Genomic DNA, 40769 nt, shown 5'->3' on the forward strand with positions numbered 1-40769 from the left:
CCGCAGCCGCGCGCCGACGGGGCCGACCACGTCGAGCGGGCGGGGCAGCGGCGGGGTGATCAGCACGCAGCGGTCGGGGGGGCCGTCGACCGGGACGCTCAGGTCGTCGGAGCGGACGGGCCGGTCGGGGTCGGCGGTGAACGCCGAGCCGTGGAGCAGCCGCGGCCGTTGTGCGCGTGGTGCACCGCTGGTTCCGGCGGAAACCCACAGGTCGGCTCCGCCCAGTGCCAGTGCGCCGTGGGGGCCGGGGGCGAGTGTGCCGGACAGGGCGCGGCGGGCCCAGCGCACGTACAGCTCGCCGAGGTTCAGCCGGTGGGCGGGTCCCGCGTCCGGGCCCGGCGCGGAGAGGAGACTGTGCCCCCAGGGGCCGAGGAGCAGCCGCGCCGAGGGGCCGCCCCAGTCGCGCCACAGTGCGACGGTGTCGTCGGTGAAGTGGTCGTGGTGACCGCCGACCGCGAGCAACGGCATCCCTGCGTGTGCGGCCCGCGTCACGAGGCGCCCGCGATCGTGGTGGCGCCACAGAGCCGCCCAGGAGGGCAGGCTCCGGCCCAGCCGCTCGGGCAGAGCGGTCAGCGGCAGGTGGGCGAGCAGGCCGGGGTCCGTGGCGAGGGCCTTGTCCAGGGCACCCTCGTCGGAGTCCCGCCGGTCGCCGTGGGCGGCCCACCATCCGGCGCGCGGGCGCAGCCGTTCCACGCCGGACGCCTCGCGCGCCGTCTGAGCGAGGCCGAGGGCGGGCACGGCCGCGATGACGGCGTCGGGCCGCGCGTCCCGGGGCGTGTCGAGGGCGAGGACGAGGGCGCAGTGGGCGGCGTAGGAGGCGCCGGCGGCCACCAGTCGGCCATCGCCCCAAGGCTGTTGCCGGATCCAGCGGGCGGTCGCCGCTCCGTCGGTGGCCTCGTTCGTGTAGGGGTGCCACTCCCCCGGCGACGCGAAGCGGCCCCGCACGTCCTGGACGACGGCGGCGAATCCCTGGCGGGCCCAGCCGCGGGCTTCGGCCCGGTGCCGGGCGCGGTCGTAGGGAGTGCGGACCAGGACGGCCGGGAAGGGGCCGTCGCCCGCGGGGAGTCGGACGTCGGTGGCGAGCCCGTCGACGGCCGTGCTGAACGCTGTCATCCGTCCTGCTTCGGCATCGATGCCACGTCCGGCACCGGCAGGACCGGGTGTTCGGTGACGGTCAGGGTGCGCAGGTCGACGCGGCGCAGCCGGCGTCGTGCCGGGAGGCCGGCGGTGTCGGGGGCCGCGGTGGCCCATCGGGTGAGGTCGTCGGCGAGCAGCGCCGCGAGCAGTGTGGCGGCGGGAACGGTGAGCCGGATGGGTGCACCGAGGGTGCGGGGCCCGGTCCAGTACGCGGCCAGTTCGCGGTGAGCGGGGGTGGCGGCGAGCCGGCGGGAGCGGACGTGGGCCGAGGTGACGTCTCCGGGGTCGGCGGCGACCGGCTCGACGAAGGCCTGCCAGCCCTCGCGGTGGCAGCGCAGCCAGGCGACGCCGTGCTCGGGCAGCCGGTCGGCGGCGTCCCACAGCCCGTCGGGCACGGGTCCGTCGAGGCACCACACGACGGCGGCCGGGGCCGTGGCGAGCAGGTCGGCGGCGTCGGCCGGTGGCGTGGTGCCGGCCGGAGCGGTGCGCGGGTCGGCGCCCAGGGCCGTCAGGTGCGCGGCGAGGGGTCCGGTCAGTGCCGGATCACCGATGAGCCGGATGTGCCGGCGGTCGGCCGGCCACTCGGCGGGCGGGGTGCCGTCCGCCAGGAATCCGGCCTGTTCGAACCCGCGGACGACGCGGTCGAGTTCGGGGTCCGCCCGGTGCGTGACGTCGTCGCCGGTGAGCCGGGAGAGCAGGAGCCGCTCGTCCGCTTCGCCGGTCCTGACGGTGAGGAAGTCTCCTTCGGGGGTACGGACGGCGAGACCTCGCCCGGGTACGGCGACGACCTCGGCACCGGGTACGAGTCGGCTGTGGGACACGGCGTTCCTCCTGGCGACGGGCGCGGGACGGGCGTGGGCCCGCCCAAAAGGCAACGGGCGGGCCCACGGTCGAGGGAGCTGAGCCCTCTTACTCCTCGGTGTCCTCGAAGGGGTTCTCGACGAGCGCGTTGGAGTGGGAAGCCGAGTCGTGAGCCAGCTGGCCCGGGTCGACGATCGGCGCGAAGACCTGCTCGTTGTCCATGAACTCTCCTTCATCTCAGGGAGATACGGCGTTCGGATGAGCGCCGTGATCACACGCTAATGAATCTGATTTTCATATTCAAGAGCTGCGATGGGGTGATCTGGATAACACACCGGCCACCCCCCTTCCGGATCCTCACCGACCCGGCCCGCCACCTTGAGGACCTCCGCCAGCAGCCCCGGTGTGACGACCTGCTTCGGCGTCCCGTCGGCCACCACACGGCCCTCGCGCAGGGCGACGATCCGCTCGGCGAACCGGGCCGCGTGGGCCAGGTCGTGCAGCACCATCACCACCGTGAGCCCGCGCTCCTCGCGCAGGCGCACCACGGTCTGGAGCACGTCGAGTTGGTGGTGCAGGTCCAGGTAGGTGGTCGGTTCGTCGAGCAGCAGGACGCGGGTGTCCTGGGCGAGCGCCATCGCGAGCCGCACCCGCTGCCGCTCGCCCCCCGACAGCGCGTCGACGTCCCGGTCGGCCCACTGCTCCACGCCGACATCGCGCAGGGCCCGCCGCACGACGGGGTCGTCGCCCTCGCGCAGCATGCCGAGCGGTCCGCGGGCCGCGTACCGCCCCTGACGTACGAGGTGACGCACCGTCATGACCGGTACGGCCGGGGCGGACTGGTGCAGCAGCGCCACCCTGCGTGCCGTGGCGCGCCTCGACAGCCGGGCGAGGTCGTCCGCACCGAGCAGTACGCGCCCCGCATCCGGCCGCAGCAGTCCCGCGGCCAGCCGCAGCAGGGTCGACTTGCCGCAGCCGTTCAGGCCGATGAGGGCGGTCAGTTCGCCCGGCCGGACGGTCATGTCGACGCCCCTCAGTACGGGTCGTCCGGGATAGCCGAAGTGGACCCCCTCGACGTGGATCCCCAGGGACTCGGTCATGCTCTGTCCTTCGGTCGACTTCACAACGTACGGCTCGGCGTGCGGCGCACGACGACCAGCAGCAGCGCGGCGCCCAGGCAGGCGGTGAGCGCCCCGACCGGCAACGTGAACCGGCCGGAGTCCAGGCCGGGTACCGGCAGCCGCGAGGACAACTGCGCGACGGCGTCGGCCCCGCACACCACGACCGCGCCCACCAGGGCGGCGCCGGGAAGGCTCACCCGCAGGTCCGCGCCGAAGACGGCCACGGCCAGATGCGGAACGAGCAGCCCCACGAAGCCCAGCGCCCCGACGGCGGCCACTGCGCCCGCCGTCAGCGCCACCGCGCACAGCAGGGCGAGGGTCCGCGCCGGCCGGACGGACAGGCCGGCCGTGAGGGCGATGTCGTCCCCGCAGCGCAGCAGGGTCAGCGGCCCGGCCAGCAGCCAGGCTCCGGCCCCCCAGAGGAGCGCCCACGGCCACAGCAGGTGCCAGTGCTGCCACACCCGGCCCTCGGTGGTGCCCACCAACCACTGGACGACGCTGCCGAGTTCACCCGGCTGCACCAGGAGCACCATGGCGGTGAGGCCGCCGAGCACCGCCGACACCAGCACCCCGTGCACAGCGGTCTGCGACGGGTCCCCCCGGCCGCGGCCGGCGAGCAGCCACAGCAGCGCCGCTCCGGCACACCCGCCCGTACAAGCCGCGAGGACGACGGCCAGCGGCGCGTCCCATCCGGCGAGCCCCAGAGCAGTCGCGGTGACGGCCCCGAGGACCGCACCCGGCGTCACGCCCGTCACCTCGGGCCCGGCGAGCGGGTTGCGCAGCGCCGACTGGAGGACCAGCCCCGCCATGGCCAGGCACGCGCCCGCTCCGAGGGACACCAGCAGCCTGGGCAGGCGCAGTTGGAAGAAGATGTGGCGTGCCGTAGCGTCACCGCCGCCGTTCACGACGTCCCGGACCACGCCCGGGGACATGCCGCGCCCGGCCACCAGTTCCACGCCGGCGCACACGACGGCAAGGGCCGCGAGTGCCATGAAACGCCGGGTCACCGTACGTCCTCCGTTCCGGTCGGACGGGAAAGGGACCGGCGTGTCTCGCCGGCCCCGGCTCCCTCTCGTCGAGCGTCGTCCGGGGCCCCGGCACGGGGGACGTCGTCCGCCCCGCCGGATGCAGCCGTCCATGGGCCGTGCAGCGCCTTGTGCACGGCCCGCTCCGACCGAGCGACCCGGCCGCGGCCACCCGACCGCATCAGAGCGACCCCGGCCGGCACGCCCAGCAGAGCCGTCCAGGCACCGGCCGGCGTCTCCACGGGCGCCAGCGCCAGCCGGGCCGGTACATCGGCGACCGTCACGACGGCGGCTCCCCAGGCGGCGGACCACGGAAGCCAGCGCACCGCTCCCGCCGTGGGGCTGAACCACCGGGCGAGGTGCGGGGCGAGGAAACCCACCCACGCGACGGGCCCGCACACCGCCGTGACCGGGGCGATCAGCACCACGGCGATCGCCAGCGCGGCGAGCCGCGCCCGGTGGGCGCGCACGCCCAGCGCCGCCGCGTCCTCGTCCCCCAGCCGCATCACCGACAGGACCGGCGCGCACAGCACGAGGGCGGGAACGGCGACGAGCAGCCACGGCCACAGTCCCGCGATGTCGTCCCAGGTCCGGGCGGAGAGGGAGCCGAGCAGGTAGCGGTAGATGAGCTGGAGGTCCAGCTGGTCGGCCATGACCATCAGCACGAGCAGCGCCGCCTGCAACGCGGCGGCGACCGCGGCTCCGGTCAGCAGGACGGCGGACGGGCTGCGGCCCAGCCCGGCGGCGAGCAGCGTCAGCCCGCCGCCGAGCGCGGCCCCGCCGATGGCCAGCAGGGGCTGGACGGCGGCAGGCAGGGACAGCGTCAGCACCAGCGGGGCGGCGACCCCCAGCGCGGCCCCGGACGACACACCCAGCATCTCCGGCACCGCCAGTGGATTGCGCAGTGCCTCCTGGAGCACCAGTCCGGCCGCCCCGAGACAGGCACCGGCGACGAGCGCCAGCACCAGGCGGGGGACGCGGAGTTCGGTGACGACGATCCCGGCGAGGGTGCTGTCCCCCTCCAGCACCGCACCGGCCAGCCGGTGCGGTGGGACGTAGGGGGTGCCGAGGCTCAGCGCGCAGACCGAGGAGGCCACCAGCAGCACGGCCACCAGGACGGGTTGCCACGTTCGCGCACCCCGAAAGGAGCGCCGTCCGCCGGCTGCGGGACGATCCGCAAAGGCGGGCGCCGGGGCGGGCGCCGGCAGGGGCGGCCTCACCGCAGCGCGGCCGTGGCCTCGTCGAGGACGATGCCCAGCGAACGGGTGCCGCGCCCCTTGGCCCACACCTCTGAATCGACCTCGTGGACGTCGCCGTTCTTCACTGCCGGGATCTTGCTCCAGAGGGGGTTCTCGGCCAGCTTCTCCGAGAGCTTGCCGTCCGCGTCACCGAAGCTCATCGTCTCGACGAACAGCACGTCGACGTTCCGGGCGAGGATCTCCTCCAGGCTGTAACTGCCCTCGACACCACGGGACTTCCACGGGTACCGCGCGATCTTCGGGAACAGGCTCGCGGCGACGTCGGCCTCGGGGGTGGCGACGCCGAAGTTCTCGTCACTGCCGTAGATGATGAGCGCGGTCCTGTCGCTCGGCGTCTTCTCGGCCTTGGCGAGCTTGGTGCGGAAGGCCCTCTCGGCCTTCTCTCCTTCGGCGGTGCGGCCGGTCAGGGCGGCGACGTCACGCAGGTAGCCGACGCTGTCCTCCCAGGTCTCCGGCTGCATGGGCCAGAAGGTGGTGGCGCCCTTGAGGGCCGGGGCGAGCTTGCCGTGGGTGTCCCCCAGCCCGATGACCAGGTCGGGCTTGTGAGAGAGGATCGCCTCCACCTCCGGGGCGATGAACCCCCCGGGGATGACGTCGACCTCCTTGGCCTTCTCCTCACCCAGGAAGCCGGGGTGGGAGAGCAGCGCGCTGTTGGTGGCCGTCGGGACGATGCCCAGTTCGGTCAGGATGTCGTCGCACAGCGCGAACAGGCAGACGACGCGCTCGGGTTCCTTCTTCACGGAGACCTTGACGCCCTTCGTGTCGGTCACGTCCGTCGACGCCTTGATGGGTTCGACGGTGACCTCGGTCCTCGCCGCGGGCTTGGCCTCGTCACTCGCGGGCTCGTCGGGCGACGAGCCGCAGCCGACCAGCACGGAAACCGCCAGCGCTGCGGTGATCCAACTGCGGACGAATCTCGACGGTGAGCGCAGCATCGATGCCCTCGCTTCTTCTCAGGTGCCGGGAACTCACCGAACATACATGATAATCGTTTTCATGAGACACCCTTGGGGAGGACCCATGTCCACTGCCGCACCCGTCCTGCTCGTCTCCGACCACGTGGCCGGCTCCGTCCACGTGCTGACCGTGCCGGACGGCACCGTCACGGGGCGCCTCACCGGCCGCCATCTCTCCGAGCACGCCGGGTTCCTGGCCCTGCCCGGAGGGCGGGCGGCCTGTGTCGACGACCGCCGGGGGGAACTTCTGGTCCTCGACCCCTACGGCGAGCAGCTCGTGGAACGCGCCGTCCCGGTCGCCGTGCCGGCCGAGCACCTCGCCTGCGACCCGGCCGGGCGCCGGCTGGCCGTGACCACCGGTCTGGGCAAGAACACCGAGCCGTGGTCGGACCTGCTGACGGTCGTCGACCTGGCCACCGACGAGACCGCACGCGTGCGCGTCCGGGTCGGCGAGCCGGGCGTGACGGTGCTCGGCGGCGGCGACCCGCTGGTCGTGCTGCGGCACCGGGAACCCGGGGCGCTGGCCGCACACCGGTTCGCGGATCTCCTCGCGGCCCCGCCCGGCTGCCCCGTGGTTGCGCCCCGCGAGCTCCTGCCGTTGCCCGACGACGGCCACGGCGACGCCCAATCCCCCGGCTCGGGAGATCTGTTCGTGGCCACCGGCGAGGGTGTGCACCGGGCCCGGAGGAAGGGTGACACGCTCCTGGCCGAGGCCGTGATCCCGTGGGAGGCGCCCGCCCGGGGCTGGTACCTGCGCCTCGACACCCGGCGTGCGGCGTTGTGGAGCACGCTGCGCGGCGGCGCTCCCGACCCGCTGCGGTGGCCGGAGTGGACCAACCAGGCGTGGCATCACGATCTCGGGACGGGTCACACGTCCCTCACGGAGCTCGGCCCCGGACTGGTCTTCCGCCTGGCCCTCGCCCGGAGCCACACCGCGTTCACCCGCATCCACCCCGACGGCGACGAACTGCTCCTCCTCGGCGCCGACGGCATCGTCCGCCGCTCCCCCCTGCCCGCGATGGACGGTGCTCCGCGTCGCGGCGGCACCCCCTGGGAAGGCGTGCAGCGCCGGGCCGTGGCCGCCTCACCCGGCTCCGACTGGGTCGCCGTCACCCGCGGCGGTCACGGCGAAGTCCATATCGTCGACGCGCGGACGGGCCACGAGGCGGCCCGTCCACGGTTGAGCACACCGCTGCATCACGGCGGCCACATGACCCTGCGCACCCGGACCGACGGCGCCGAGGGCGATCCCGTGGGCCGGTGACGCCGCCGCACCGGCCGACGCGCCAACTACCCTTGTCCGCACGCGGCTCGGGCGCGCTTGACCGCCGCCGTACGGGGCGACGTGCCACCTACCCCTTCTCCGCGGGCGACTCGAGGCGCGCTCCTCGCCTCAGAAGCCGGCCATGGACTTGTCGAGCACTCCGCCCAGCGCACCGTAGACGCTGCACCGCACGGAGTGGCGTGCCCTCCGCCGCAGGCTGAACCCCACGATGAACGCGACCGCGAAGAGCCCACCGAGCACGATGGCGGCGACGGGGCTGTAGACAAGGTACACGAAGCAGGCGATGCCGGCCCAGACCAGGACCGGGACGAGCGAACCACGCAACACCAGCCGGAGCGTGATCCGTTCCGAACTCGACGGGAGCACCCGCTCATGCCACAGGTGAATGTGGTTTCCGGTAGCACAGTGCTCAGGGCGCATGGAGTCATCCCAGCACGGCATGATGCTTGCGGTGAACCCCAGGAATGGCACGTCCCCCCGGCCCCGATCGCGCCGGGGCGTCTTCGGCCGACCCGATTTTCGCCTGCTCTGGGTGGGCGAAACCGTGAGTGGCCTCGGCAACAGCGTCACCGTGGTGGCCTTGCCGTTGATCGCGGTCGTCGGGCTGGACGCGGGCTCCACCGCCGTCGGCCTGCTCACGGCGGCGGTGTGGCTGCCGTGGCTGCTCGTGGGCCTCCCGGTGGGGGCATGGGTGGACCGCAGGCGCAAACGCCCCCTGATGATCGCGTGTGACCTGGCAGCCGCCGCGGCCCTGGTGAGCGTCCCGGCGGCGGCCTGGCTCGACGTGCTGGCCTTTCAGCACCTGGTCGTCGTCGCACTGGTCTGCGGCACGGCGGCGGTGTGTTTCGACACTGCCTACCACTCGTACATCCGTATCGTGCTGGACGGCCGCGACCTCCTGGAGGGCAACGCCGCGTTGCAGGGCAGCGCGGCCGCCACCCAGGTCGCCGGGCCCGGGGTGGCGGGACTCCTCGCCCAGGCACTCGGCGCGGTCACCGCGCTCGCGGCCGATGCCGTGACGTTCCTGGTTTCGGCTGTGTGCCTGCGGCGGATCGGCGTCGTCGAGCCGGACCGTGATCCCGGCGCGGAACGCACCTCTCTCCGGCGGCAGATGGCCGAAGGGCTCCGCTTCGTGGGCCGGGACCGGTACCTGCGGCCGATGGTCACCTGGGGCGCCGTGGTCAACCTGGCGCTGATGGGCTATCAGGCGGTCCAGGTCGTCTTCCTGGTCCGGACGGTCGGGCTGAACCCGGGCATGGTCGGGCTGTTGCTCACCAGCGGCAGCGCCGGCGCCATCGTCGGTGCGCTGGTGGCCACCCGGATCACCCGGCGGTTCGGCACGGCGCGGGGGCTGCTCCTCCTTCAGCTCACCACCTCGCCGTTCGTGCTCCTGCTGCCGATGACCACGGCGGGGCCGGGGCTGCTGCTGTTCGCGACGGGGGGCTTCCTCGTGGGGCTCGGCATCTCCGTGGCGAACATCGTGGTCGGCACCTTCCGGCAGACCTACTGCCCACCGCACCTGCTCGGCCGGGTCGCGGCGACCGCCATGATGATCAACCACAGCACCATCCCGCTCGGATCCCTGCTGGGTGGCGTGCTCGGCGATGTCGTCGGGTACCGGCCGGCCATGTGGATCATGACCGGGATCGTCGCGCCCTCATGGCTCATCCTCGCCATGAGCCCGATGCGCCGCATGCGTGATCTTCCGCAGGCCCAGAAGCCGGAGCTGGCAGACGTCCAGGGCTGATTCCGTGCACAGGCGCCGGTGCGGGAGGCTCCCGGCCGGGAATCCGTTTGTCCGTCGGCCTCCCACCGCACATTCTGCTGGGATGCGCTTCTCCATCAACATCCCCAACTTCGGGGACTTCGCGGACCCGCGGAACGTCGCCGAAGTCGCGGCCGCGGCCGAACAGGCCGGCTGGGACGGGCTCTTCGTCTGGGACCATGTGCTGCACCGGCATCACCAGGGGCGCCCTTTCGGAGACCCCTGGATGCTGTTGACAGCGGCCGCTTTGGCGACGTCACGCATTCGGCTGGGCACCCTGCTGACACCGGTCCCCCGTTACCGTCCGCAGCAACTCGCCCGCCAGGTGGCCACCCTGGACCACCTCAGCGGCGGCCGGGTGACCTTCGCCGCGGGTCTGGGCGGTCCGGTCGAGGACGAGTACCGCAGTTTCGGCGACACCGCGGACCCGCGCGTGCTCGCCGAGCGCCTGGACGAGGGGCTGGAGTTGCTGCGGCGCTTCTGGACCGGCGGGCCCGTGCATCACCGCGGCCGGCACTACGAGGTCGACGACGTGACGCTGCTGCCCGCCACCGTGCAGCAGCCGGGCCCACCCGTGTGGATCGGCGGGTTCTGGCCCCGCCGCCCACCCATGCGGCGGGCCGCGCGCTGGGACGGCGCGGTACCGCTCTTCGAGACGGCCCGGCACGGTCACGTACCCGATGCGGCCGAAGTCCGGGAGCTGACCGCATACCTGCGTGAGCACCGGCAGGCCGGCTCCGAGCGCCCCTTCGAGCTGGTCCTGGGCGGCGCCACACCCCCGGACGCGGCCAAGGCCAGGGACGTCATCGGCCCGCTGCGTGACGCGGGTGCCACCTGGTGGGACGAGCGGCAGATCCAGACCGGCCCCGATCTGGACCGACTGGCGCCGGTGCTGCGCCGCACGGAAGCCGGCCCACCCGTCCTCTAGGTACCCCCGGGCGGCCTCGCGGCCTCAGTCACCGAGCGCGAGAGCCAGCACCTTCCGCAGGTCCTCCGGCTCGCGGTAGTGCACACCCGTCATGCCCAGCGCGACGGCGGCCTCGATGTTCTCCAGCCGGTCGTCGACGAAGAGGCATCGCCCGACGGCGGTCTCCGCTCGCTCGGCGGCGATCTCGTAGATCTCGCGGTCGGGCTTGGCCACCCCGACCCGCGCGCTGCTCACGACATGGTGTGCGAGGTCGGAGAGCCCCAGGGATGCGAGGTCGCTCTCCAGCTCCAGGGTCGCGTTGGTCACCAGGACGAGCGGCATCTGTTCCCGTATCCGGCGAAGCATCGCGACCACCACGGCGTCAGCCCGGAAAGGCGCCTCGGCCAGCGCCGTCCCCAGCTCACGGGCCTGCGGCTCCGAGACCTCACCGACGAGGCCCCGCACGATGGTCTCGACCCACTCCTCCTTGCTCATCCTTCCGAGGAGCAGCGGCAGGTCCGTCTCGGGCGCATAGGCCACCCGTGTGGTGGTCCCCTCGGCCAGTCCGGCCAGCTGTTCCAGCCTCGCCAGTCCAGTCAGGTCATAGAACCGGATCACGTTGTCGAGGTCGCACAGCACCGCGTCGAAGGGCCTGCCGGAGGTGTTGATCAGCGTCATGGCCCCTGAATAGCACGGGGACCCTCACCGGCCGGCCGGCTCAGCGGAACCGGTGGGCGTTCTCCGCGGCCCACAGCCGAAACGGCCTGGCCGGGGAACCGGTGACCTGTACCACCGTGTCGCGCACGGCCAGCAGTTCGTCAGTGACGTCTCCGCCCGTGACGTCGAGCACCGCATCCGCGGCCTCCTCCCCGAAGACCGCGGCCATTCGGCCCCGGGCCTCCTGCCGGCTGATCTCGATGAACGGGACGTCCCGCCCGAGCACGGCCGCGATGGCCTCGGCCTGCTGCCGGGCGGTCACCGGCTCGGGGCCGGTCAGGGCGTACGTCCGCCCCCGGTGGCCCGGTTCGGTCAGAGCGGCCCGCGCAACCGACGCGACATCCGCGGGGTGGATCGTGGGCAGTCCGGTGTCCGCGTACGGCGCGCGGACCGCCACCCGGTCGCGAATCGGCCCGGCCCACATCAGCGCGTTCGAGGCGAACTGCGTCGGCCGCAGGACCGTCCAGTCCATGCCGCTGTCCTGGAGCAGCCGTTCGACGGCCAGGTTCTCACCGGCGGGGCCCAGGTGCGGATGGGTCTGGACGGTGATGGACGACACCAGCACCATGTGTTCCACACCCGCCCGCCGGGCGGCGGCGAGGATGTCGGCGTCCGGGCCCGTACGCGACGGCAGGAACAGCGAGCGCACCCCGTCCAGAGCGGGCTTCAACGTCTCCCCCTTCGCGAAGTCCCCCTCCACCGCCTCGACTTCCTCGGGGAACGCCGCCCGTGAAGCGTCACGGGTGAACGCCCTCACCGGCCCTGCACCGCATGCGAGCAACTCCTTCAGCAGCGCACTGCCGATATGCCCGGTGGCTCCGGTCACGAGGATCATGAGCACGTTCTCCCGCCGTCGAGATCACCTACGGGACACGCTAGAAGCTCAAGCGGACTTCAGGTCAAGGAGGAGCCTCCGGCAGGGAGCACCGCACGGCGGCTCGAACGGCCCCCACCCTGCCCCGGTCCGGCATAGGTTGTTCGAGGAAAGCCGAAGACCCCGGTGCCCCCGAGCGCCGCCGGCTCACCCATCGCCCCCACCGTCTGGAGACCCGGCATGACCTGGACCGAGCGCACCGTCGTCCGGGAGGGCGTCCGCATCGCCTGCCGCGACTGGGGCGGGTCGGGGCCCCCGGTCGTGCTGCTGCACGGGCTGGCCGGTCACGCGGGCGAATGGAACGCCCTCGCCAGGGATCTCAGCCCCCGCTACCGGGTCGTCGCCGTCGACCAGCGCGGGCACGGCGCGAGCGAACGCCGGCCGCGCGATGTCTCCCGCGCCGCGTACGTCGCCGACGCCGTCGCCGTCATCGGCCAACTCGGCCTGCACCGGCCGGTGCTGGCAGGTCAGTCGCTGGGCGGGCACACCGCCCTGCTCACCGCCGCGGCGCACCCCGGCCTGCTGCGCGGGCTCGTCCTCGTCGAGGCGGGTCCGGGCCGTGCCGATCCGAACGTGCAGGTGGAGATCGGCGCGATGCTCGACGCGTGGCCGACGCCGTTCCCCTCGCACCGCGCCGCCGTGGAGTTCTTCGGCGGCGGTGCGGTCGGGGAAGGCTGGGCGGGCGGGCTGGAGGAGCGCGACGGGGGCTGGTGGGCGCGCTTCGACCGTGACGTGATGATCGAAGCTCTGGCCGAGAACGCCCGGCGTTCCTTCTGGGACGAGTGGGCGAGCATCACGTGCCCGACGCTGGTCGTCCTGGGACGGTCCGGCATCGTGCCCACGCACGAGGCGGAGGCCATGCTGCAACAGCGCCCGGGGACAGTGGCCTTGAGCGTCCCCGGGGCGGGACACGACGTGCACCTGGAGCGCCCCGAGGTGCTGCATCAGGTGCTCCGGCAGTTCCTCGACGAGCTTGCCTACCAGGCCGTGTCCGCACTGCCGATGTCGTGTACGCCTACCGGTGTGCGTCGCCCGTAGGCCCCGGGAAGAAGTCGGCGCCCTGGACGTACGCCATCGCCTCGGTCCACTTCGGGTCGCCGAGGCGGCGTTCCATCTCCTCCGGGCTGACCTCCTCCACCCGCGTCTGCAGCCACCACAGGTTGCCCAGCGGGTCGCGCACCCGCCCGATCCGGTCGCCGAAGAAGAGGTGCGTCACCTCGGTCACCGACGTGCCGCCGGCCGCGACGGCCCTGCGGTGCGCGGCGTCGGCGTCCTCGACGTAGAGGCGCAGGAAGGCGGGCGTCGGCGGCCAGTCCGGCGGAGCGTCGAAGGGCATGACGACCGAGTCGCCGATCCGCACCTCCGCATGCCCGATCCGGCCGTCCTGGCCGACGACCCGCGCGATCTCCTCCGCGCCGAACGCTTCCTTCAGGTAGTCGATCAGCCCGGCCGTGTCGCGCGAGATGATCCAGGGCGTGACGGTGTGGTAGCCGTCCGGGATCGGTCGTACGGTCATCCGCTTTCCTCCCGAGTGTGTGCTGCTCCCTTGAAGGTACGGAGGGTGTAGGTCAGATCCTGTCCTAGAGGTTCCGGGGAAGGCGATGGGCGACGCCTCAGCCGGCGGGCAGTGCCTGCTCCGCCCAGATGATCTTGCCGTTGGGTATCTGACGGGTGCCCCAGCCCTGGGTGAGCTGGGCGACGAGCAGCAGCCCACGTCCGCCTTCGTCGAAGGTGCGGGCCCGGCGCAGGTGGGGCGCGGTCGTGCTGCCGTCGGAGACTTCGCAGATGAGGGTGCGGTCGTAGATCAGTCTGAGCTCGACGGGCGGGCGGCCGTACCGGATGGCGTTGGTCACCAGTTCGCTGACGACCAGCTCGGTGACGAACGCGGCCTCGTCCAAGCCCCATTCGGACAGTTGCCGGCAGGCGGCTTTGCGCATGTCGGCGACCGCGGCGGGGTCCGGCGTCACCGGCCAGGTCGCCACATGGGACGCGTCGAGGGCCCGTGTCCTCGCCACGAGGAGCGCCACGTCGTCGGAGGGGCGGTCCGCGAGGAGGGTGCTCAGCAGGTCGTCACACGTGGCCTCCAGATCATGCGCCGGCCGCCCCAGCACCGCGCGCATGGCGGCCATGCCCTCGTCGATGTCACGGCCGCGGTTCTCCACCAGCCCGTCCGTGTAAAGGACGAGGAGACTGCCCTCGGCGAGCTCCAGCTCGGTCGATTCGAAGGGCAGGCCGCCCAGCCCGAGAGGTGGCCCCGCCGGCACCTGGACGAACTCGACGGTGCCGTCGGGCCTCACCAGAGCGGGCACGGGGTGGCCGGCCCGCGCGACGGTGCAGTGCCCGGAGACCGGGTCGTAGACGGCGTACAGACAGGTGGCACCGATGTCGCCGTCGAGCGGTGCCATGGTGTCGGCCCCGCCGGCCAGGCGGTTGACGAGGTCGTCGAGGTGGGTCAGCAACTCGTCGGGAGGCAGGTCGACATCCGCCAGGGTGCGTACGGCGGTGCGCAGCCGCCCCATGGTCGCCGAGGCCTGGATGCCGTGGCCCACGACGTCACCGACGACCAGGGCGACCCGGGCACCGGCGAGCGGTATGACGTCGAACCAGTCGCCGCCCACCCCGGCCCGGGCGCTGGCGGGCAGGTAGCGGGAGGCGACGTCCAGGGCCGCCTGCTCGGGCAGTTGCTGCGGCAGAAGACTGTTCTGCAAGGTGAGGGAGGTGTCACGCTCGCGGGTGTAGCGCCGCGCGTTGTCGATGCAGACGGCGGCGCGGGCGGTGATCTCCTGGCCCAGCAGCAGGTCGTCCTGCTCGAAGCGCTGGGGCCGCCGATGGCGGGAGAACGTGGCCACGCCCAGGGTGAGACCACGTGCGCGCATGGGTACCGCCAGGACCGAGTGGAACCCGAACTGCCGCATGCGTGCGGCCCGTTGCGGGGCCGTGCGGTCGAGGTCGGCCAGTGCGGCGGGGGTGATGTGCTCGATGACCGGCCGCCCTTCCGCCAGGCAGCGGGCCGCTGTGGAACGCTCCGGGTAGTTCGCCACCGTCCCGTGCGGCACCACGGCTTCGGGGCAGCCCTCCAGAACGGACTGGGAGGCGACCCGGCGCATCATCACCGGACCGTGCGGAGGGCCCTCCGGCGGGTCCTCGCCCCCTTCGATCGACGGCAGGAGATCGACCGTGACGAAGTCCGCGAACCGGGGGACGGCCACGTCGGCGAGTTCCTGGGCGGTCCGGGGCAGGTCCAGCGTGCTGCCGATCCGCCGGCTGGCGTCGTCGACCAGGACCAGCCGCTGCCGCGAGAGGTACTGCTCCGTCACATCGTGCGCCGACAGCAGGACGCCTTCGAGCCGCCCGCCGGAGTCGCGCACGGGCACCAGGGAGACCGACCACACGCTCTCCCGCTCATGCCCGGCGAGGTGGAGCGCGGCTCCGAGCTCCTGGGGCCGACCTGTCCGCAGGGCGGTGCGCATGCCCTCCTCGGCCCGCTCGCTCTCCGGGTCGAGGACGATCTCCGTCACCCGAAGGCCGCGCATCTCCGCCTCGGACAAGCCCATCACACGTTCCATGTCCCCGTTCGCCCAGCGCAACCGCAGGCCGGTGTCGTACAGGGCCAGGGCGTAGGGAGCCTGCGCGAAGCTGCGCCGCACGAACGCGTCGTCCTGCGGCGTGGGTGCCTGCCGGGTCACCGGGGCCACCAGGAGCCAGTCCTCGCCTCCGGCGCTCTCCCGGCGGTGGGCCAGCAGTCCGACCGTGAGCCGGTGGCCGTCCCGGTGCAGCAGGGTGGCCGTCCCGCTCCACCTTCGCAGGCCGGTCAGCGCGTCCGGTGCGTGAAGGGGAGCGGCGTCGGCGAGAAGCCGGGCACCACTCGTGCCGATCACTTCCGGGGCCCGGTATCCGAGCAGTCTCCCGGCCCCTTCGTTCCACGCGGTCACGACACCGTGACCATCGACGACGGCCCTGGCCGTGGCCGCCTCGTCGACCCGTTCCCGCGACCCGCCGCCCGACGGGTCCCCGTCCCGGGCGGACGCGGATCCGATCATGACCTCATCCCGCCTCACTCCCGCCTGGCGCCGTCTGCCGGGGAGCGCCCTGAACCCGAGGTGCGCCACACCCTCACTTTTTACGACACTAGACATCAAGAGTGACAGATGTGCGCGAACAGGTCCTCATGGCGGGACGGCGGGCCTCGTGGCAGACCGGCGGTCCTCACGGCAGGGCGGCGGCACGGTCCCGGACGGAGGGTGGCACCCATGGCTGTCATCGGTGAGAGGTGGCCGGACCGGACCGAGTGGGCCGGGAAGATCTTCAGCTCGGGCTGGCGCGCGCCCGGAGGAGGCACCCGTCAGGTGATCGAACCGGCCACCGGGGACACCCTGGCCGAGGTCGGCATCGCGTCGCCCGAGGACGTCGCCCGGGCCGGAGCACGGGCCGCCGCGGCTGCCGGGGAGTGGGCCGCGGCTGCTCCCTCTGACCGTGCCGGGGTGCTGCTCAGGGCGTCCGGCATCCTGCGGGAACGCGGCGACAGCTTCCGCGAGTGGATCGTCCGGGAGTCGGCCGGCGTCCCCGCCAAGGGCGACTACGAGATCGCCGCCGCCCTCGCCCAGCTGACCCACGCCGTCGGGCTCGCCTCGCTGCCCCGGGGAGAGGTTCTGGAGCCGCAGGCCCCGGGTGGCACGAGCCTGGCGTGGCGGGTGCCGCTCGGCGTGGTCGGTGTCATCAATCCCTGGAACGCTCCGCTCCTGTTCGCGGTGCGCGCGCTGGCCCCCGCGCTCGCGCTGGGCAACACCGTGCTGCTCAAGCCCGACCCGCTCACGCCGGTGTCCGGGGGTGTCCTCGTCGCCCGGCTCTTCGAGGACGCGGGCCTGCCCGAGGGGGTGCTGCACGTCCTGCCGGGCGGCGCCGGAACCGGGCAGGCTGTCGCGGCGGACCCCCACGTCGCCATGATCGCGTTCACCGGTTCCACCGCGGCCGGGCGGGCCGTGGCCCGGGTGGCGGGTGAGGGGCTGAAACGGGTCCTGCTCGAACTCGGCGGGAAGAACTCGCTCGTCGTGCTCGAGGACGCGGACGTGGAGGCCGCCGCGTTCGCCGGAGCGGTGAGCTCCTTCGGATACCAGGGGCAGGCGTGCGTCGCCGCCGGCCGCCACCTGGTCCACGCCGATCTGGCCGAGGCGTACACCGAGGCGCTGGTCCGACACGCGCTGGCCATGCGTGTGGGCGACCCCCGCGAGGAGGGCGTCGGCATCGGGCCGGTCATCAGCGAGGGGCAGGCCACCCGGGTCGAGCGCATCGTCGACGAGAGCGTGGCGGCCGGGGCGCGGGTGCTCACGGGCGGCCGACGCGAGGGACTGTTCTACCCGCCCACCGTCCTGGACCACGTCGACCGGGCCATGCCCGCGTACACGGAGGAGATCTTCGGTCCCGTCGCTCCCGTCCTGCCCTTCCGCAGCGAGGCGGAGGCGGTCGAGATCGCCAACGACACCGCGTACGGTCTTGCGGCCGCCGTGCACTCCGGCTCCGTGCCGAGGGCCACCGCTGTGGCCGAGCGGCTGCGCACCGGCATGGTCCACATCAACGACGTCTGTGCCAAGGACGCGGCGAACGCCCCCTTCGGAGGCATGGGTGTCTCCGGCAACGGCTCCCGTATCGGCGGCACGGCCAGCCTGGAGCAGTTCACCCAGTGGCGCTGGATGACGGCGCCGGGACCGTCGTGACCCCGGGCGCGGTCCGCCACGCGGCATATCCGCCGGTCGCCCACGCGGGAACGGACCGGGGCCCCTCCACGAGGAAGGAGTGCCGCCATGACGAAGCCGGTGGTGGTGGGAGTCGACGGTTCACCGTCGAGTCTGGACGCGGTGGGGGCGGCGAGCCATGAGGCCGCGATCCGTGGTGCGGAGCTGCGGCTGGTGCATGCCTTCGGGCGGTCGTCCTCGCGCCTGCCGGCCGGCGGCAGCGGGCCCCCGTGGAATCCGGCCGGGGCAGGGGTGCGGGAACTGCTCGACGGCACGCTGGCGGCAGCCGAGCGGCGAGCCCACGACGTGGCACCCCAGGTGGACATCGCCCGTGACGTCACCGTGGGCGAGCCCCTGGTGGTGCTGGAAATCGCCTCACGCACGGCCTCGCTCGTGGTGGTCGGCAGCCGCGGCCTGGGCGCGTTCAGCAGCCTGCTGCTGGGCTCCGTGTCCGGGCACCTCGCCGCACACGGCCGCTGTCCCGTGCTGGTGGTGCGGGGGCGCCCCGACCCGGCGGGCCCCGTCCTGCTGGCGGTCGACGACTCACCCGCCTCCGAGGAAGCCGTACGTTTCGCCTTCGCCGAGGCGTCCCTGCGCGGCGCGGACCTCACGGCGCTGCACGCGTGCCGGACAGGGAGTCCGGATGTCTACGACGGCCCGGCCGATCCCCCCTTCGTCACCTATGACGAGACACACCTGCGGGAGCACGCCGAGCGCGTCCTCGACGCGGCGCTCGCCGGTCCCGGTGCGAGGCACCCGGACGTCACGGTGGTGCGCAGGCCGGTGGCCGGCCGGGTGCGGCACACCCTCATCGAAGCGAGCGCGAACGCGCAGCTGCTCGTCGTCGGAGCACGCGGGCGGGGCGGCTTCAGGGGCCTGCTGCTGGGGTCGGTCAGCCAGGCCGTCCTGCACCATGCGCGGTGCCCGGTCGCGGTGGTCCGTCACCGGGACGAGGGCCCGGCGGCGGACGGCAACGAGGGGGATCCCCCGTAGACTGCAACGGGAAGCCGCGCCCGCGAGCGCGTGATGACGGTGGACATCGACTTCACGGCCTTCTTCGACACCACGCCGAGCCCGTACCTGGTTCTGGACACGGACCTGGTGATCCGTTACGTCAACCCGGCCTACCTGCAGACCACCGGCCGGGCGAGCCGCGACCTGATCGGCAAGCGGTACTTCGACGCCCTGCCACCGCGCCCCGGCTTCCCCAACGACCCGCAACGGGACGTGAAGACGTCCTTGTGCCGGGCCCTGGACACCGGGAAGCCGGACGTCCTGGTGCTCCAGCGCTACGACATCCCCGCCCCCGGCCGGCGGGGCGGGTTCGAGGAGCGGTGGTGGTCGAAGATCCACACTCCGCTTCCCGGTCCGGACGGCACGGTGAAGTGGATCGTCCAGCGGGCCGAGGACGTCACCGCCTTCTTCCGCTCGGGCCGGGCCGGACAGCTCGGGGAGGAGTTCACCACGCGGGAGAAGGGCCTGGCCGCCGAGCTGTACGCGCGCACCGACGAACTGCACCGGCTGAACCGGGAGCTGCTCCAGGCCCACGCCCGGGAACGGCAGGTCGCTGTGACGCTGCAGGAGGCCATGCTCTCCGTCCCCGATCTGAGCCACCACGACAACATCGCCGTGCGGTACCTGCCGGCGACGACCTCGTTGAACGTCTGCGGCGACTGGTACGACGTCGTCGACCTTCCGCCCGACCGTTATGCCGCGGCCGTCGGGGACGTCGTCGGCCACGGACTGCACGCAGCGGCGGTCATGGGCATGTTGCGCAGCGCCCTGAGCGCCGTCATCCGGGCCATTCCCAGCCCCGCGCAAGCGCTGGAGGTCCTCGGCCTGTACGCCAGGTCCGTGGACGGCGCGATGGCGGCGACGGCGGTCAAGGTGCTCATCGACACCCGCAGCAGGCTGATCATCTACAGCAACGCCGGGCACCCACCGCCCGTCCTGCTGCACCGCCGGGACGGGACGTGCGAGCTGCTCGACAGGGCCACCGACCCGCCACTCGGCGCACGCGAGCACCATGTCCCCCGCCCCCAGGCCGGCCTCACCTACACGCCGGGCGATACCCTCGTGCTCTACACCGACGGGCTCATCGAACGGCGCGACGAGGACATCGACGCCGGTCTGGCCCGGCTGACCACGGCTCTGCGCGCGGACCGCACGCTGCTGCCCGACCAGCTGGCCGACGGCCTGCTGGCCCGCCTGGACGTCACCGAAGGTGCCCCGGACGACATCGCCCTGATCGTGATCCGCTTGTAGTCCGGTGCGAGGGCCCGTCCGCTGCACGGCTCGTGGTGCGGGACGGGCCTGGTCGGTTCGGGTCACCGATGGTCACATTCGGGTTCCTCCACGGTCCGGGACGGTCCTGAACACGCCATTCCGTGGTGCAGTCAGGTCATGGCCTCACCGTCCACGGATGACCAGGAATCCTCGACGCCGTCCCGGCGCGAACGCCCCTCCCTGCTCACCGACATCGCCGTCGCCCTGCTGCTCCTGGTCGCGGACGCCGTCATCGTCGTCGTCGCCGGGCTGCTGCTCCTCGCGGTCGGCCTGGGAACGGCACCGTCACCACGCTCCTCCGCCACCCCTCGCACCCGCGAGACCCCGGCTGCGACCTGGCTCATCGTCTGGGGCGCTCCGGCCCTGGCGGCGGCCGGCGCCTTCGTGCACGCCCGTCTGAGGATGCCCGTCACCGCCGTCGTGCAGGGCCTGTTCACCCTCGCCTGCCTCGTCCTGGCCGTTGCATGGACGCGCATGCTGCTGTCGTGACGCCGGGGCTCCCCGCACCCGGCGGTCCCCCCGCGCCGGCGCGGGGGAAGGGCCGCTTCGACCTCCCCAGGTGTCGCAGCCCTTCCCCGTCCAGCGGCAAGCGGATACCCCCGAATACGGATCCCACGCCTCCCTCCCCCCCCGGCGCCGGACCAAGATCGATTGTCAGTGGTGGGTGAGAAGGTAAAAACATCCAACCGGGACACCGGAACGAGGGGGAGTTGTGATGTCCGGAAGCCAGAACTACATCAATCACGTCGCTCTAGTGCTCGATGCCAGCTCGTCCATGTCGCACCTGAGCCACAAGGTCGTCGAGGTCGCCGACCAGCAGATCGCGTATCTGGCCCGCCGGTCCAAGGAACTGGACCAGGAAACCCGTGTCACGGTGTACGTCTTCGCCGACAAGGTGCAGTGCGTCATCTACGACAAGGACGTGCTGCGCATGCCGTCGCTGAAGCAGCTGTACCGGACGGGCGGCATGACGGCCCTCCTGGCAGCCGCGCTGAAGTCACAGCACGAGCTCGCTCAGACGGCCCAGCTGTACGGCGACCACAGCTTCCTGACGTTCGTGCTGACCGACGGGCAGGAGAACGCCAGTCACCGTAGCCCTGACGCCCCGGCCAGGGATCCGCAGGAGCTGGTGAAGGCCGTGGCCCGGATGATCGAGACCCAGCAGGACAACTGGACGCTGGCCGTCCTGGTGCCGGACCAGATGGGCAAGCGCGAGGCCATGCAGTGCGGATTCCCCAGGGACAACATCGCCATCTGGGACGCCACGAGCACGCAGGGTCTGGAGGAGGCCGGGCAGGTCATCCGGCAGGCCACCGAGAATTTCATGATGGGCCGCACCCAGGGCATCCGGGGATCGCGGGCGGTGTTCTCCACCGGCGCGGAAGCGGTCAACAAGGACACCATCAAGGCGGCCGGCCTCACGCCGGTCGATCCGTCGGCGTTCCAGCTGATACCGGTGGCCCGCGACGCGGCCATCAGGGAGTGGGTCATCGAGTGCGGGCACACCTACCGGACCGGTGCGGCGTTCTACCAGCTGAGCAAGTCGGAGAAGATCCAGGCGCGGAAGCAGATCGCGGTGCTGGAGAAGAAGACGGACCGCGTGTACACGGGGCCGGCGGCGCGAAGCCTGCTCGGCCTGCCCGACGCGGAAGCCCGCGTCAAGCCGGACCACAATGACGACTTCACCATCTTCGTGCAGAGCACCAGCGTCAACCGGAAGCTCGTACCGAACACGCGGCTGCTGCTGATGCTCTGACCTGTCGTGAAGACGACGGCGTGCCGGAGGCCTCGCCGCCCCCGGCACTCCGCCTAGAGACCGAGTTCACGCGCTCCGAGAGGAGTGAAGAAGCGCTCGACATCGCTGTCGGTGACCTCGTCCAGGCTCTTCGGCGACCAGCGCGGCCGGCGGTCCTTGTCGACGACCTGGGCGCGGATCCCCTCGACCAGGTCGGGCAGATCCAGGGCGGCGCAGGAGACACGGAACTCCTGGTTCAGAACCGGCTCCAGCGACCCGAGCGTCCGGGCACGGCGCAGGGAGGCGAGGGTGTCCTTGAGGGCGGTCGGCGACTTGGTGAGCAGGGTCTCCGCGGCCTCTTTGGCGGCGGGGTCGCCGTGCGCGAGCAGCCGCCGCACGATCTCCTCGACGGTGTCGGCGGCGTAGCAGTCGTCGATCCAGTCGCGCCGGGCGGCAAGGACGCCCTGCGCAGGTGTCCGCACATGCCCGTCGAGGGCCTCCTCCACGGGCAGCCCGGCCAGGGCTTCGAGGAACTCCGGCAGTGCGGCCGCCGGCACGTAGTGGTCCGCGAGCCCGCACAAGAGCGCATCGGCAGCACCGATCTGAGCACCCGTCAGAGCGAGATGCGTGCCCAGCTCCCCGGGAGCCAGGGCGAGCAGACGGGTACCGCCCACGTCCGGCACGAAGCCGATCCCGGTCTCCGGCATGGCGACCCGGGACCGCTCGGTGACGACACGGACGCTGCCGTGCGCCGAGACACCGACGCCGCCCCCCATCACGATGCCGTCCATCACGGCGACGTACGGCTTGGGGTAGCGGGCGATGCGGGCGTTGAGGCGGTACTCGTCGCGCCAGAACGCGGCGGAGGCCGTGCCGTCGCCGTCACGGGCGTCGTCGTGGATGGCACGGATGTCGCCGCCGGCGCAGAGGCCCCGCTCTCCCGCGCCGGTGATGACGACGGTTCCCACCGCGGGGTCCCGTGCCCACTCGGTGAGGGCCTCGTCGATGCGGCGGACCATGGTGTGCGTCAGGGCATTGAGGGCCCGCGGGCGGTTGAGCGTGATGTGGGCGGCACGGCCGCTGGTGTGGAAGAGGACGGGTCCGGGTTCCTCGGCTCCGCTCACCGGAACTCCTCCCCCGGGCCGCGGGCCACGATGACGCGCATGACTGTCGATTCCTTTCCCTTCACGTGGAGGCCACCAGGTCGCTCGCTGCCTGCGCCGGATCGACCCGCCACCGCGGACCCTACGGTGCCCTGGACCTGGCGTGGCAGGGGCCCCCGCCCCTGGTCCGCGAGCCGCCGCATCACCGGCCCGGTCCGGCGCTCTGCACCGAGGGGCGGAGGACCATGAGGGAGTCTTCCGAGATCGCCACCATGGCGAAGGGAAACCGGTCGAGTTCGAGACAGAGCGCGACGTCGTCGGGGTGGACACCCTGCCGCACACCGTCCGTCAGCTCGGCCGCGGCACGCGACGCACCGGCGCGCCTGAGGAAGCCGGTCGCCTCCGTGCCGGTCCCGGTGGCCCTCAGGGCGATGTACTGGGCGCACGCCAGGTCTTCGTCGGCCTGCCCGCCCTCGCCGGTGACCACGAACGTGACGCGGTCGCACCCGCGCGCCCGCAGGACCCGGGCCGTGGCCTCCGCCACCACGAAGCCGGCACACAGCACCAGCGACGCCTCCCTGACCGCGAGGGCGCCGACCGTCCCCGCCGTCGTCTTCTGCACGACGGTCCGCCCGGCGAGCTCGGCGGAGCGCAGCATTCCCGGGGAGTTGACGGCGTCGAACCCGGGCGCGGGCGGACCGTCCTTGAGCGCCACCCAGCCGGGGTGACGTGCCTTGAGCGCCAGGGCGTCCTCCGGCGACTCCGCAAGAACGATCTTCTCCGCCCCTCGGGCGAAGGCCCAGGCGGCCACCGTGAAGGCACGCATGACGTCGACCACGACGGCCACGGAAGGGACTTCGGCGAGTTCCGGTATGCCAAGGAAGCGAGTCTCCATCGGGCCATGATCGCCGGGGTCCTTCCCGCGGCGCCCGGAAGTGGAGAAACTGGTCGGCGTCACGGATGACCGGGCGCCCGTCTGCGGTCTGCACGTGTGCGCTACATTTTGCCTCTCCTTGATCTCTACGCTTCGGAGTTGGCAATCCCATGAGCGACATCGTCAATGGACTCGGGCGGGCCACCGCGTACGGCGGTCTGGGACTGGTCCTGTTGCTCCTCGGCATCGTCCTGGTGGACGTGCTGACGCCTGGAAAGCTCGGGCGGCAGATCTGGGAACAGCGCAACCGCAACGCGGCCACGGTCCTCAGCTCCGCGCTGCTGGGCATCGGCGGCATCGTGTTCACGTCGATATGGACGACGTACGAGGACTTCGGCAAGGGGCTGGTCTCGACCGCGGCGTTCGGGCTGCTGGGGCTGGTGATGATGGCGCTGGCGTTCCTGCTGGTCGACCTGGTCACCCCGGGCCGCCTGGGTGCGACGCTGGTCGAGACGGAGCCTCATCCCGCGGTCTGGGTGACGGCGTCGTGCAACCTCGCCGTGTCGGCCGTCATCGCGGCGTCCATCGCCTGAAGCGCCGACGGAGCAACTCTCGCACCACAGTGAACGCACAGGCACAGTTCCACCTCTTGTAGGGCGGAGCCCCCCCCCGCAACTGAGAGGAACGTGCCGTGCGTTCACCCAGACCCATACGTTCGCGTCTGTACCCGGCCGGGTCAGTGGTCCTGGCCATGGCTGCCGCCGGATCCGTGCTGGCGGGGCCGGCCGGCTCCGCCTTCGCCGCCGAGACGGGCGTACGCGCCGATCTGCGGGCGGATGTGAACCGCGACGGGCGCGTCGATGTCACCGGCGGCAGCGACAAGACGGGGGAGGACGCCTGGTCCGTCGACCGCGGAGCCGTGTTCCTGCCCAACATCGATGACGACTCCAAGCGGTGCCCGGTGAAGGCGCCCGACGGCGAGCCCCTGACCGACGCCAAGCTGGCCGCGTGCAACGACGCCTCCGACACGAAGGTCAACGGCACCGAGGACACCGCCGACCTCGCCCGGGTCCGTTCCGTGCCCCTGCCCGGCCTCCCCGCGAACGCCACGGGCAGTCTGAAGATGGCCACGGGCGGCAAGCACGCGCACCTCTTCCTCCGGCGCGCCGGCCAGTGGATCCCGGTGACGTCCGCGACCCGGCTGACGGCCGCCGAGTTGCGCTCCGGTGTGGAGTTCGGTGTCGAGGCCACCGACGTCGTCCGCGACACCGCGAAGTGGGACGGCCGTGCGGTCATCCGGCTGACGGTGACGTCCGGTCGGACATCCACCTCCGACGCCGTCACCCTGCGCGTCGCGCCGCTGCTGACGCAGCACCACCTTCAGGACACCCAGCAGGTGATGGTGTCCAAGGTCCAGGGCAACGGCCCGGACAGCCGTCTCCAGCGGGAGTTCGTCGCCGCTCTGGAGAAGGAGGTCGAGAAGGCCGGGGTCACGACGCCTCTGGTCACCTTCGAGATGTACGCCGACCGCTGGGCCCAGGACTTCGTCGAACCGGCCTACGTCAGCATGACCGGGCCGGGCGGTCAGCGGCACGTGATGCGCGTGATGCTGCGTTCCGCCCAGCCGGACCGGGATGCGGGCCGGGAGCTGTTCGAGAGGATGCGCGGCCGGGACGTCGGCGTCGTGCAGGTGACCGACGGGGCGGAGCCCGACGACTGGTCGCTGAACTCCATGGGGAACCTGGAGACCGTCCCGCCCTACGCGCACGGCGGACGCTCCTTCCCGGCCGGACGGATCATCATGGGTGAGCGCAAGGACAGCGGGGCGCGCCCGTCGAAGGTGATGCGGACGATGCTCGCGGCGCAGGGGTTGCAGGAGCCACTGCTGCTGGACACCTCCTGGCTGGGCGTGGGCCACGTCGACGAGTTCGTGCAGTTCCTGCCCGCCGACACCCCGCGCGGCTGGCGCATCGGCGTTGCCGACCCGAAGGCGGGGCTGCAACTGCTGCGCGACGCCAAGCGCGACGGCCACGGCAGAACGAAGATGTTCTCCGTGCCGGGGCGCAGTGGCGCTCCGGCGCCCAAGGAGACCATCGACCAGGCCCTCGCCTCCCGCCACCTGGTGGCAGACAACGAGATGGCGGCGCGGCGCATCGCGGCCAACCTGGAGATCCTCAAGCGCGAGACGGGGGTCACCGACGAGGAGATCGTGCGGGTCCCCGCGCTGTACACCCGTGACTCGGAGGCTCTGACCGCCGACGGCCAGGAGGTTCCCGTGCCGCGTCTGACGCGGATGGGCGCCGGTTCCGACCTCGTGGACAGCCTCCGGGAGCAGGGCCAGCAGAAGTGGCTCGCGCAGAATCCCGCCCCCGGTGCGGCGGCTCCGGCGACGGTGACGACCAGCGCCTACGTGCCCGGTGCGGTCAACGGCGTGCTCCTGGCACGCGACCGCTACCTCGCGCCCCGCCAGTGGGGACCCGTCATCGGCGGCAAGGACATCTTCACGGAAGCCGTCACCGCCGCCTACCAGCGGGTCGGGCTGAAGGTCTCGTACATCGACGACTGGTACACGTACCACCTCGGTATGGGTGAGGTGCACTGCGGCACCAACACCCTGCGCGACGCGACGGCCCCGTGGTGGCAGCGCCCGGTGGCGAACCGCAACGGGGCGTAGGCAGCGGGTGGTTGCCGGCCGCAGCCGCGCGGCCCGTCGGACTGCGAGGCCGCCCTGTGGGGCGAGGTCGAGAACTTGAGCTGAACGGCGAAGCCCCGTGCCCGGGAGGTGCGGGGTGACCACCCGGTACGGCTACCGGCTCTGCCGCAAGACGGCGTCCACGTCGCCGGTGCAGCGAAGACCGGCGCAGCCTGACCGTGCTGTTCGGGTCGGACTTCGATCTGTGCTGTTCTGGTCGGACTTCAACCTGTGCTGTTCTGGTCGGACTTCAACCTGTACGGGGCGTTCCACCTCGACAGGGACAAGCGGCACGACCTGGTGCCTGTGGCAGCTCCCCTGCCCTGGTGCCCGGTGCAGCCGGCACGGCACGAGCGAGGCGATGAGTGCCCTGATGTCAGATGGTCTTTCGGAGGCGGGTGGTGCCGAGGCGTTGCCAGAGGCCGGCCAGATGCGTGTGCAGGACTTCCTCGGCTTCCGCTTCGGTCAAGTGGCCTACGAGTACATGGGTGGTGAGACCGTCGGCGAGGGCGAGCAGAGTGCAGGCCTCGTGCTGCGGGTCGGGGGGCGTAGCACCTTCGTCGGCCGAGCCGTTGCCGGTGGCCTCTGTGATGAGGCGGGCGAGGAGGCTCTGGAGCGCCGCGTAGCTGGTTCTCAGCGGGCCGGCGAGTGGCTCGCTGACAGCGGCCTGAGCGATGAACGCGAGCCAGATCCGTGCTTCGGCGCGGTGTTCTTCGCGGAGCAGGGCGATCTCGTCGGCCGCGTGGCCCAGGGCGGTGGCGGCCGACTGGGCCGGGCTTGCGGCCAGGCGGGTCCTCACACGGTCGGTGATGCGTTCGCCGACGTGGTCGACGGCGAAGAGGAGCATCTCGCCCTTGCTGCGGAAGCACCGCTGAACGGCGCCCAGTGAGACCTGCGCACGGGCGGCGACGTCGCGCATGCTCACGCCCTCCGGTCCGTGTTCGTCGGCGAGGAGGCAGACGGCCTCGGCGATCCGGCGGCGTCGGTTTTCGTAGTCCACCTGTTTGGGCATGCGTGGTCAGCCTCCTTATTCCGATACGATCGTATCGCTTCCAGGCTAGGGTTCGGCCACGAGCACTTCGGCACGTGGAGGGGAAGCGCGATGATCAGGCAGGACGCCCTGTGGGCGATGACGGCCGCCGCCCAGGCGGAGGCGGTCCGAGGTGGGGAGATGTCGGCCCTCGAACTGGTCGACAGTCACCTGGAACGCATTGGCGAGGTCAATCCGCAGCTCAATGCGGTCACGCAGGTGATGGCCGAGCGAGCCCGTGAGGCGGCGGCCGAGACGGACCGGCGGCGAGCAGCGGGCGAGGAACTCGGGCGGCTGGCCGGCGTGCCGTTCACGGTGAAGGAGACCACCGCTGTCGAGGGCGTGCCGACCACACTCGGGACGTCACGCTTCCGCGACCTGGTGGCTCCGGCCGACGCACCCCCGGTGGCCCGGCTCCGCGCGGCGGGAGCCATACCGATCGGCCACAGCAACATGCCCACTCTCGTCGTGGCCGGGATGCACACCCGCAGCGAGTTGTTCGGCGACACCGTCAACCCGTGGAACCGGAGCCGGACCCCGGGCGGCAGCAGCGGCGGTGACGGAGTGGCCGTCGCCACCGGCATGGCCGCACTCGGTCTCGGCAACGATTCCGGCGGATCCGTACGGATCCCAGCCTCGTTCTGCGGCGTGACGGGGCTGAAGCCGACCACCGGGCGGTTCCCCGCCGACCACCGCGTCCTCGGCCCGGACGACCCGGGACCAGCCTCACAGATGCTGGTCACCGACGGACCCCTGGCGCGTACGGTCGCCGACCTGCGGCTGGCATACGAGGCGCTGGCCGGGACCGACCCCCGGGACCCGCGGGCCGTACCCGTGCCCCTCTACGGCGAACCGCTGCCGGGGCCGGTCAAGGTCGCGGTCGTCGCCGACCCCGGAGGCCACGGCGTCCACCCCACCGTCCGCAGGGCCGTCACAGCGACAGCGGACGCGTTGCGCGACGCAGGGTACGACGTACGGGAGATGGCGGACGTTCCGCGGCTGGACGAGGCACTCGAGGCATACGGCCGGATCACCGTGACCGAGTTCGCGCCGACCTGGCCGGTGGTGCGGAAACTGCTCGGCGCAGGCGGAGACCGCTACATCCAGATGGCCATGGAGAAGACTCCGCCTGCGAACGCCGCAGAGCTCACGAAGCTGATGGGAACCTGGCTCGGCATCCGCCGCTCGTGGGCAGAGTTCCTCGACGACTACCCGCTGCTGCTCGGCCCGGTGTTCACCGAGCCGCCCGTCGTGCCGGGACTGGAGTCACGCGACGAAGCGGGGCGGGAGCGGGTCGCCCAGGGCATGCGCCTGTGCACGGTGACCAGCTTCGTGGGGGTCCCCGCGGTCGCCGTACCGACCGGACTCGGCGACGGACTGCCCGCCGGCGTACAGATCATCGGGCGCGCGTTCCGGGAAGACCTGTGCCTGGCCGCTGCCCAGGAGATCGAGGACCGCCTCGGCGTGCTCACGCCGATCAGCCCTCGCCCCGAATCCCCGGCTGCCGCGCGGTAGACGGAGCTGCCACCGGGCATGCGGGCTGCCTGCCGGGGCCGCCCCTACGGCATGCGGCTCGCCGCCGTCCCCCGTGCCGCGCCGGATCAGTGCCCGGCCGCTGCCTTCACCAGGGCGACCGCCACACCGATCGCCGCGTCCGCGAGGCCCGCCACCGTCGCCGCCAGGGCGCCGCCTCCCATGCGCAGCCCGCCCAGACAGCCCCACAGGAAGAGGGAGAGGACGCCCACCCCCGCCGCCGCCGGCAGCGCGGCGTGCAAGGACAGGACGTCCAGCGCGGCCAGGGCGATCAGTACGGCCGGGCCCACGGCGCAGGACAGCAGGGGGCTGCTGACGTACAGCATGCGGCGCAGTTCGGGGCCGCTGGCGAGGTGGCGGTGGATCGTGCGGTGGGCCTGCTGGTCGGCGACGAACGCAGCGAGCCACAGCCCCAGTGCGGTGGTGAGGACCGTGGCGACGGCGCCGAGGGAACCCACGTCGCCGAGGGACAGTCCGACCACGACCGCGATCATCGTGATGGTCGCGTAGATCCGCTCCTTGAGACGGTCCGCCCGCACGGCGGCCTCCGTTGCGGGCGGCACTTCCGCTCGCCGGTCGTCCGCCACCTGATGCCCCTCACCTGTCCCGGGACGCGGGTCCCTCGGCCCCGTTCGGCCGTCGCGGCACCCGCGCCGCGCGCACGCCGGTCACGGCCACCAGCATGCCTCCCGCCCTCGCCCGGGACCGGTAGCACCGCCGCCGCGTCGGGGTGGTGCCGTCACTGCTCCGCGGAGCGGGTGAACCCGTGGGCACGCTCGACCTTGGCCACGTGGAGCGCGAACGAGGCGTACCAGTGCTCGCGTCCACGCCCACGGGCCAGGGCGTGCTCAGCGTGATTCCGCCACGCCGCGATCGATTCCTCGTCCCTCCAGTACGACACCGTGACCCCCAGGCCGTTGGCACCCCGGGCGGAGTCGACACCGAGGAATCCCGGCTGGTCGGCGGCGAGTTTCATCATCCGCTCGTCCGCCTCCGCATAACCGTTGTCGCCTGCGGTCCGCACGGCGGTGAACACCACGGCGTAGTAGGGCGGGGCGGGCAGCGACGCGGGCGCGACATCGGTCACGGAGGTCCTCCAACGGACGACACCGGCAGTTTCGTCCCGTACGATCTCGCGCGCCCGCCTCAGCGCACAACCACCCGTCCGCGAACGTCTGATTGGCCGTGTGACGTCTGTTCAGCAGAGGTGAGCCGCCATAAGGTGAGCGGCCTTCGCGTTCTGGGGAGGTCTCGTGAACGGGCTTCGCGCGGTCGTCGTCTGCCTCGTGATCGCATGTGCCTCGGTGGTGTCTCCCGCCTCGGCCGTGACGCCCGGCTGGTCGGCGCTGCCCGTGCCGGCGGCGGCCCCGCCGGTGACGGTGTCCGACCTCGCCGCCCGCGGGCCGGACGAGGCGTGGGCGACCGGGTACGAGCACACCGCCGACGGGCCGAGGCCCCTCATGTACCGCTGGGACGGCACGGCGTGGAACCGGGACACCGGCTTCCCCGGCGCCGGGGAACCGGGCCTGCTCGGCAAGGTGCAGTTCGTCGGCGACGAGATGTGGACCTTGTACAACCGCTCGGGTTCGGGCGCGATCCTGCGCCGGACCGCGGAAGGCTGGAGCACCGTGCCGCTGCCGCAGACCTTGTGGACCCACCAGGACTTCGCCGCCGTGCCGGGTGCCGCGTGGGTGGTCGGAGAGGACGACACCGGGCTGAAGGTGCTGCACTACGACGGCTCCGGCTGGACCGCGCAGTCCACGCCCGACGATGTCCGGTACGTCATGGGGATCACCGCACGCTCCGCCGCCGACGCCTGGGCCTGGGGGGACACCAGCACCGGGACGACCCTGCTGCGCTGGAACGGCACGACGTGGCGGGACGCGAAGGTGCCGCTGCCGCCGGACAGCAACGTGCACACGATTTTGCCCGAACCGTCCGGCCGGGTCACCGTCGGCGGCAGTCGGTACACCGACGGCGTGTCCCGCACCTATCTGATGACCTGGAACGGGCACACCTGGCGCACCTCGTACCCGCCGCTGGGCGACACCCACACCGAGGCCATGGTGCGCGGTCCGGACGGCGCGCTGTGGCTGCCGGTGCGCAGCGACCTCGCGTTCCGGTCGAAGTACGCGCGGGTGGACGGCCCCCGCACCACCTTCACCCACGGCCCCGAACGCACGGACGCGATCGACGTCCGGCCTCGGGCGCTCGCGAGGGCCGGGTCCTCACTGCTGTCCTTCGGGACCGTCGAGATCTACGGCTCCAGACCCAACCTGATGAGTGAGCGGCTGGGAGGCTGACCATGGCACGCAGACTGTTCGTCGCGGCCCTCGCCGTCGCCATGACGATCCTGGCCGGCATGAGCCCGGCCGGGGCGGACACCACGTCCTGGCAGCACGTTCCGGTCCCGGCGCAGGTGCGTCCGCAGGCCGGGCTGAACGAGGCCGTGGCGTTCGGGCCGGACCGGGCCTGGGCGGTGGGTGCCGACGCCGTGGGCCGTGAGGCGCCGGGCTTCCCGCTGGCGCTGCGCTGGGACGGCACGGCGTGGCATCGCCAGAGCCTGCCCGGGATCCGCTGGCAGGGGGAGCTGCTGTCGGTCGCCGGCACCTCACCGGCCGCTCTCTGGGCGATCGGCCGCGACACGGCGGGCGCGGCCCGCCTGCTCCGCTTCGACGGCGACGCCTGGTCCGAGAGCCGGCCGCCGCGCGGCGTGGTGCTGACCAAGGTCGTCACCGGCGGCGGTGAGACCTGGCTGATCGGTTCGCGGGAGGGCGCGCAGGTGCTGCTGCGGCGGGACGGGCGCGGCTGGCAGGACGTGCCGGCACCGCCGGGAGCCGTCTACGGCCTGCACGTCCTCGCGGCCGACGACGTCTGGGCCGCGGGCGAGACGGCCTCGGGTGCGGCCGTGTCGCACTGGGACGGGCAGGCGTGGCAGCAGACGATCGTGGACGGGTTCCCGCGGTCGGCCGTGGGCAGTGTGCTGGCGGTCTCGCCCACGGAGGTGTGGGCGGGGGGCACGGCCGGGTTCGTCGGCGGGCCGGTGGGGCGGCCGATTCCGCCCCTGCTGGTCCGCTGGGACGGGCAGGCGTGGAACCGGGTGACCGTCCCCACCGACTTCGGCGGCATCACCTCACTGGTGCCCGGCGCGTCCGGTGGACTGGGCTGGGTCTCGGTGGCCCGCTCGCAGAAGTGGGGTCCGCCGGGCAGCACTCCCCCGTGGGTACCCGGGCCGGACTTCCTCGCCTGGAACGGCCAGTCGTTCACCGGGTACGCCGAACCGGCAGTGGCCGGCGAGGGCGATTCCAGGACGCTGCGGCTGGCGCCGGTGCCGGGCACGGCGACGGTGTGGTCGGTCGGCCGCGCCGACGGCCCGGAGGGCACCTTCGCCCCGCGCGTCCTGCGGTACGGCTGAGGCGACCGGCCGAGCAGGCGAAGGCATCGCCCCTCAGTGGCGGACCAGGCAGAAGGGGTGCACCGCCGGGTCGGCACAGATCCGCCAACCCCGCCCGCCCTCACCGGAGTCCAGCACCGCTGCCTCACGGGCCGGCATCTGCTCTTCCGCACGGTCCTGGTCCGCGACGCCGAAGTCGAGGTGGAACTGCTGCGGTCTGGCCGGGCCGGGCCACGCAGGCGACCGGTAGGGCGTCACCCGTTGGAAGGCGAGGACGACACCGGACGCCGTGTGCAGCGTCGCCCGTGCGTCGCTCAGCACCCACCGCGGGTCCGGCTGGTCGACGGTGCCACCGAGAAGCGACCGGTAGAACGCGGCCGGCTCCGCCGGTTCAGGGCAATCCAGTACCAAGTACTGAAGATCAGCGATCACGGACCGATCCTCGGCGGGGCTCTTCGCCGGCTCCCGGCAGGTCGAAGAGCCACCGCACGGATGACATCAAGGACCCGGTGTCACCGGGTGCGCGAGGCGAGGTACTGCTCGACGCCCGGCGCGGTGTGGGCGTCTTCCACGTTCACCGCGGCACCTACCGCCTTGGCGTCCGGCTTGTGGACGTATGCCGAGGTGGCGGCGGGCTGCGCCTTGTCGGAGAAGTCCTGTGCGGTGCCGAGTCCGACGTCGACACCGGACTGGGAGCGGTGGGCCTTGACCACGTCCTCACGGGCCAGACTGCCGTTGTCGCAGGCCTTCTTCAGGCCGGTGCCCATCAGCTGGGCCGCGTTGTAGCCGGAGAGCACGCCCGAGTCGACGAGGGAGCCCGGGTACTTCTTCTTGTAGGCGGCGACCATCTTGCGCACCCCGGGCAGGTCGGAGCTGACCGCGGGTGCGGCGCTGACCACGTTCAGCATGGCCGCCAGGGCCGGGGCGGCCGGGGTCTTCATCAGCTGCGGGGCGTAACCGGGGGCGCTGCTGACGACGGGAACCTTCAGGCCCCGGGAGGCCGCGACGCCGACCAGGGAGGCCGTCTGGGCCGGTCCCGCACTGATCAGGATCGCCTTGACGCCCTCCTTGCGCAGGGCCGATACCTGCGCGGACAGGTCGGTGTCCGTGGCCTTGATCTTCTGTCCGGCCAGCTTGAGGCCTGCCTTCTTCGCGGCCCATCGCGAGCCCTCCAGCGCGTTGGCGCCGTAGTCGCCCTCGAAGTAGACGTGGCCGATCGTGTCGCCCTTGGCGACTCCCTTGGTGCGGGTGAGGAAGTCGACCGCGGCGATCATGTCGATGTCGTAGGTGGTGCCCAGGACCTGCACCGCCTCGCGGTCGAGCAGGGAGGCGGCCCAGGCCTGCGGGAAGGTGAGCACCTTGTCCCGCTCGATGTCGTCGAGCAGGGCGGCCATCACGGGCGAACCGATGACCTGGGGCAGTGCCACGACGTCCGGGGAGAGGTCGGCGTAGGCGGTGACGGCCTTCTGGACGTCGTAGCCGTGGTCCTTGACGACGATCTCGATGCGCCGGTCGCAGATGCCGCCACGGGCGTTGACCTCGTCCGCCCACATCTGCTGGGCCTGCACGATGCTCTTGCCGAGAGTGGCGTAGGGGCCGGTGAGGTCCGTCAGTGCGCCGAGTCTGATGGTCCTGCCGGAGACTCCGGGGCCGGTCTTGATGCCGTCGGCGCCGTCGGCGGTGCTCCCCGCGGAGTCGGCCTTGGAGCTGCATCCGGTGCCCGCGAGCAACAGGGCCGCGAGGGCGGTGGCCAGAAGCGTTCTGGTGCGTGGTGGGGTGTGGCTGGTGGGCTTCACGGGGTGGGCTCCTTGGCTCGTACGGCCGGCGTGGGCGGCTGGGACGGGGTGGTGGTACCGGAGGGTGGCGGGGTGGTCCGGCGGCTGCGCAGGCGTGCGCGCAGGCGGCGGGCCAGGCCGTGCAGGCCGTCGGGGGCGAAAAGGAGGATGAGGACGATCGCCGCTCCGTAGAGGTAGCGGGCGGCTTCGGTGGGTCCGACCGTGGCGCCGGTGGTGCCGGGGGCTGCCACCAGCGGGAGTTGGTCGGCGTAGCGGGTCATCAGCAGGGGCAGCGCGGTGACGAAGACGGCGCCTGCGGTGGCTCCGGCCACCGATCCCAGCCCGCCGATGACGATCATGGCGAGGTAGTCGACCGACAGCACCAGGCCGAAGTAGTCGGGCACGACGCGGCGGAAGGAGAGGGCGATCAGCACTCCGGCCAGGCCGGCGTACATCGACGACACCACGAACGCCGCCGAGCGGTAGCGGGGGACGTTCACGCCCATCACGGCGGCCGCGGTCTCGCTGTCGCGCAGCGCCACCAGAGCACGTCCCGGACGGCCGCGGAGGATGCCGCGGGCGGTGAACCAGGTGACCGCGAACAGCGCGAGTCCCAGGTACCAGAGCCGTTCCTCGGCGCCGAACGGGACGCCGAGCAGGGTCAGTTCGGAGTCCGTGGAGAAGGAGAAGCCGCCCAGTTCCAGCGGCGGCACCGAGCGGCCGTTGAAGCCGCCGGTGACGGAGTCGGCGGTCAGCAGCACGTGGTGACCGAGGAAGACCAGGGCCAGCGTGGCGACGCCCAGGTAGATGCCGCGCACCCGGCCGGCGACGGGGCTGAAGAGCCCGCCGGCCGCCCCGGCGAGCAGCACCGCCAGGACGGCGGCCACGGCGGTGGGCAGACCAGGTCCGGGTTCACCGGCCAGCCAGACGTAGCCGTAGGCCCCCACGGCCAGGAAGAAGGCGTGGCCGAGGGAGAGTTGGCCCGCTGTGCCGGAGAGCAGGCCCAGGCCCACCGCGCCGACGGCCGCCGCCATCGAGAACAGGCCGATGCGCAGCCAGAACGCGTCGAGGTAGAAGGGCAGTGCGCACAGGACGGCGACGGTCGCGAGGGTCCGGCCCAGCCGGATCGCGCGGGCGCGCGGGAGTCGCTCAGACACGGACCGCCGCCTTCCCGCCGAACAGCCCGGTCGGCCGCACCAGCAGCACCAGCACCATCACCGCGTAGGGGGCGACGTCCCCGAACCCCTCGCCCAGGACGTGCAGATCGCTCTGGTAGCCCGCGACGAGCGCCTCGGTCATGCCGATCAGCAGACTGCCCGCGAGGGCGCCGGGTGGCGAGGCCATGCCGCCGAGGATGGCCGCCGGGAACGCCTTCAGGGCGATCTGCCCGGTCGTGCGCTCCAGGCCGGGCGCGGGGAAGGCGGCGAGGAAGACCGCGGCCAGCGCTGCCAGTGCTCCGGCCAGGCACCAGGCCAGCATGCGGACCCTCACCAGCCGTACGCCCATCAGGGACGCCGCCTCGACGTCCTCGGCCGAGGCGCGCAGCGACAGGCCCCACGTGGTGTACCGGAACAGGGCGAAGACACCGGCGATGACCACGGCCGAGACCACGATCGCTGCGATACGGCCGTCCGCGACGGTCACCGGCCCGAGCCCGCTGACCGAGTCGCCCCAGGGGTCGCCCAGCGAGAGCAGATCGCCGCCGATGCGCCGCGACAGGTCGGTGAGGATGAGGATGTCGACGCCGATGGTGACGATGGTCTGCACGTGGGCGGTGTGCGGGTCCGGCCCGCCGGCCTGGAGCAGGAAGCGGTCCATGGCTCCGGCCACGGCCGCCGTCGCCAGGACGGACACGGCGAGGGCCCCGGCGAAGCCGAGGTCGTCGTGGAGTACGGCGGTGAGGTAGCCGCCGAGCAGGAGCAGGGAGCCGTGGGCGAAGTTCATGACGCCGGAGGCCTTGAAGATGATGACGAAGCCGAGGGCGACGAGGGCGTAGACCGCGCCCAGGGCGAGGCCGTTGAACACGTTGTCGAGGAGGGCGGTCATGCCGCGTCCTCCTGCCCGGCGCCGGTGCCGAGGTAGGCGCGCAGCACCTCGGGGTCGCCGCGGACCTCGTCCGGGGTGCCGTGCGCGATGCGGCGGCCGAAGTCGAGGACGGTGACCTCGTCGGCGAGCCGCATCACCAGACCCATGTCGTGCTCGACCAGGACGACGGACAGGCCGAGTTCGGCCCGTACGGTGTGCACGACCTCTACCGTCCGGGCGCGTTCGGCCGCGTTCATCCCGGCGACCGGTTCGTCCAGCAGCAGCACACTGGGCTCCAGGCAGAGGGCGCGGGCGAACTCCACGCGTTTGCGGTCGCCGTAGGAGAGCAGGGCGACGGGGTGGTCGAAGTACTCTGCGAGACCGGTGAGTTCGGCGATTTCGCGGGCGCGCGCGAGGTGTTCGCGCTGCTCGCGCCGTGCGTGCGGCAGACGCAGCGCGCCGGCGGTGAAGCCGCAGCGGGACAGGGCGTGGCGGCCGAGCATGAGGTTGTCGGCGACCGTGCCCTGGGTGGTGACGATGTTCTGGAAGGTGCGGGCCATGCCGAGGGCGGCGATGCGGTGGGGCGCCAGCCGGGTCAGGTCGGCGTCCCCCAGCCGCACGGTGCCCGTGGCCGGGCGGCACAGGCCCGACAGCACGTTGAAGCAGGTGGACTTGCCCGCCCCGTTGGGTCCTATCAGTGCGTGGACGGAGCCCGGGGCGACGGTGAACGACACCGCGTCCAGAGCGGTGAGTCCGGCGAAGCGGACGGTCACGTCCGTGACGGTGAGTCCGGGCGGTGCGGTGGTGCGGACGGTCACGCGGCTCCCTGCCCCTCGGTGGTTCCGGCTCTCTGCGCGGTCTCGGTCCCTTCGCCGTCGGTCTCGCCCAGATACAGGCGCTTGACGGCGTCCGTGCGGGCGAGTTCGTCGGCGGGCCCGGAGAGCCGGACCTCGCCGACCTCCAGGACGTGGGCGGTGTCGGCGAGGGACAGTGCCATGCCCGCGTTCTGCTCGACGAGCAGTACGGCGGTGCCTTGCGCGTTGATCTCGCGGACGACCTCGGCGATCCGGTACACCATCTGCGGGGCCAGGCCCAGGGAGGGCTCGTCGAGCAGGAGCAGCCGGGGCGCGGCCATGAGGGCCCGGCCGATGGCGAGCATCTGCTGCTCGCCGCCGGAGAGCAGCCCCGCCGCCTGCCGGGTGCGTTCGGCGAGGCGCGGGAAGAGCGTGAAGACCCGCTCCCGGGCCTCGGCGACCTGGTCGGGGCGGCGCCGCCCCAGGCCGAGGCCGCCGGAGCGCAGGTTCTCGTCGACGGTGAGCCCGGCGAAGACCCGGCGTCCCTCGGGGACCTGGACGACCCCGGCGCGCACGGCGGCGACCGGGTCGCGTCCGTCGAGTTCGGTCGTGCCGTAGCGGACACGGCCGGCCGTGACCGCGCCGCGGTGCAGGCGCAGGGTGCCCGACACCGCCCGCAGCAGGGTCGTCTTGCCCGCGCCGTTGGCGCCGAGCAGGGCCACGACCGTGCCGTGCGGGACGGTCAGTGACACGGAGCGCAGGGCGGACAGGGCGCGCCCGTAGGTCACGTCGAGACCCTCGACGTGCAGGGCGGGCTCGTCGTCCGGTGGTGCTTGGGGCATCACGACTCCTCGGGTCCGTGCCGCCGGGCACGGGTGCTTCAGGGGAAGGGCAGCTCACGACAGCACGGGCCCGGGCGGGCGGTACAGGTGTCCGGGCCGGGTGGCTGCGTGGTCCCAACGGGTCGCGGCGGGGATTGTGCGGCTGCCCAGGGGCGGGGACGCGCGGCGCGGGCGGATGCCGGGCAGGGGTGGGGGTGCCCGCCGCCGCTCCCAGGCAGCGGGCGGTGCGTGGGGCCCCCGGTGCGTCAGCCGCGCAGCAGCCGGCGGGCCGTCAGGGCGAGGCTGATCTCCACCACGTCGTGGGGGCGGGCCAGGGAGCGGCCGATGAGCTGTTCGCAGCGGCGCAGCCGGTTCAGCACGGTGTTGCGGTGGCAGTAGAGCCGTTCACCGGCCCGCTGGGCGGAACCGTCGCAGGCGAACCAGGCGACCAGGGTGTCCAGCAGGACGTCCCGGTCGGCGGGGTCCAGGCGCAGCAGGGGGCCGAGCACCCGCTCGGTGAGGGTGGCGCCGAGCTCCGGGCAGGAGACGACCAGCGCCTCGGGCAGATGCTCGGTGAGCCGGACCGTGCCGCCGTCCGGCGGGCAGATGCTCAGGGCCAGGTCGGCCAGGCGCCGGGCGTCGCCGACGGCGGCGAGTCCCGTCACGGCGCTGCCGACGCCGATCCGGCTGCCGGCGGGGCCGTCGGTGGACAGGGCCAGTGCCGCGGCGGGATCCCGGTCGGCCTCGCCGGCCCCCTCGTCGCCGACCAGGACGATGCCGTGGTCCACGTCCACTCCCGCGTGCCAGTAGGCGCTGCGGACGGGCGAGGGGGCCTGCGGACGGCCCCCGGCGACCGCGACGACGACGTACCGGCCGTGCTCCGGCAGACCCAGTCGCTCGGCCGTCTCGGGCAGGTCCGCGATCCGGCTCGTGCCGTCCAGGAGGGCCGCCGCCAGCAGGCGCACCCTGTTCTCGCGCCGCCAGGCGAGCTGCCGCTCGGCCTGCCGGTAGGCGTCCGCCACGAGGGTGCAGTGCTCGTCGACGAAGTTCCACACGTCGGTGGCCACGTGCACGAGCAGCCGGATGTCCTCGGGCTCCGAGCGGGTGGTCTCCTCGACCAGCCGCTGCCACACCAGGGACCCGCCCAGCCGGAACGCGTGCAGCAGGGCGTCCAGCGGCAGTCCCTGCTCGGCGCGGGTGACGCCGATCCGCCAGGTGCAGCGGTGGGCGGCCTCGCGGGTGCCACGCGGGTCGAGCAGCGACGTCACGCTGTGCCGCAGCGAGCGGTAGGCCTCCTGCCACGTGGCGGCGTGGTCGTTCTCCAGCGCCGTCCGGTACGCCGGTTCCTGTTCGCGCAGCACCGCCAGCAGCCGGTCGGTCAGATCCGGCAGGTCGTCGAGCAGGACGCGGGCGGCGCGGTGCAGGACGCGCAGCGCGTCGGCGTCGATCAGCGACCGGATGCGCCGGGACCGCGGCTGCGGGACGGGTGTCGGCCCGGCGCGGAACGTCGTACGTGTGCGTGCGGCAGGATGCATGGCGGTCCTCCCCCGGCTTCGGCCTCACGGCGGCCCCGGCGCCGTCCGGGCGCAGCGGCGTCCGGCGGGTGCGCTGCCCCGTTCGGCGTCGTCACCCGCGTAGTGCTGCTTCGAAGAATGGCATACCGTCCGGTCGGTCCCCAGGGTTGTGCGGCGTCTTCTCCGGGCGGGCGCCGAGTTTTCCGGGGTTCAGTGGTGCTCTTGGCCGACCATGCGGGCCAGTTCGACGCGGGAGCGCACGCCGAGAGCGGCGAAGACGTTCCTCAGGTGGTAGTCGACGGTGCGGGTGCTGACGGCGAGCCGCTGGGCCACCTCCCTGTTGGTGGCGCCTTCGGCCACATGGCGTGCGATGCGCAGTTGCTGTGGGGTCAGCCGCGCGAGTCCCGCCGCCGGCTCCTTTCCGGACGCGGCTCCGTTGGCGCGCAACTCGCCGCGGGTCTGGTCGGCCCAGGCGCCGGCGCCGCAGCGTTCGAAGGCGACCAGGGCGGCGCCGAGCCTGCCACGGGCCTCCCGCAGCCGTCGGCGGCGCCGCAGCCACCGGCCGTACAGAAGCTCGGTCCGTGCCCGCTCGAAGTCGCCACCCGATCCGTCGTGCAGGGCGAGCGCCCGCAGGTAGAGGCCGTCGGCTTCGCGGTCGTCCGCGGCGAGCAGGGCCCGGCAGCGCGCGAGCTGGGCGGGCGCGTGCGGATCGGCGCCGAAATCCGCCCACTGGGCGAGGTCGCCGACGGGCCCCCGGGCGTCCTCCGGCTGCCCGGCGAGTACCGCGGCCTCGACGAAGCAGGGCACGGCCAGCATCCAGACGGCGAAGTGACCACGCCGGGGGCCGGGTCCGACGAGCGGGCCGAGCCGGTCGGCGGCGTCCAGAGGGCGCCCGCGGGCCAGGTCGGCGCGGGCGGTGGCCCACTCGGCCAGGGTCGCCGCCTGGGCCAGGCCGTGGCGGCGGGCGGTGGCCAGAGCGGCCGAGGCGTATCCGGCGACCGCGGCGATGTCCCCCTCGATCGAAGCGGCCAGGGCGAGCAGCGCGTGGTGGCTGGCCGCGGTGTTGCGATGGCCGGCCAGCAGCGCCGCACGCACGCCCTCCTCCGCGTGGGCGCGCGCCTGCGCGTGACGGCCGGCGCGCAACTCGCCGTAGGCCAGGTACTCCAGGGCCCGCGCTTCGGAGGCGACGCACTCCGCGTTGCGGGCGACCGCGAGGGCACGGGCCCCCGCGGCGCGGGCGGCATGGACGTCGCCGAGCAGCAGCGCCGCCGACGCGGCGCGCAGCAGCCGCTCCGGCGGATCGTCGTGGCGCACGTAGCTCAGTACGCGCCGCAGGGGCCCGGCGGCGCGCTCCGGCCGCCGGGCCAGCAGGGCGCGCATGCCGTCGCGGTAGTCCCGGAACAAGGGGTCGGGATCCCGTCCCCACCCGGGCCCTGGCAGCTCCGGCCGCCCGGGCCCGGCGGGAGGGACGGTGAAGTTCTTGGCGTCGGCCGACGGCGACCCACCGCCGTCTCGCTCCGTCACCGGGGCGTGGCCGCCAGGGCCGGACACCGGAGCGCCGCGGCTCAGGCCGGACGTCGCACTGCTGCCGCCCCCGCCGACCCTCGGGGCGGTGCC

At 72.9% G+C, this 40769-nt stretch carries 39 protein-coding genes; 14 read left to right on the top strand and 25 right to left on the bottom strand.

Going from position 1 to position 40769, the window contains the following annotated elements; translation table 11 throughout:
• The 7 genes from GTY56_RS13750 to GTY56_RS13775 all read right to left on the bottom strand — a co-directional run.
• Positions 1–1113, bottom strand: a 1113-nt coding sequence (locus tag GTY56_RS13750) for a CocE/NonD family hydrolase (protein WP_161365635.1), incomplete at its 3' end; no start/stop codon positions are given.
• Complete coding sequence (locus tag GTY56_RS13755; protein ID WP_161365636.1) at positions 1110–1958, bottom strand: hypothetical protein; 849 nt, start codon at positions 1956–1958, stop codon at positions 1110–1112. The genes GTY56_RS13750 and GTY56_RS13755, both read right to left, overlap by 4 nt.
• A gap of 88 nt (positions 1959–2046) precedes the next feature.
• On the bottom strand, positions 2047–2160 hold the full coding sequence (gene amiA / locus GTY56_RS41140; RefSeq protein ID WP_244310224.1) for a streptamidine family RiPP: 114 nt from the start codon (positions 2158–2160) through the stop codon (positions 2047–2049).
• 56 nt (positions 2161–2216) lie between these two features.
• Positions 2217–3038, bottom strand: coding sequence for an ABC transporter ATP-binding protein (locus GTY56_RS13760; protein WP_161365637.1), 822 nt, complete (start codon positions 3036–3038; stop codon positions 2217–2219).
• Positions 3039–3058: 20 nt separating this feature from the next.
• The gene (locus GTY56_RS13765) at positions 3059–4051 is read right to left on the bottom strand and encodes a FecCD family ABC transporter permease (RefSeq protein ID WP_202510133.1); all 993 of its coding nucleotides are present in this window, start codon (positions 4049–4051) and stop codon (positions 3059–3061) included.
• 11 nt (positions 4052–4062) lie between these two features.
• Complete coding sequence (locus tag GTY56_RS13770) at positions 4063–5187, bottom strand: FecCD family ABC transporter permease (RefSeq protein ID WP_524540102.1); 1125 nt, start codon at positions 5185–5187, stop codon at positions 4063–4065.
• A 113-nt stretch (positions 5188–5300) separates the two neighbouring features.
• Complete coding sequence (locus GTY56_RS13775; protein ID WP_202510131.1) at positions 5301–6278, bottom strand: ABC transporter substrate-binding protein; 978 nt, start codon at positions 6276–6278, stop codon at positions 5301–5303.
• An 85-nt stretch (positions 6279–6363) separates the two neighbouring features.
• Here GTY56_RS13775 and GTY56_RS13780 point away from each other — a divergent pair, with 85 nt between their 5' ends.
• Positions 6364–7563, top strand: a complete 1200-nt coding sequence (locus tag GTY56_RS13780; protein ID WP_161365639.1) for a YncE family protein — start codon at positions 6364–6366, stop codon at positions 7561–7563.
• Between the two features lie 129 nt (positions 7564–7692).
• On the opposite strand, the gene GTY56_RS13785 is transcribed toward GTY56_RS13780, so the two are convergent.
• Complete coding sequence (locus tag GTY56_RS13785) at positions 7693–7911, bottom strand: hypothetical protein (RefSeq protein ID WP_346345483.1); 219 nt, start codon at positions 7909–7911, stop codon at positions 7693–7695.
• Between the two features lie 115 nt (positions 7912–8026).
• Between GTY56_RS13785 and GTY56_RS13790 the strand changes: the two genes are divergently transcribed.
• Both GTY56_RS13790 and GTY56_RS13795 read left to right on the top strand, forming a co-directional pair.
• A complete protein-coding gene (locus GTY56_RS13790) occupies positions 8027–9331 on the top strand; it encodes an MFS transporter (protein WP_161365668.1) in 1305 nt (434 codons plus the stop codon).
• A gap of 82 nt (positions 9332–9413) precedes the next feature.
• Entirely contained in the window at positions 9414–10277 is an 864-nt protein-coding gene (locus tag GTY56_RS13795) for an LLM class flavin-dependent oxidoreductase (protein ID WP_161365641.1), read from the top strand.
• A 24-nt stretch (positions 10278–10301) separates the two neighbouring features.
• Here the strand turns inward: GTY56_RS13795 and GTY56_RS13800 are convergent, their stop codons facing one another.
• Positions 10302–10934, bottom strand: coding sequence for an HAD family hydrolase (locus tag GTY56_RS13800; RefSeq protein WP_161365642.1), 633 nt, complete (start codon positions 10932–10934; stop codon positions 10302–10304).
• A gap of 40 nt (positions 10935–10974) precedes the next feature.
• The gene (locus GTY56_RS13805) at positions 10975–11808 is read right to left on the bottom strand and encodes an SDR family oxidoreductase (RefSeq protein WP_161365643.1); all 834 of its coding nucleotides are present in this window, start codon (positions 11806–11808) and stop codon (positions 10975–10977) included.
• A 219-nt stretch (positions 11809–12027) separates the two neighbouring features.
• On the opposite strand from GTY56_RS13805, the gene GTY56_RS13810 reads away from it, so the two are divergent.
• On the top strand, positions 12028–12885 hold the full coding sequence (locus tag GTY56_RS13810; protein ID WP_161365644.1) for an alpha/beta fold hydrolase: 858 nt from the start codon (positions 12028–12030) through the stop codon (positions 12883–12885).
• Here the strand turns inward: GTY56_RS13810 and GTY56_RS13815 are convergent.
• Both GTY56_RS13815 and GTY56_RS13820 read right to left on the bottom strand, forming a co-directional pair.
• Positions 12863–13363, bottom strand: coding sequence for a VOC family protein (locus GTY56_RS13815; protein ID WP_161365645.1), 501 nt, complete (start codon positions 13361–13363; stop codon positions 12863–12865). The two genes, GTY56_RS13810 and GTY56_RS13815, sit on opposite strands and share 23 nt — an antisense overlap.
• A gap of 97 nt (positions 13364–13460) precedes the next feature.
• A complete protein-coding gene (locus tag GTY56_RS13820; RefSeq protein ID WP_161365646.1) occupies positions 13461–15887 on the bottom strand; it encodes a SpoIIE family protein phosphatase in 2427 nt (808 codons plus the stop codon).
• 210 nt (positions 15888–16097) lie between these two features.
• On the opposite strand from GTY56_RS13820, the gene GTY56_RS13825 reads away from it, so the two are divergent.
• The 5 genes from GTY56_RS13825 to GTY56_RS13845 all read left to right on the top strand — a co-directional run bounded on the left by GTY56_RS13825 (position 16098) and on the right by GTY56_RS13845 (position 21618).
• Positions 16098–17558, top strand: a complete 1461-nt coding sequence (locus GTY56_RS13825) for an aldehyde dehydrogenase family protein (RefSeq protein ID WP_161365647.1) — start codon at positions 16098–16100, stop codon at positions 17556–17558.
• A gap of 87 nt (positions 17559–17645) precedes the next feature.
• On the top strand, positions 17646–18569 hold the full coding sequence (locus GTY56_RS13830) for a universal stress protein (protein ID WP_161365648.1): 924 nt from the start codon (positions 17646–17648) through the stop codon (positions 18567–18569).
• A 33-nt stretch (positions 18570–18602) separates the two neighbouring features.
• A complete protein-coding gene (locus tag GTY56_RS13835) occupies positions 18603–19841 on the top strand; it encodes a SpoIIE family protein phosphatase (RefSeq protein ID WP_161365649.1) in 1239 nt (412 codons plus the stop codon).
• Positions 19842–19979: 138 nt separating this feature from the next.
• Complete coding sequence (locus GTY56_RS13840) at positions 19980–20351, top strand: hypothetical protein (RefSeq protein ID WP_161365650.1); 372 nt, start codon at positions 19980–19982, stop codon at positions 20349–20351.
• A 226-nt stretch (positions 20352–20577) separates the two neighbouring features.
• Positions 20578–21618: a vWA domain-containing protein gene (locus GTY56_RS13845; RefSeq protein WP_161365651.1), complete on the top strand. Its 1041-nt coding sequence runs from the start codon at positions 20578–20580 to the stop codon at positions 21616–21618.
• A gap of 53 nt (positions 21619–21671) precedes the next feature.
• Here the strand turns inward: GTY56_RS13845 and GTY56_RS13850 are convergent, their stop codons facing one another.
• Positions 21672–22721, bottom strand: a complete 1050-nt coding sequence (locus GTY56_RS13850; RefSeq protein ID WP_161365652.1) for a 3-hydroxyisobutyryl-CoA hydrolase — start codon at positions 22719–22721, stop codon at positions 21672–21674.
• Positions 22722–22902: 181 nt separating this feature from the next.
• Positions 22903–23595: a 2-phosphosulfolactate phosphatase gene (locus GTY56_RS13855; protein ID WP_161365653.1), complete on the bottom strand. Its 693-nt coding sequence runs from the start codon at positions 23593–23595 to the stop codon at positions 22903–22905.
• A gap of 149 nt (positions 23596–23744) precedes the next feature.
• On the opposite strand from GTY56_RS13855, the gene GTY56_RS13860 reads away from it, so the two are divergent.
• Together GTY56_RS13860 and GTY56_RS13865 are read left to right on the top strand one after the other, a co-directional pair.
• Positions 23745–24167 (top strand): DUF350 domain-containing protein, encoded by a 423-nt coding sequence (locus tag GTY56_RS13860; protein ID WP_107458967.1) that lies wholly within the window; start codon positions 23745–23747, stop codon positions 24165–24167.
• A gap of 158 nt (positions 24168–24325) precedes the next feature.
• The gene (locus GTY56_RS13865; protein WP_161365654.1) at positions 24326–26248 is read left to right on the top strand and encodes a protein-arginine deiminase domain-containing protein; all 1923 of its coding nucleotides are present in this window, start codon (positions 24326–24328) and stop codon (positions 26246–26248) included.
• Between the two features lie 394 nt (positions 26249–26642).
• Here GTY56_RS13865 and GTY56_RS13870 read toward each other — a convergent pair whose 3' ends face one another.
• On the bottom strand, positions 26643–27278 hold the full coding sequence (locus GTY56_RS13870; RefSeq protein WP_161365655.1) for a TetR/AcrR family transcriptional regulator: 636 nt from the start codon (positions 27276–27278) through the stop codon (positions 26643–26645).
• A 90-nt stretch (positions 27279–27368) separates the two neighbouring features.
• On the opposite strand from GTY56_RS13870, the gene GTY56_RS13875 reads away from it, so the two are divergent.
• On the top strand, positions 27369–28811 hold the full coding sequence (locus tag GTY56_RS13875) for an amidase (protein WP_202510132.1): 1443 nt from the start codon (positions 27369–27371) through the stop codon (positions 28809–28811).
• 86 nt (positions 28812–28897) lie between these two features.
• On the opposite strand, the gene GTY56_RS13880 is transcribed toward GTY56_RS13875, so the two are convergent.
• Both GTY56_RS13880 and GTY56_RS13885 read right to left on the bottom strand, forming a co-directional pair.
• On the bottom strand, positions 28898–29368 hold the full coding sequence (locus GTY56_RS13880) for a hypothetical protein (protein ID WP_346345485.1): 471 nt from the start codon (positions 29366–29368) through the stop codon (positions 28898–28900).
• A 200-nt stretch (positions 29369–29568) separates the two neighbouring features.
• Positions 29569–29916, bottom strand: a complete 348-nt coding sequence (locus GTY56_RS13885) for an antibiotic biosynthesis monooxygenase (RefSeq protein WP_161365657.1) — start codon at positions 29914–29916, stop codon at positions 29569–29571.
• 166 nt (positions 29917–30082) lie between these two features.
• On the opposite strand from GTY56_RS13885, the gene GTY56_RS13890 reads away from it, so the two are divergent.
• A complete protein-coding gene (locus tag GTY56_RS13890) occupies positions 30083–31132 on the top strand; it encodes a beta propeller repeat protein (RefSeq protein ID WP_161365658.1) in 1050 nt (349 codons plus the stop codon).
• 2 nt (positions 31133–31134) lie between these two features.
• Positions 31135–32244, top strand: coding sequence for a hypothetical protein (locus tag GTY56_RS13895; RefSeq protein ID WP_161365659.1), 1110 nt, complete (start codon positions 31135–31137; stop codon positions 32242–32244).
• A 33-nt stretch (positions 32245–32277) separates the two neighbouring features.
• Here GTY56_RS13895 and GTY56_RS13900 read toward each other — a convergent pair whose 3' ends face one another.
• The 8 genes from GTY56_RS13900 to GTY56_RS13935 form a co-directional block, all read right to left on the bottom strand.
• Positions 32278–32655, bottom strand: a complete 378-nt coding sequence (locus GTY56_RS13900; RefSeq protein WP_161365660.1) for a VOC family protein — start codon at positions 32653–32655, stop codon at positions 32278–32280.
• An 80-nt stretch (positions 32656–32735) separates the two neighbouring features.
• Positions 32736–34019, bottom strand: a complete 1284-nt coding sequence (locus tag GTY56_RS13905; RefSeq protein WP_161365661.1) for an ABC transporter substrate-binding protein — start codon at positions 34017–34019, stop codon at positions 32736–32738.
• A complete protein-coding gene (locus GTY56_RS13910; RefSeq protein WP_524540101.1) occupies positions 34016–35155 on the bottom strand; it encodes a branched-chain amino acid ABC transporter permease in 1140 nt (379 codons plus the stop codon). The genes GTY56_RS13905 and GTY56_RS13910 overlap by 4 nt, the downstream gene beginning before the upstream one ends.
• Complete coding sequence (locus GTY56_RS13915) at positions 35148–36044, bottom strand: branched-chain amino acid ABC transporter permease (protein WP_161365662.1); 897 nt, start codon at positions 36042–36044, stop codon at positions 35148–35150. Before GTY56_RS13915 ends, GTY56_RS13910 begins: the two co-directional genes overlap by 8 nt.
• Positions 36041–36841, bottom strand: a complete 801-nt coding sequence (locus GTY56_RS13920) for an ATP-binding cassette domain-containing protein (protein WP_161365663.1) — start codon at positions 36839–36841, stop codon at positions 36041–36043. The genes GTY56_RS13915 and GTY56_RS13920 overlap by 4 nt, the downstream gene beginning before the upstream one ends.
• Positions 36838–37659, bottom strand: a complete 822-nt coding sequence (locus tag GTY56_RS13925) for an ABC transporter ATP-binding protein (RefSeq protein ID WP_161365664.1) — start codon at positions 37657–37659, stop codon at positions 36838–36840. Before GTY56_RS13925 ends, GTY56_RS13920 begins: the two co-directional genes overlap by 4 nt.
• Before the next feature lie 245 nt (positions 37660–37904).
• Positions 37905–39173, bottom strand: a complete 1269-nt coding sequence (locus tag GTY56_RS13930; RefSeq protein WP_161365665.1) for a PucR family transcriptional regulator — start codon at positions 39171–39173, stop codon at positions 37905–37907.
• A 189-nt stretch (positions 39174–39362) separates the two neighbouring features.
• Positions 39363–40769: helix-turn-helix transcriptional regulator (locus GTY56_RS13935; protein WP_161365666.1), on the bottom strand; the 1407-nt coding region annotated here is incomplete at its 5' end.

Source organism: Streptomyces sp. SID5643 (assembly GCF_009872555.1).
Lineage (GTDB): Bacteria > Actinomycetota > Actinomycetes > Streptomycetales > Streptomycetaceae > Streptomyces > Streptomyces iakyrus.

Bases quoted from the DNA above. Each gene is read 5' to 3' on its own strand.
- amiA (WP_244310224.1), bottom strand. From the start codon at position 2,160: ATGGACAACGAGCAGGTCTTCGCGCCGATCGTCGACCCGGGCCAGCTG.
- GTY56_RS13760 (WP_161365637.1), bottom strand. From the start codon at position 3,038: ATGACCGAGTCCCTGGGGATCCACGTCGAGGGGGTCCACTTCGGCTAT.
- GTY56_RS13765 (WP_202510133.1), bottom strand. From the start codon at position 4,051: ATGGCACTCGCGGCCCTTGCCGTCGTGTGCGCCGGCGTGGAACTGGTG.
- GTY56_RS13775 (WP_202510131.1), bottom strand. From the start codon at position 6,278: ATGCTGCGCTCACCGTCGAGATTCGTCCGCAGTTGGATCACCGCAGCG.
- GTY56_RS13780 (WP_161365639.1), top strand. From the start codon at position 6,364: ATGTCCACTGCCGCACCCGTCCTGCTCGTCTCCGACCACGTGGCCGGC.
- GTY56_RS13790 (WP_161365668.1), top strand. From the start codon at position 8,027: ATGCTTGCGGTGAACCCCAGGAATGGCACGTCCCCCCGGCCCCGATCG.
- GTY56_RS13795 (WP_161365641.1), top strand. From the start codon at position 9,414: ATGCGCTTCTCCATCAACATCCCCAACTTCGGGGACTTCGCGGACCCG.
- GTY56_RS13800 (WP_161365642.1), bottom strand. From the start codon at position 10,934: ATGACGCTGATCAACACCTCCGGCAGGCCCTTCGACGCGGTGCTGTGC.
- GTY56_RS13805 (WP_161365643.1), bottom strand. From the start codon at position 11,808: ATGATCCTCGTGACCGGAGCCACCGGGCATATCGGCAGTGCGCTGCTG.
- GTY56_RS13810 (WP_161365644.1), top strand. From the start codon at position 12,028: ATGACCTGGACCGAGCGCACCGTCGTCCGGGAGGGCGTCCGCATCGCC.
- GTY56_RS13815 (WP_161365645.1), bottom strand. From the start codon at position 13,363: ATGACCGTACGACCGATCCCGGACGGCTACCACACCGTCACGCCCTGG.
- GTY56_RS13820 (WP_161365646.1), bottom strand. From the start codon at position 15,887: ATGATCGGATCCGCGTCCGCCCGGGACGGGGACCCGTCGGGCGGCGGG.
- GTY56_RS13825 (WP_161365647.1), top strand. From the start codon at position 16,098: ATGGCTGTCATCGGTGAGAGGTGGCCGGACCGGACCGAGTGGGCCGGG.
- GTY56_RS13830 (WP_161365648.1), top strand. From the start codon at position 17,646: ATGACGAAGCCGGTGGTGGTGGGAGTCGACGGTTCACCGTCGAGTCTG.
- GTY56_RS13835 (WP_161365649.1), top strand. From the start codon at position 18,603: ATGACGGTGGACATCGACTTCACGGCCTTCTTCGACACCACGCCGAGC.
- GTY56_RS13840 (WP_161365650.1), top strand. From the start codon at position 19,980: ATGGCCTCACCGTCCACGGATGACCAGGAATCCTCGACGCCGTCCCGG.
- GTY56_RS13845 (WP_161365651.1), top strand. From the start codon at position 20,578: ATGTCCGGAAGCCAGAACTACATCAATCACGTCGCTCTAGTGCTCGAT.
- GTY56_RS13855 (WP_161365653.1), bottom strand. From the start codon at position 23,595: ATGGAGACTCGCTTCCTTGGCATACCGGAACTCGCCGAAGTCCCTTCC.
- GTY56_RS13860 (WP_107458967.1), top strand. From the start codon at position 23,745: ATGAGCGACATCGTCAATGGACTCGGGCGGGCCACCGCGTACGGCGGT.
- GTY56_RS13865 (WP_161365654.1), top strand. From the start codon at position 24,326: ATGGCTGCCGCCGGATCCGTGCTGGCGGGGCCGGCCGGCTCCGCCTTC.
- GTY56_RS13870 (WP_161365655.1), bottom strand. From the start codon at position 27,278: ATGCCCAAACAGGTGGACTACGAAAACCGACGCCGCCGGATCGCCGAG.
- GTY56_RS13875 (WP_202510132.1), top strand. From the start codon at position 27,369: ATGATCAGGCAGGACGCCCTGTGGGCGATGACGGCCGCCGCCCAGGCG.
- GTY56_RS13895 (WP_161365659.1), top strand. From the start codon at position 31,135: ATGGCACGCAGACTGTTCGTCGCGGCCCTCGCCGTCGCCATGACGATC.
- GTY56_RS13915 (WP_161365662.1), bottom strand. From the start codon at position 36,044: ATGACCGCCCTCCTCGACAACGTGTTCAACGGCCTCGCCCTGGGCGCG.
- GTY56_RS13925 (WP_161365664.1), bottom strand. From the start codon at position 37,659: ATGCCCCAAGCACCACCGGACGACGAGCCCGCCCTGCACGTCGAGGGT.
- GTY56_RS13930 (WP_161365665.1), bottom strand. From the start codon at position 39,173: ATGCATCCTGCCGCACGCACACGTACGACGTTCCGCGCCGGGCCGACA.